General features: G+C 49.3%; 56 protein-coding genes and 1 riboswitch (2 of these 57 running past the window's edge). Of the genes, 20 read left to right on the top strand and 36 right to left on the bottom strand.

Annotated elements, in window-relative coordinates:
- Both ACTRXI_RS03520 and ACTRXI_RS03515 read right to left on the bottom strand, forming a co-directional pair.
- Nucleotides 1–136, bottom strand: partial view of a VanZ family protein gene (locus ACTRXI_RS03520; RefSeq protein WP_474261107.1) — the 5' portion only. It extends 380 nt beyond the left edge of the window; the window shows 136 of its 516 coding nt (coding positions 1–136); it begins with the start codon at nt 134–136; its stop codon lies off the left edge, out of view.
- Nucleotides 137–198: 62 nt separating this feature from the next.
- On the bottom strand, nt 199–1977 hold the full coding sequence (locus tag ACTRXI_RS03515) for an SLC13 family permease (RefSeq protein WP_474261106.1): 1779 nt from the start codon (nt 1975–1977) through the stop codon (nt 199–201).
- Nucleotides 1978–2203: 226 nt separating this feature from the next.
- Between ACTRXI_RS03515 and ACTRXI_RS03510 the strand changes: the two genes are divergently transcribed.
- Nucleotides 2204–2443, top strand: a complete 240-nt coding sequence (locus ACTRXI_RS03510; protein WP_022793374.1) for a DUF362 domain-containing protein — start codon at nt 2204–2206, stop codon at nt 2441–2443.
- 256 nt (nt 2444–2699) lie between these two features.
- Here ACTRXI_RS03510 and ACTRXI_RS03505 read toward each other — a convergent pair whose 3' ends face one another.
- From ACTRXI_RS03505 to ACTRXI_RS03495, 3 genes are read right to left on the bottom strand one after another with little or no spacing between them, the layout of a single operon-like run.
- Nucleotides 2700–3650, bottom strand: coding sequence for a glycine betaine ABC transporter substrate-binding protein (locus ACTRXI_RS03505; RefSeq protein WP_474261105.1), 951 nt, complete (start codon nt 3648–3650; stop codon nt 2700–2702).
- A 59-nt stretch (nt 3651–3709) separates the two neighbouring features.
- Nucleotides 3710–4549, bottom strand: a complete 840-nt coding sequence (locus tag ACTRXI_RS03500) for an ABC transporter permease (protein WP_474261104.1) — start codon at nt 4547–4549, stop codon at nt 3710–3712.
- Nucleotides 4542–5738, bottom strand: a complete 1197-nt coding sequence (locus tag ACTRXI_RS03495; RefSeq protein WP_474261103.1) for a quaternary amine ABC transporter ATP-binding protein — start codon at nt 5736–5738, stop codon at nt 4542–4544. Before ACTRXI_RS03495 ends, ACTRXI_RS03500 begins: the two co-directional genes overlap by 8 nt.
- 257 nt (nt 5739–5995) lie before the next feature.
- Between ACTRXI_RS03495 and ACTRXI_RS03490 the strand changes: the two genes are divergently transcribed.
- Entirely contained in the window at nt 5996–6535 is a 540-nt protein-coding gene (locus ACTRXI_RS03490) for a GbsR/MarR family transcriptional regulator (RefSeq protein WP_474261102.1), read from the top strand.
- A gap of 9 nt (nt 6536–6544) precedes the next feature.
- Here the strand turns inward: ACTRXI_RS03490 and ACTRXI_RS03485 are convergent, their stop codons facing one another.
- Nucleotides 6545–7441 carry a hypothetical protein gene (locus ACTRXI_RS03485; protein WP_474261101.1) on the bottom strand — a complete coding sequence of 299 codons (897 nt, stop codon included), beginning with the start codon at nt 7439–7441 and terminating at the stop codon, nt 6545–6547.
- A 94-nt stretch (nt 7442–7535) separates the two neighbouring features.
- Here ACTRXI_RS03485 and ACTRXI_RS03480 point away from each other — a divergent pair, with 94 nt between their 5' ends.
- Entirely contained in the window at nt 7536–8534 is a 999-nt protein-coding gene (locus tag ACTRXI_RS03480) for an LLM class flavin-dependent oxidoreductase (protein ID WP_474261100.1), read from the top strand.
- 50 nt (nt 8535–8584) lie between these two features.
- Here ACTRXI_RS03480 and ACTRXI_RS03475 read toward each other — a convergent pair whose 3' ends face one another.
- Nucleotides 8585–9802 carry an MFS transporter gene (locus tag ACTRXI_RS03475; protein ID WP_474261099.1) on the bottom strand — a complete coding sequence of 406 codons (1218 nt, stop codon included), beginning with the start codon at nt 9800–9802 and terminating at the stop codon, nt 8585–8587.
- A gap of 341 nt (nt 9803–10143) precedes the next feature.
- On the opposite strand from ACTRXI_RS03475, the gene ACTRXI_RS03470 reads away from it, so the two are divergent.
- A complete protein-coding gene (locus ACTRXI_RS03470) occupies nt 10144–11733 on the top strand; it encodes a solute:sodium symporter family transporter (protein WP_474261145.1) in 1590 nt (529 codons plus the stop codon).
- Between the two features lie 48 nt (nt 11734–11781).
- On the opposite strand, the gene ACTRXI_RS03465 is transcribed toward ACTRXI_RS03470, so the two are convergent.
- Complete coding sequence (locus tag ACTRXI_RS03465; protein ID WP_474261098.1) at nt 11782–12798, bottom strand: zinc-binding alcohol dehydrogenase family protein; 1017 nt, start codon at nt 12796–12798, stop codon at nt 11782–11784.
- 160 nt (nt 12799–12958) lie between these two features.
- Here ACTRXI_RS03465 and trhA point away from each other — a divergent pair, with 160 nt between their 5' ends.
- The 3 genes from trhA to ACTRXI_RS03450 all read left to right on the top strand — a co-directional run bounded on the left by trhA (nt 12959) and on the right by ACTRXI_RS03450 (nt 15206).
- A complete protein-coding gene (trhA, locus tag ACTRXI_RS03460; RefSeq protein ID WP_474261097.1) occupies nt 12959–13606 on the top strand; it encodes a PAQR family membrane homeostasis protein TrhA in 648 nt (215 codons plus the stop codon).
- A gap of 112 nt (nt 13607–13718) precedes the next feature.
- On the top strand, nt 13719–14015 hold the full coding sequence (locus ACTRXI_RS03455; RefSeq protein ID WP_474261096.1) for a hypothetical protein: 297 nt from the start codon (nt 13719–13721) through the stop codon (nt 14013–14015).
- Between the two features lie 72 nt (nt 14016–14087).
- A complete protein-coding gene (locus ACTRXI_RS03450; protein ID WP_474261095.1) occupies nt 14088–15206 on the top strand; it encodes a 5-methyltetrahydropteroyltriglutamate--homocysteine S-methyltransferase in 1119 nt (372 codons plus the stop codon).
- A 52-nt stretch (nt 15207–15258) separates the two neighbouring features.
- On the opposite strand, the gene ACTRXI_RS03445 is transcribed toward ACTRXI_RS03450, so the two are convergent.
- The 4 genes from ACTRXI_RS03445 to ACTRXI_RS03430 all read right to left on the bottom strand — a co-directional run bounded on the left by ACTRXI_RS03445 (nt 15259) and on the right by ACTRXI_RS03430 (nt 18513).
- Complete coding sequence (locus tag ACTRXI_RS03445; RefSeq protein WP_474261094.1) at nt 15259–15894, bottom strand: NAD(P)-dependent oxidoreductase; 636 nt, start codon at nt 15892–15894, stop codon at nt 15259–15261.
- Nucleotides 15895–16041: 147 nt separating this feature from the next.
- A complete protein-coding gene (locus ACTRXI_RS03440) occupies nt 16042–16749 on the bottom strand; it encodes a class F sortase (protein ID WP_474261093.1) in 708 nt (235 codons plus the stop codon).
- A 132-nt stretch (nt 16750–16881) separates the two neighbouring features.
- Complete coding sequence (locus ACTRXI_RS03435; RefSeq protein ID WP_474261091.1) at nt 16882–17646, bottom strand: TSUP family transporter; 765 nt, start codon at nt 17644–17646, stop codon at nt 16882–16884.
- Nucleotides 17647–17784: 138 nt separating this feature from the next.
- Nucleotides 17785–18513 carry a VC0807 family protein gene (locus ACTRXI_RS03430; RefSeq protein WP_474261090.1) on the bottom strand — a complete coding sequence of 243 codons (729 nt, stop codon included), beginning with the start codon at nt 18511–18513 and terminating at the stop codon, nt 17785–17787.
- Between the two features lie 92 nt (nt 18514–18605).
- On the opposite strand from ACTRXI_RS03430, the gene ACTRXI_RS03425 reads away from it, so the two are divergent.
- The gene (locus ACTRXI_RS03425; protein WP_474261089.1) at nt 18606–19232 is read left to right on the top strand and encodes a uracil-DNA glycosylase; all 627 of its coding nucleotides are present in this window, start codon (nt 18606–18608) and stop codon (nt 19230–19232) included.
- Nucleotides 19233–19303: 71 nt separating this feature from the next.
- Here the strand turns inward: ACTRXI_RS03425 and ACTRXI_RS03420 are convergent, their stop codons facing one another.
- Nucleotides 19304–19537, bottom strand: a complete 234-nt coding sequence (locus ACTRXI_RS03420) for a hypothetical protein (RefSeq protein WP_474261088.1) — start codon at nt 19535–19537, stop codon at nt 19304–19306.
- Between the two features lie 275 nt (nt 19538–19812).
- Here ACTRXI_RS03420 and ACTRXI_RS03415 point away from each other — a divergent pair, with 275 nt between their 5' ends.
- Together ACTRXI_RS03415 and ACTRXI_RS03410 are read left to right on the top strand one after the other, a co-directional pair.
- Entirely contained in the window at nt 19813–20523 is a 711-nt protein-coding gene (locus ACTRXI_RS03415) for a Na-translocating system protein MpsC family protein (protein WP_474261087.1), read from the top strand.
- 36 nt (nt 20524–20559) lie between these two features.
- Nucleotides 20560–21309: a GNAT family N-acetyltransferase gene (locus ACTRXI_RS03410; protein WP_474261086.1), complete on the top strand. Its 750-nt coding sequence runs from the start codon at nt 20560–20562 to the stop codon at nt 21307–21309.
- A 45-nt stretch (nt 21310–21354) separates the two neighbouring features.
- Here ACTRXI_RS03410 and ACTRXI_RS03405 read toward each other — a convergent pair whose 3' ends face one another.
- Genes ACTRXI_RS03405 through ACTRXI_RS03385 form a run of 5 tightly spaced genes read right to left on the bottom strand, consistent with a single transcriptional unit; the run spans nt 21355 to nt 29624 of the window.
- Nucleotides 21355–22821 (bottom strand): YjiH family protein, encoded by a 1467-nt coding sequence (locus ACTRXI_RS03405; RefSeq protein WP_474261085.1) that lies wholly within the window; start codon nt 22819–22821, stop codon nt 21355–21357.
- Nucleotides 22822–22863: 42 nt separating this feature from the next.
- Nucleotides 22864–24603 (bottom strand): allophanate hydrolase, encoded by a 1740-nt coding sequence (gene atzF / locus ACTRXI_RS03400; RefSeq protein ID WP_474261084.1) that lies wholly within the window; start codon nt 24601–24603, stop codon nt 22864–22866.
- Nucleotides 24600–28232 carry an urea carboxylase gene (gene uca / locus ACTRXI_RS03395; protein ID WP_474261083.1) on the bottom strand — a complete coding sequence of 1211 codons (3633 nt, stop codon included), beginning with the start codon at nt 28230–28232 and terminating at the stop codon, nt 24600–24602. The genes atzF and uca overlap by 4 nt, the downstream gene beginning before the upstream one ends.
- 23 nt (nt 28233–28255) lie before the next feature.
- The gene (locus ACTRXI_RS03390) at nt 28256–28900 is read right to left on the bottom strand and encodes an urea amidolyase associated protein UAAP2 (RefSeq protein ID WP_474261144.1); all 645 of its coding nucleotides are present in this window, start codon (nt 28898–28900) and stop codon (nt 28256–28258) included.
- Nucleotides 28901–28919: 19 nt separating this feature from the next.
- Nucleotides 28920–29624 carry an urea amidolyase associated protein UAAP1 gene (locus ACTRXI_RS03385; protein WP_474261082.1) on the bottom strand — a complete coding sequence of 235 codons (705 nt, stop codon included), beginning with the start codon at nt 29622–29624 and terminating at the stop codon, nt 28920–28922.
- A gap of 63 nt (nt 29625–29687) precedes the next feature.
- A riboswitch (guanidine-I (ykkC/yxkD leader) is annotated at nt 29688–29795 on the bottom strand.
- A 228-nt stretch (nt 29796–30023) separates the two neighbouring features.
- Here ACTRXI_RS03385 and ACTRXI_RS03380 point away from each other — a divergent pair.
- Entirely contained in the window at nt 30024–30353 is a 330-nt protein-coding gene (locus tag ACTRXI_RS03380; RefSeq protein ID WP_474261081.1) for a DUF3243 family protein, read from the top strand.
- Nucleotides 30354–30407: 54 nt separating this feature from the next.
- Here ACTRXI_RS03380 and ACTRXI_RS03375 read toward each other — a convergent pair whose 3' ends face one another.
- Together ACTRXI_RS03375 and ACTRXI_RS03370 are read right to left on the bottom strand one after the other, a co-directional pair.
- The gene (locus tag ACTRXI_RS03375; RefSeq protein WP_322526794.1) at nt 30408–30554 is read right to left on the bottom strand and encodes a hypothetical protein; all 147 of its coding nucleotides are present in this window, start codon (nt 30552–30554) and stop codon (nt 30408–30410) included.
- 183 nt (nt 30555–30737) lie between these two features.
- Nucleotides 30738–31253 (bottom strand): DoxX family protein, encoded by a 516-nt coding sequence (locus ACTRXI_RS03370; RefSeq protein WP_474261080.1) that lies wholly within the window; start codon nt 31251–31253, stop codon nt 30738–30740.
- 195 nt (nt 31254–31448) lie between these two features.
- Here ACTRXI_RS03370 and ACTRXI_RS03365 point away from each other — a divergent pair, with 195 nt between their 5' ends.
- From ACTRXI_RS03365 to ACTRXI_RS03345, 5 genes are all read left to right on the top strand, one after another.
- The gene (locus ACTRXI_RS03365; protein ID WP_474261079.1) at nt 31449–32573 is read left to right on the top strand and encodes an NADH-dependent flavin oxidoreductase; all 1125 of its coding nucleotides are present in this window, start codon (nt 31449–31451) and stop codon (nt 32571–32573) included.
- A 241-nt stretch (nt 32574–32814) separates the two neighbouring features.
- A complete protein-coding gene (locus ACTRXI_RS03360; RefSeq protein WP_474261078.1) occupies nt 32815–33306 on the top strand; it encodes a DUF2975 domain-containing protein in 492 nt (163 codons plus the stop codon).
- Nucleotides 33307–33316: 10 nt separating this feature from the next.
- Nucleotides 33317–33532 carry a helix-turn-helix domain-containing protein gene (locus ACTRXI_RS03355; RefSeq protein WP_474261077.1) on the top strand — a complete coding sequence of 72 codons (216 nt, stop codon included), beginning with the start codon at nt 33317–33319 and terminating at the stop codon, nt 33530–33532.
- A 77-nt stretch (nt 33533–33609) separates the two neighbouring features.
- Nucleotides 33610–34398, top strand: coding sequence for a DUF817 domain-containing protein (locus ACTRXI_RS03350; protein WP_474261076.1), 789 nt, complete (start codon nt 33610–33612; stop codon nt 34396–34398).
- On the top strand, nt 34389–35150 hold the full coding sequence (locus ACTRXI_RS03345) for an isoprenyl transferase (RefSeq protein ID WP_474261075.1): 762 nt from the start codon (nt 34389–34391) through the stop codon (nt 35148–35150). Before ACTRXI_RS03350 ends, ACTRXI_RS03345 begins: the two co-directional genes overlap by 10 nt.
- A 204-nt stretch (nt 35151–35354) precedes the next feature.
- Here ACTRXI_RS03345 and ACTRXI_RS03340 read toward each other — a convergent pair whose 3' ends face one another.
- From ACTRXI_RS03340 to ACTRXI_RS03320, 5 genes are all read right to left on the bottom strand, one after another.
- The gene (locus ACTRXI_RS03340; RefSeq protein ID WP_474261074.1) at nt 35355–36461 is read right to left on the bottom strand and encodes a threonine synthase; all 1107 of its coding nucleotides are present in this window, start codon (nt 36459–36461) and stop codon (nt 35355–35357) included.
- 152 nt (nt 36462–36613) lie between these two features.
- Nucleotides 36614–38077 (bottom strand): glycoside hydrolase family 1 protein, encoded by a 1464-nt coding sequence (locus ACTRXI_RS03335; protein ID WP_474261073.1) that lies wholly within the window; start codon nt 38075–38077, stop codon nt 36614–36616.
- Between the two features lie 20 nt (nt 38078–38097).
- A complete protein-coding gene (locus tag ACTRXI_RS03330; protein ID WP_474261072.1) occupies nt 38098–39999 on the bottom strand; it encodes a beta-glucoside-specific PTS transporter subunit IIABC in 1902 nt (633 codons plus the stop codon).
- Between the two features lie 126 nt (nt 40000–40125).
- Nucleotides 40126–40992, bottom strand: coding sequence for a BglG family transcription antiterminator LicT (gene licT, locus ACTRXI_RS03325; protein ID WP_474261071.1), 867 nt, complete (start codon nt 40990–40992; stop codon nt 40126–40128).
- Nucleotides 40993–41229: 237 nt separating this feature from the next.
- The gene (locus ACTRXI_RS03320) at nt 41230–42378 is read right to left on the bottom strand and encodes a M14 family metallopeptidase (RefSeq protein ID WP_474261070.1); all 1149 of its coding nucleotides are present in this window, start codon (nt 42376–42378) and stop codon (nt 41230–41232) included.
- Nucleotides 42379–42481: 103 nt separating this feature from the next.
- Between ACTRXI_RS03320 and ACTRXI_RS03315 the strand changes: the two genes are divergently transcribed.
- Entirely contained in the window at nt 42482–43108 is a 627-nt protein-coding gene (locus ACTRXI_RS03315; RefSeq protein ID WP_474261069.1) for a uracil-DNA glycosylase, read from the top strand.
- A gap of 46 nt (nt 43109–43154) precedes the next feature.
- Here the strand turns inward: ACTRXI_RS03315 and ACTRXI_RS03310 are convergent, their stop codons facing one another.
- The 5 genes from ACTRXI_RS03310 to ACTRXI_RS03290 all read right to left on the bottom strand — a co-directional run bounded on the left by ACTRXI_RS03310 (nt 43155) and on the right by ACTRXI_RS03290 (nt 49029).
- The gene (locus tag ACTRXI_RS03310; RefSeq protein WP_474261068.1) at nt 43155–43754 is read right to left on the bottom strand and encodes a short chain dehydrogenase; all 600 of its coding nucleotides are present in this window, start codon (nt 43752–43754) and stop codon (nt 43155–43157) included.
- A gap of 81 nt (nt 43755–43835) precedes the next feature.
- The gene (locus ACTRXI_RS03305) at nt 43836–45275 is read right to left on the bottom strand and encodes a glycoside hydrolase family 32 protein (RefSeq protein WP_474261067.1); all 1440 of its coding nucleotides are present in this window, start codon (nt 45273–45275) and stop codon (nt 43836–43838) included.
- A gap of 10 nt (nt 45276–45285) precedes the next feature.
- Entirely contained in the window at nt 45286–46725 is a 1440-nt protein-coding gene (locus ACTRXI_RS03300; RefSeq protein ID WP_474261066.1) for a sucrose-specific PTS transporter subunit IIBC, read from the bottom strand.
- Between the two features lie 207 nt (nt 46726–46932).
- On the bottom strand, nt 46933–47769 hold the full coding sequence (locus tag ACTRXI_RS03295; RefSeq protein WP_474261065.1) for a PRD domain-containing protein: 837 nt from the start codon (nt 47767–47769) through the stop codon (nt 46933–46935).
- Nucleotides 47770–47910: 141 nt separating this feature from the next.
- Nucleotides 47911–49029, bottom strand: coding sequence for a glycerol dehydrogenase (locus tag ACTRXI_RS03290; RefSeq protein ID WP_474261064.1), 1119 nt, complete (start codon nt 49027–49029; stop codon nt 47911–47913).
- 156 nt (nt 49030–49185) lie between these two features.
- Here ACTRXI_RS03290 and ACTRXI_RS03285 point away from each other — a divergent pair, with 156 nt between their 5' ends.
- The 3 genes from ACTRXI_RS03285 to fdhD all read left to right on the top strand — a co-directional run bounded on the left by ACTRXI_RS03285 (nt 49186) and on the right by fdhD (nt 52214).
- The gene (locus ACTRXI_RS03285; RefSeq protein WP_474261063.1) at nt 49186–49710 is read left to right on the top strand and encodes a sigma-70 family RNA polymerase sigma factor; all 525 of its coding nucleotides are present in this window, start codon (nt 49186–49188) and stop codon (nt 49708–49710) included.
- Nucleotides 49711–49815: 105 nt separating this feature from the next.
- Nucleotides 49816–51255, top strand: coding sequence for an alanine/glycine:cation symporter family protein (locus ACTRXI_RS03280; protein ID WP_474261062.1), 1440 nt, complete (start codon nt 49816–49818; stop codon nt 51253–51255).
- Nucleotides 51256–51401: 146 nt separating this feature from the next.
- Nucleotides 51402–52214, top strand: a complete 813-nt coding sequence (gene fdhD / locus ACTRXI_RS03275) for a formate dehydrogenase accessory sulfurtransferase FdhD (protein WP_474261061.1) — start codon at nt 51402–51404, stop codon at nt 52212–52214.
- Between the two features lie 17 nt (nt 52215–52231).
- On the opposite strand, the gene ACTRXI_RS03270 is transcribed toward fdhD, so the two are convergent.
- The 6 genes from ACTRXI_RS03270 to ACTRXI_RS03245 all read right to left on the bottom strand — a co-directional run.
- The gene (locus ACTRXI_RS03270; RefSeq protein ID WP_474261060.1) at nt 52232–52888 is read right to left on the bottom strand and encodes an MOSC domain-containing protein; all 657 of its coding nucleotides are present in this window, start codon (nt 52886–52888) and stop codon (nt 52232–52234) included.
- A 37-nt stretch (nt 52889–52925) separates the two neighbouring features.
- Entirely contained in the window at nt 52926–53846 is a 921-nt protein-coding gene (locus ACTRXI_RS03265) for a DMT family transporter (RefSeq protein WP_474261059.1), read from the bottom strand.
- A gap of 122 nt (nt 53847–53968) precedes the next feature.
- A complete protein-coding gene (locus ACTRXI_RS03260) occupies nt 53969–54613 on the bottom strand; it encodes a DUF4396 domain-containing protein (protein ID WP_474261058.1) in 645 nt (214 codons plus the stop codon).
- A gap of 110 nt (nt 54614–54723) precedes the next feature.
- Nucleotides 54724–55956 (bottom strand): CynX/NimT family MFS transporter, encoded by a 1233-nt coding sequence (locus ACTRXI_RS03255; protein WP_474261056.1) that lies wholly within the window; start codon nt 55954–55956, stop codon nt 54724–54726.
- A gap of 125 nt (nt 55957–56081) precedes the next feature.
- Nucleotides 56082–56606, bottom strand: coding sequence for a 5' nucleotidase, NT5C type (locus tag ACTRXI_RS03250; protein ID WP_474261055.1), 525 nt, complete (start codon nt 56604–56606; stop codon nt 56082–56084).
- 59 nt (nt 56607–56665) lie between these two features.
- Nucleotides 56666–57671, bottom strand: the 3' portion of a protein-coding gene (locus tag ACTRXI_RS03245) for an NAD(P)-dependent alcohol dehydrogenase (RefSeq protein WP_474261054.1). 86 nt of this gene lie beyond the right edge of the window; 1006 of the gene's 1092 nt are visible here — the last part of the coding sequence; its start codon lies off the right edge, out of view; the stop codon is at nt 56666–56668.

Below are 57671 nucleotides of genomic sequence, written 5' to 3'. Positions count from 1 at the left end.
TGTGCTCGAGCCACGGACGAATGTCCTGCTGCTGATATGGCATGGAAGTTGAAATGAGAATAGTTAGTACAGCACCTGCAAGCGGCAGTGCAAACAGCCATTTATGCGCGGACAGACTTTCTGCACGTATATCCAAGGTGCTTACCTTCTTTCTTCTTTATTTTCAGTATAAAAAACCTTATGGCGCTTTTCCAGCTTTTAACCCCATACTGTCCATGTAATACTGATGGTAATAACCATAACAATCAGACTCACCGGCGCACCGATTTTCATGAAATCCGTGAACCGGTAGCCGCCCTGCGTATACACAAACAGATTCGTCTGGTAGCCAATCGGCGTAATAAAGCTCGCGGACGCTGCAATTGCGACAATTACCGCAGCTGCCAGCGGAGAAACAGACAAAATATCCGCTGTTTCCAGTGCCACCGGCAGCATCACGATGGCCGCCGCATTGTTGGTCACCACTTCGGTAAACACATTTGTCAGAACATAGAGGGCTGTAAAAACTCCGAGCACCCCAAACGGCATAAACCAGTCAATCATCCGTTCTGCGAGAAGCGGAGCCGCCCCCGTACTCATCATCGCTTCTCCGAGTCCAAAGGCAGCAGCAATGACGATCAGCACTTCATATGGAAGATACCGGTGGGCATCCATCAGCGAAAGCGATCCTGTCAGGAGCAGTCCGGCGACGGCGATCAGCGCTGCATAGAAAATAGGAATGATCTGCAGGGCAGCGAGCCCCACCATCAGCATCATCATGACGAGCGGCAGCCAGCTCTTCCACCTCGGCCCCTTCAAAAAAGGATTCACGCTGTTTTTCAGTACGTGAAAGTCATTGTGGGCGCTCGTTTTTTGTTCAAATTCCGGCCCAGCCAGCAGGAGTAGTGTGTCCCCCGGCTTTACCACCATTTCTTTCATTTCGGACGAATAGCTCTCATCATAACGATGAATGCCGATAATCGCAGCATCAAATCGCTGGTCAAAGAAAATGTCCTTTAGCTTTGTAAATAGAATGTTGGAGTAGTGGGTTACCATTACTTCCATCAGCTTGCGATCATTCGGCTCTTCAGCTGTTTTTTTCTCACTCGTTTCCGTTCTAATATCAAGTCCATCCGTATTTTCGAGCACCGCTATCTGCGCCAGGTCTCCGTATACCATCAGACAGTCACCCGATTCAAGAATGTGGTGTTCGCCGGCCTCCCTGCTTTCCGCTTCCCCTTTTGGCAGTAAAGCCAGCAGCTGCAGAGACGGATCATTAATAAAACCCGCCCGTTTCAGCGTATCTCCGAGATGCTTATAATCAGGTGTGATTTCTAGCTTGAGCATGTATTTCCGGCGGCCCTCCTTCTGGTAAAACAGCGGCGGCTTCCGGTCCGGCAGAATCTTTATGCCAATCGTTAAAATAAAGATGGTCACAGCAATTGTTGCAGGTATGCCGATTAAAGCGAGCTGAAAAAAATGAAACCCCGTGTATCCCCGCTCCAGCAGGAGCCCGTGCACGACAAGGTTGGTGGACGTTCCTATCAGTGTAATCGTGCCCCCGATGATCGTGGCGTAGGACAAGGGAAGCAGGAATTTGGACGGCGCCAGATCATATTTTTCGCACCACCGTTTCACAAGCGGCGAAAACGTCGCTACAATCGGCGTATTGTTCAGAAAACCGCTCATAAGCGCCGAGGGCACGAGCATTTTCATTAGCGATCCTCTAGGGGTACGGCCTTTACTCAGTACTCCTTCAACGAACCGGTCCACGATGCCGGTCTGCTGGACAGCACCTGCAACAATACAAAGAAGGCCCACGGTCAGCATGCCCTGGTTGGCAAACCCCTTCAGCCCCTGTTGTGGTGTAATAATCCCTGTGATAAGCAGCAGTGAAAGAACGAATAAAAAAATAATACCCGGCCGCGCTATTTCTTTCATCAGAGCACCAATCATCGCCAATACGATAATCAGCACCCATACAATCTCCCAGGACACGCCGTCACCTCCCTTTTTTATAATTCATAGTATTTTAATATGTTTAATCAATTTTAGACTCACAACCTATTATACTTATCGCCAGGTAATTGTAAAGGAACACTATATGTTTTACACTAGAGAAAGAGAGGTTTCTTACTAGGCGCTGGCTTTCTTCAATGGAGAGACAGTTTTTCGGCGCGTAATCATAAATCTCTTGAAATACTTTGAAAAGAGGTGAACCAAAATGGCATTCGTCATTACATCGCCATGTATAGAAGAAAAAGCAGGGGAATGCGTGGATGTTTGTCCTGTAGACTGTATTGAAGAAGGAAAAGAGCAATTTTATATTGATCCAGACGTCTGTATCGACTGTGGTGCCTGTGTAGTTGTCTGTCCAGTAGAAGCTATCATCGAGGATACTGAACTGACACCGGAAACAGAACCGTATCTGGAAAAAGCAAAACAATATTTCGGTACAGAATAAATCGAATCCCGCTTTCCATCAGCGGGATTTTTATATTTTTACAATTAAGCAGATTAAATCGGGGGAAAACGGGTATACCATTACTACCCCACCCCATACCTCGATTATTGGACCATCTGAAGCCAGTTATATCTGCTGGCCCGGTTCATAATTGTGCCACTTCCTGATGCCCGCAGGCAGATGCCTGCGGGCATTTGGTATGTATAAAAACAAAAATAAAACCGAAGCTCCTGAGAGCTCCGGCTTATCATTATACTTATTCTTCCGCTTCAAGGTCTTCGATGGATTCAATGTCCATGTATTCCGGAACGACCAGGCCGGTAATAGCGCCTTCAAGGTTCGCACCAAGGTCTTCATAGTCATCGCCGTATTCTTCCATCTGGCTTGCGTGCGTGTTCGGGAACCAGCCGGCAACCATGCCGTCTGCTTCGCCGTCAGCAACAGCCGCAAACATTGGTCCAGCTTCAAGCTGTGTTAATGTTACGTCGTAGCCAAGATCGGTAAGCACTTCCCCGACTACGTTAGTGGAAGCAATTTCAGAGTCCCAGGCCACGTAGACGAGTTCAATCGCTTCGCCGTCGACCTCTTCCACGCCGTCGGTCCATTCAGATACCATGTCTTCGTTTTCATCGACCCATGTAGCAGCAGCTTCAGCCGGCTCGGTGCCATCCTGAATCTCTACCATGATTTCTTCCATGTTTTCTGCTTCCCACTGGAACTGATCAAGGAACTGATATGCTCCCGGCATATCCTCTTCAAGTCCCTGGCGTACAACAGTATGAATATCATCACCGTCACCGAAGGAGCCTTCCGGGTCTTCCAAATACTTCAGATCATATTCCGCAAATTTCCAGTGCGGAGTCCAGCCGGTAACAATAATCGGCTCTTCATTTTCAATCGCGTCGCCGAGTGCGCTCGTCATCGCCGCACCGGAGCTCGACTGCAGATTCCAGTTGCTAAGGCCGTAATCTTCGATAGCCTGTTCACTTTGAGACATAATACCAGCACCGGCATCAATACCGGTAATCGTGTAGTCTACTTCTTCACCAAAACCGCCGCCGGAAGAGGATTCTTCACTCGATCCGGAATCGTCAGAGCCGCCGGATTCCTCTGAATCCCCGCCTCCTCCGCCACCGCAGGCGGTCATCACTGCTGCCATTGAAATCCCGGCTGCGCCTAAACCAGCTTTTTTCCATAATTTCTCCATGTGAATTACTCCCCTTTTGTTCTTAATTGTATGGATACTCCCTGTTCCAGGAGGTATACCTATTTTCGTTTACTTGCTCCAATGCCCTGCGTCAGCCGGTCCAGAATGATCGCTACAATCACGATCGCAAGGCCGGCTTCAAAGCCGCCGCCGACATCGTTCCGGCCGACCGCAAAGTACACCGCCGTCCCAAGGCCGTCTGCCCCGATCATCGAAGCAATAACAACCATCGAAAGCGCCAGCATGATCGTCTGGTTAATCCCGGCCATGATCGTTGTTTTCGCCATCGGCAGCTGTACCTTAAACAGCTTCTGGTTTCCTGTCGATCCGAAGGCCTCCGACGCTTCGATAATTTCGGTCGGCACCTGCCGGATCCCGAGATTCGTAAAGCGGATCGTCGGCGGCATCGCAAAGATGACCGAGGCGACGACGCCCGGCACCATCCCGATGCCGAAAAAGGCAACTGCCGGGATCAGGTACACAAAGGCGGGCATCGTCTGCATAAAGTCGAGCACCGGCTTGATCGTGCCCTCGACTGCAGAACTCCTGGACATCCAGATGCCGACCGGAACCCCGATGACAATGGAAATTACTCCGGCGGTCAGCACAATCGCAAGCGTCAGCACCATGTCCTCCCAGTAGCCCAGGTTCCAGATGAGCAGCAGCCCAAGCAGGACAAACACGGTAAGCCCGATTTTTCTGCCGGCAAACCAGAACGTTAATCCAACAATAATAATCAGCAGCAGCCACGGCGGAAAGATGCCAAAAAACCATTCAAATCCACTGATAATATAGCCTATAAAATCGGTGAGCGGCCCAAAAATAAATTCGGCCTGGGTCAGCCAGTCGACAAACGCATCAATCCAGGCAGCAAGCGGCAGCGGTGTAATGTTACTCAACGGCTGACACCTCCTTACCTGAAAGCAGTGCCATGACAGCGCCTCTTACAACTATGCCTACAATCTTATTATCTTCATCAACGACGGCTACTGGTGTGTTTTTGTATGTAAGCAGCTCGATCATTTCCTTGACTACTGTATCCCTTTGTACCGTAGGCACATCTTCATGCAGAATGCTTCGCATATCTTCCGATCCCTGCTCCACCAGACGCGATACTTCATCGGCATGGACAATACCGAGCAGCGTCCGGTCTTTATTCGTTACATACAGGCTCGAAATACCTTCCTTTTTCATGCGCTGAAGCGCGGCTCTCGGCCCGTCCTTATCGATCGTGAGCGTCTCGGGCCGTTTCATGACGGATTCGGCGGTAAATACCTTGGAGCGGTCCACGTCTTCCACGAACTGGGCGACGTAATCATCCGCCGGATGCTGGAGAATTTCCTCCGGTGTACCAATCTGAACCACTCGTCCATCTTTCATAATCGAAATGCGGTCCCCGAGCCGAAGCGCTTCGTCCAAATCATGAGTGATAAACACAATTGTCTTTTTCATCCGGTCCTGAAGCTCCAGCAGCTCATCCTGCATTTCCTTCCGGATCAGGGGATCAAGCGCCGAGAAGGCTTCATCCATCAGCAGAATATCCGTGTCTGCGGCGAGTGCCCGTGCCAGGCCGACCCGCTGCTGCATCCCGCCGGACAGCTCGTCCGGATACATGTTGCCGTAGCCGCCAAGCCCGACCAGCTGCAGAGCTTCGTCTGCTTTTTTCTTTTTTTCCTGCTCCTCGAGTCCCTGAATTTCCAGGCCGTATGCCACATTGTCGAGAATTGTCCGGAACGGAAATAGTCCGAATTGTTGGAAAACCATGCTCATTTTTTCCCTGCGCACCGCTCTCAGCCCTTTGTCGTCCATACGGGCCAAATCGTCACCGTCCACCCAGACGCTTCCTTCAGTCGGATCAATTAACCGGTTCAGAAGTCTCACAAGTGTAGATTTTCCACTCCCGGAAAGTCCCATGATCACAAATATTTCTCCGGCCTCCACCGAAAAGTTGGTCCGGTTCACGCCAACCGTGCAGCCGGTTTCTTCCAGGATTTCGTCTTTCGATTTCCCCTGTTCCAGCAGTTTAATTGCACGATTCGGGCGTTTGCCGAAGACCTTGGTTAAGTTTTCCACTTCTATCTTCGCCAACGTTTCACACCCCGTTTACTTTGTCTCTGTCTAAATTTATTATCACTCTTTTACTATATATTATTAGGCTAAAAGTTACAAAACTTTTATCATGCCATTTAGGGCCGTTTGAGTCGTAAAGTATATACTGTACATACATTATATACTTATATCTATCATTATCTGCTGATTAAAGGACTTAACGACCGAATATTCAATTTTTTTATTTCACAGTCATTTGCTAAACTTTAATCATACATGCAAAAAGGGGGGCCCGTATGGAAAAGAAGCAGCATATTCAGAACAAGCTGGATGAAGCAAAAAAACAGTTCATTTCCACGATTGCCCAGAACATGGGCCTATACGGTGTTTCCGATACAAACGGACGCCTGTACGGCACCATGTTATTTACCGAACGTCCAATGACACTCGATGATATGAGCGAGGCACTGGGCATGAGTAAAATGAGTATGAGCACCGGTATACGGGCCCTCATGGACGCAGGTATGGTCGAACGGGTATGGGAAAAAGGGGTACGCAAGGATTTGTACCAATCCAACGACGACTGGTATCAATCATTCACCTCTGTTTTTGTCAACCGCTGGCGGGAGGCCTCGGATAATAACCAAAATGCAGCCCGCCGTGCCAAAGAGGAATTTGAATCCTGTTTAGAGGAAGCGGAGGATCCCCTCCTTATCGAAGAGCTTCAGCACGATCTTGCAAAAATCAATTACGCCCTGAGCTATTATGAATGGCTTGATGAAGTAATACGCATTTTTGAAAGTGGTGAAATTTTTGCGATGATTCCCCCAAAGTAATTCACGCTTTTAAATTTCCAGCAACGGCAGCCGGTGCTCAAGCCGGATCTGCTCCCTTACTCTGACTGCTGCCTTTTCCCCCATGGCATCTTTTTGCCAGAGGAGGGCGTACTGATACAGGTCGTGCCATTCCAGAATATTCGCAAACTGCTGCAGTGAAGAAAGTGGTATGCTCCTTACACTGTCATAGCCGGCGAGCAGTTCATTAAAAACCATCCGGGCAAAGGGCTGATAGTCCTGTTCACCGGAAAAGGAAAGCAGAATGTCCCGCAGCAGCGCAGCAAGATCATATAAGCTTACATGAACTCCCGGCATCGCTCCCGGGGACAAACCCTCTCCCCCTGCATTTTGCTCCCTATTTATTTCTCTGAAAACAAAACCTGTGTCCTCCAACTGAAGGGCTGCACGTTCGACCACGGGAAACAGCCCATCGATGCTTCGGCGGATCATCATCTGGCCTTTTGGAAGCAGCAGTTCCATCTGCTGGTATTCTGTCTTTAAAGTTTGCTCCGCCATCCAAACGCTGTCTTTATCGTTTAGCGGCAGTTTCTCGTGCCAGCTGCGGTGCTTTTCTGCCAGACAGGCGCCAAGCTCCCGGTAATTTGCCTCTTCCTTACCAGCGTGGCCACGGCTATCCGGCTTCTTCTGATACATATAGGCCCAGCCTGCCTCCCCGGCATCTGCCAGTTTTTTTCCCTCTCTTGTCTTTTTGATGCTGATATCGTTGTCAGCTTCAAGCCACCGGACCGTATCTTTTTCCGGAAGCGCAAGGTCACCGGTCACAAGCTCCCACACTAATCCTTCTTTATCACTTACACTCCAGCATCTGGTTCCTTGCTGTCCGGGCGAGGCTGCTTCTATACCGTATACCTGTTGAATCCAACGACGGGTCAATTCTGTGTTCATTGGTCTTCCCCATTTCATTTACTGTAGATTTTTTCGTTTTTCTTTTACACTGGACTAGCATAGAAAAGCATTCTGTTTAGCTGGAGGAACGCAGATGAATATCAGTATTCTTGATCAATCACCGATTGCAGAAGGCGAGACCCCCGAAAAAGCCTTCGAACACACCCGCGAGCTCGTTCAAATGGCGGAGAATTGGGGATTTCACCGCTTTTGGGTAGCCGAGCACCACAGCACCAGCGGTTTGGCCGGCTCTTCGCCGGAAATTCTGATGTCACATCTCGCAAGCGTCACCACAAGCATCCGCATTGGCTCGGGAGGCGTCCTGCTCCCACAGTACAGTCCGTACAAAGTAGCCGAAAACTTTAAAGTGCTTGAAGCTTTATTTCCGGGCCGGATCGACCTTGGCATCGGAAGATCTCCCGGCGGGGGTAATACGATCCGGGAAGCTCTGACGGATGGAAATAAAAAGAGCATGTCCGCCTTTCCCCGCCTTCTTCAGGAGGTCCAGGGGTTTATTGACCGCTCTCTTCCCGGTGACCACCCCTATGCGTCGATCAAAGCCTCTCCGATGAGCAGCTCCCTGCCGGAAACCTGGGTACTCGGTTTGTCCGAACGCGGCGCCCGGGATGCCGGCAAACAAAGCGCCGGCTTCATGTTCGGCCAGTTTATCAGCCCGGATCAGGGCGTCGAGGCGGTCCGTAAATACCATGCCTCCTTTGTACCAAGCGACCGGCAGCCCCGGCCGGTCGCCGCCGCCTGTGTATTTATCGTCTGTGCGGCTACCGATGAAGAGGCTGACCGCCTGGCGCTGAGCCAGGACCAGTGGCTTTTAAATGTCGAAAAGGGCACAAATACAAAAGTCCCTGCTCCGGCAAGCGTAAATCCTGCTGCCTGGACGCAGGAAGAACAGGAAAAAGTGCGGGAGAACCGGCGCCGGGCTGTTATCGGTTCCCCGGCCACCGTGCAGAAACAGCTGCGTGAACTGCGGGATAAGCTCGGGCTCGATGAACTGATGGGTATTACCAACATTTATGATTTTGAAGCAAAAAAGAAATCCTTCCAATACGCCGCCGATATTGCCGCCAACCTTTAAACGAAAAAATCCGCACGCTCATTTTCCGAGCGTGCGGATTTTTTGTTTTCCTAGTAAGAATCTGCTGCCGGTACTCCCTGGCTGCTTTCCTGGAATTCTTTTTCGCTGGAGCGGAAGGAGAGCCACGAAAGCATCAGACCTAACAGCGTAATGACAGCGCCGGCCATCCCGATCATCGGCAGGCTGAGACCGAGACTGATGACCACACCGCCAACCCAGGCGCCAAAGGCGTTCGCCAGGTTAAAGGCAGAGACCGCGGACGCGCTTGCGATCGAAGGCGCCCCTTCTGCTGCCCGGATAACCGTTGTCTGCAGAATCGGTACTGTACCAAAGGCTCCCATCCCCAGCAGAAGCACCGATACCGGGGCTAGCCATGGGATGGTACTCGTTAAGGTGAGCGTCGACAGAATCACGGTCAGTGAAGCCATCACGACCATCAGTGGCTTCAACAGGGATTCTGCATTCAAACGCCCCGAAAGCATGTTACCCAGAACGCCTCCGACCCCGAATAAAAATAGGGAAAGCGTTATACCTGCCGGACCAAAGCCTGTTATATCCTGAAGCAGGGGCTCAATATACGTGTAGGCGGTAAAAACACCTGAATAGCCGAATACTGTAATAGCGAGTGCAAACAACACCTGTTTTCTTTTGAATACGCCAAGCTCTTTTCTCATGGACGTTGGTTCTTCAGCATTCATATTCGGCACGAAAAAGATAATTCCAAGCAGGCTGATCACGCCGAGTCCGACAATACCGGCAAACACTATGCGCCAGTCAAATAAATCTCCGATATATGCACCGAACGGTACGCCGATCATTAAGGAAATCGTCAGGCCGCCGTTAATGGCAGCCACCGCGCCGGACTTTTTCGACGGAGGGACAACTTCGCTTGCCATAACCATCGCAATGGCAAAGAACGGACCGTGCATCAATGCAGAAAAGACGCGTGCCCACAGCAGCACCGTGTAATTTGGCGCCAGGGCGCTGGCAACGCTGGATCCGATAAACAAAAGCATTAACCCAATTAATACATACTTCCTTGGAAACTTCACCAGAAGAGATATAGCAATTGGCGAGAGCACGGCGACGCCGAGCGCGTACATGCTGACAATCAGACCCGCGGCAGAAATCGTGATGCCAAAGGAGTCAGAGACATTCGACAAAATCCCCATGGCGACGTATTCAGTAGTTCCGATAGCGAACGTAGAAATCATAAACATGGCAATCATCACCATTGGGCGGAACGTTTGGCCATTGCGTACGATCATTGTTATCCCTCCTTGATACATTAGTTAATTAATTTTTCACTCTGTTTTATCTCACAACGATTTCTTATTCTATAGGCTGGGCTTTTATACGTCTAGACTGTAAAACGCTTACGACACAAAATCGTCACATTTTTTCTGTTGATTTTTTTATTTTTATCATGTAAGGGTTATCATTTCCTTTTTATCAATATTTTTATTTATTTTATGTATCCATCGTTATGATGCTTTTTATACAATTCGCTGTTATCAGGGGTTTGCGCGGAATTTCGCAGGGGTAAACCTTTTTTCGTGCGTACTATTCAAAACGTTTCGATAAACTCATACAGCAGGAAAGAAGGGACATCATGTTTTCACTTTTTACATTCATACTTATTACTATTGCCATTGCCGGCTACGCCGCCTACCGGACGAAAAACATTAATATGCAGAGTCAGGAGGGATATTTTCTCGGCGGCCGCAGTCTGATGGCACTTACCATTGGCTCATCCACCCTGCTTGCCAATCTCTCCACCGAGCAGCTCGTTGGACTTAGCGGGCAGACGTACACCGGCTCGATGGCTTCGATGGCCTGGGAGGTTACTACACCAGTGGCGCTCATTTTTATGGCATTTATGTTTTTACCTAAATACTTACGGGCGGGCGTAACTACCGTTACCGAGTTTCTTGAAAAGCGCTATGATCAGCGGACAAGGCAGATCGTTTCATTACTTATGCTGCTCGGGTTTGCCTCCTCGTTTCTGCCGACCGTGCTGTATTCCGGCTCCCTCGTGCTTGATCAAATATTTGATATTTCGGATGTGCTTGGCACGAGCCAGTTTTTCACCGTCTTAATCGTTTCTGCCGGCATCGGACTTGTCGGCATGCTTTATATTGTATTCGGCGGCCTGAAGGCTATCGCTTCCGCTGATTCACTGTACGGCGTCGGACTAATTGCCGGTGGTATTCTTATTCTCGTACTCGGACTCATGGCACTCGGCAATGGCAATATGTTTAACGGGGTTGGGACGCTCACCTCGGAGCATACTGACAAATTAAACGCCATCGACGGCAGCAACGACGCCCAGGTGCCGTGGCCTACAATATTTATGGGGCTTTTATTTAACAATCTTTTTTACTTTTGTATTAATCAGGCCATCGTCCAGCGCCCGCTTGCGGCACGTAATTTAAAAGAAGGTCAGAAGGGTGTCATGATTACTGCCCTATTTAAATTGTTCGGTGCCTTTTACCTCGTACTTCCTGGCGTCATCGCCTATCATCTGTACGGCAGCAGCCTCGCGAATGGAGACGCCGCCTATCCGACGCTCGTGACTGACCTGCTGCCGCCGGTACTGACCGGTGTGTTCGCAGCTATTTTGTTCGGCGCTGTCCTGAGTTCATTTAACGGAGGCATCAACAGCGTTATTACGCTGTTTACGCTTGATTTATATAAACCGTTGTTTCACCCGGATGCCGATGAAGCAGCCCTCGTTCGTTCCGGGCAGCGGTTTGCCATGATCGTCGCTATTGTCTCCATCTTTATTTCTCCCTTTATTTTGTTTGCACCGTCAGGGTTATACAATTACCTGCAGGAAATGTTTGGTTTCTTTAATATTCCGGTGCTTGCCATTATGGTCGTCGGCTTTTATACAAAAAATGTATCACCGTTTGCTGCAAAGGTGGCTGTACCGGTACACATCATTTTGTACGGCGCAAGCAAAATCTTTATCGGAGAGCTCAACTTCCTTTATGTATTGAGTGTGCTGTTTCCGCTCAGCGTCATTGTGATGCTCGTTGCAGGGAAACTCAAGCCGATGGATAAGCCTTTCGAATTCAAAAACGAAGCACCGGTGGACATGGTGCCGTGGAAATATGCCAAGCCGGCAGCGGCCGGCCTGATTATCGGCATCGGCATTCTTTATGTAATCTTCTCTCCTCTAGGAGTCGCTTCCTAACCTCAAAAAAAGTGCACCGCGGCCGGAGTGGCTGCGGTGCACTTTCGTTTACTCCCATTTTTCAAGGACAATTTTACCAATCGTTTTACCCGACTCCACCCGTCGATGTGCTTCTTTCATCTGGCCGGCATTCAGCGGGGTCAGCGTTTTGGTGAGCGTCGGCTTGATTGTTCCCTGATCAAAAAGATCAGCCAGTTCACCCAGAATTACGTGCTGCCGGATCATATCCTCCGTCTGGTACATCGGCCGCGTAAACATAAACTCCCACATGAAGGCGGCACTTTTTGCCTGCAGGTCGGTCAGCGGAAGCGGCTCCTCTGTTTCCACAATGGAACAAATGGTTCCCTGCGGACGAATGCACTCTGCCATCCCTGACCAGTGCTGGGCCGTATCGGTGAAGCAGAGAATATAGTCGACGCCGTCATATCCTGCCTCCTGGAGCTGTTTGAACAGAGGCTGGTGATGGTTAATCACTTTGTCTGCCCCCATCTGTTCGCACCAGGACGTTGTTTCTTCACGTGAAGCAGTAGCGACTACATTAAGACCGGCCCATTTGGCGAGCTGAATCGCAATGGAGCCGACGCCGCCCGCGCCGTTTAACACGAGTACAGACGCTCCGCGGTCCCGTTCCGGTACAATTCCGATCCGGTCGAACAGCGCTTCGTACGCAGTAATAGCAGTTAAAGGCATGGCGGCACTTTCGGCCACCGAAAGCTGCGCAGGCCGTCTTCCCACTATCCGCTCATCTACCAGGTGATACTCCTGGTTCGAGCCGGACCGCTGATTACTTCCGGCGTAATACACTTCATCGCCGGGCTGAAACAGCGACGCCTCTTCGCCCACCGATTCTACGACACCGGCTGCGTCAAAGCCGAGAATCTGCGGCTCTCCTTCTTCCGCTCCTTCATTTCCTCCGCGGATTTTTGTATCCACCGGATTTACGGAAACCGCCTGGACACGCACAAGCAGATCCCGGCCCTTCGGTTCTGATTTTGCCACGTCAAACATTTCAAAGCTTGCTTGTTCTTCAATGGGAAGGTGTTTTTTAAAACCTATTGCTTTCATTAATGGACCCTTCTTTCCTCACTTGGTTAAAGCCATTCTGATTTCTCATACCCGCCCCCTTCCATCCGGCAAACAAATCCGCAGCTATTTATACCTGTTCGAAACTCTGCAGAAAATGATTTATAATGATGAAACTATTCTTAATGAAAGAAGGCGGCGTATGCAGGACCAAACCCACACGTTTACTAAAAGGGAAGAATTCGCTAACGCAGTCACGCACGGCATCGGTGCTCTGCTGAGCGCTGCTGCGCTTATTATTATGATCGTTTTCGCTTCCATGAACGCTTCAGCCCTCCATGTGGTAAGCGTTTCTATTTTCGGCACATCCATGCTTATCTCCTACATATGCTCCACCCTGCTTCACAGCTTTCCGCCGGGCAGACTCAAGGATTTGTTTGAAGTGTTTGACCACTCTGCCATCTACCTGTTTATCGCAGGCACGTACACACCTTTTTTGTTTCACGCAATCGACGGTACCTTAAGCTGGGTCTTATTCAGCATCGTTTGGGGCATTGCCGCCATCGGGATTATTTTTAAAGCCTTCTTCACCAAACGGTTCCGTATTCTGTCGACCGTTTTTTACATCGGCATGGGGTGGATCATTATTATCGCCTGGCCGGCGCTTGTGAGCGCTCTGCCCTACGGCGGCCTCGTGCTGCTCGTTATTGGAGGCGTATTGTACACCGCCGGCACTATTTTTTACATGTGGCGAAGCTTTCCCTACCATCACGCCGTCTGGCACTTTTTTGTTCTCGCCGGCTCTGCCGCCCATTTCTCTGCCGTGTTTTTCTACGTTATCCCTTTATAGCAGACGAAAGCCCGTGCTTTTCAGGGAGCACGGCTTTTTTTACATTGCCCGTTAACAAAGACCTCGGTTTGTGATAAGAATAAAAGTAAATATATACAAAGGATGTTTTTGCTTGCCGACACGTGCGCACACCTATATCAATTACGCTCTCGCTGTTCTGGCTGTCTATGCTGTGCTGCTGACGACCAGGCTGTTTTTTACCTCCAGCGAGCTTCTTACCTATATCACCCATCCGCTCGTTTTAATCATCCCGGTTGGCCTCACGGTCGCAGGCTTGCGGTATTTCATCGTTTATACCGAAGAGAAAAATAAAAAACGCTTCCTCTATTCTTTGATTGCCGGAAGCATCGCCCTGTTTCTTTTGTTTTTACTGTTTTTATATATTATTTCAAGGCTTGTTTCCCTCTGAAGCAATTTACTTCTATTCAAAATTTTGATAAGCTTCAAGATATTTACCAATGGTTTTTAAAGGAGAGAGAGTATGGCACAATCAGCACACTGGCGGACAAAAGCTCCCTACCGGGCAGACCAGGTAGGAAGCCTTTTGCGTACTGCCGCGATTAAAGAAGCACGTGAAAGCTATGCGAATGAATCCATTTCTGCGGATGAACTGCGGCGTGTAGAGGATAAGGAAATCGAACGCATCGTTCAGAAGCAAAAAGAAACGGGGCTTCAGGCTGTCACAGACGGAGAGTTCCGCCGCGCCTGGTGGCATTTTGACTTTCTTGAGGATTTAATTGGTGTGGAGGCCTACGATAAAGACTCCGGCATCCAGTTTGAAGGTGTACAGACAAAGGCCCGCGGCATCAAGGTGACCGGAAAAATTGACTTTAGCGATAAGCACCCAATGCTAGAGGATTTCCGCTACCTTCATCAGATCACCGGCAGCACCGAGGCAAAGTTTACGATACCAAGCCCGAACATGCTGCACCTTCGAAGCGAGATTGAGACCGACCTTTACAGCGGTCCCGGAGACATGATCGACGACCTGGCGAAGGCTTATCAAAAAGCGATTCAGGCGTTTTATGACGCCGGGTGCCGCTACCTGCAGCTCGACGACACATCCTGGGCGTATCTGTGCTCCGAGGAACAGGTCGAGCGTATGAATCAGGAGGGCATCGATCATCGTTCCCTGGTGGAACGCCATGCGCGGGCGGTCAATGAAGCCGTCGCCTACAAGCCGGAGGATATGACAATTACGATGCACATCTGCCGCGGTAACTTCCGCTCTACATGGATCTCCTCTGGCGGCTACGAGCCCGTAGCTGATATTTTGTTTGGCAGTGTCAATGTAGACGGCTTTTTCCTTGAGTATGACAGCGACCGGGCCGGCGATTTCAAACCGCTCCGCTTCATCAACCGCGAGGATGTGCAGGTCGTGCTCGGCCTAATCACCTCTAAAAGCGGAGAGCTTGAAAATGCGGAGGATGTAAAATCAAGAATCATGGAAGCATCCGAGTACGTACCGCTTGAGCAGCTCTGCCTGAGTCCGCAGTGCGGGTTCGCTTCGACTGAGGAAGGCAATGTTCTGACCGAGGACGAACAGTGGAAAAAGCTCGAGCACGTTGTAGCCATCGCAAAAGATGTGTGGCAGGGCTAATACAGAATAAAAAAGCAGGACCGAAAATTTTCGGTCCTGCTTTTTATCGTATTTAGTTGCTTAACACAGGAGCTTCCCTGGAGAAGTCACTCGTTTCAAGCTGTTCGTACAGAAAATCCACCAGCGTCTGGCGGTAGAGCGTATTTTTCAGGTCATGCCGGCCGGGATAGCCTGCGGTCGGCGCATTTTCGCCGGAAGGCTTATCGGAAAGCACCGGCACCCGAACGAGCGTCCAGTCCAGATTTGACTGGCGGATAATATCAGCGGCGTTCGCATTTTCATTGGAGCCTTTAAACTTCGCCACTTTCCAGCCGGTGGTGAGCAGACTGAACCGCTTGGACGTGCCGTCCTGCGGGGTTTTCACATCCGAGCTCGTGACTGCCACAAGACGGCTGATGCCCCGTTCCTGCATCGCGTTTACAATGTGGGACATGCCTGTACTGAGCGGTGTACCCTTCGCCGCTTCCTTGCGGCCGAGGAGGCTGACTACCGCATCTGCGCCCTTCAGGGAGTCATAGACGTTCTGATAATTCGTAATTTTCCCTTCATGAACAGTCAAATTTTCATTATCAATCAATAATTTTTCCGGGTCGCGGGCGTATACGACTACTTCACTGCCTTCTTTTAATGCTTTACGGACAAAACGTTTTCCAGTATTGCCGGTCGCCCCAAACACAACTATTTTCATTTCAGTTCCCTCCTGTTTGTTCACACTGCTCCTTCCATTGTACCGGAGATGGAGGGCAAACCCAACCACAGTCGGAAAAACACAAATAAAAGGAGAGCGATTGAGGCCCCGGTTGCTCAATCGCTCTCCTTTATATCCATCGATGTGTCAATCTGCTGCCAAAAGCATCTGTTCGCTTTCTTCTGTAAGCTCCGTGTAAACGACGAGCCGTTCATCATGCGTACCGTGCTCCTGTTCGAACGTGCCGGCGCAGGTGATCAGATTCAGATTCCGGCTGTCACTGCTTCCGAAAATTTCCTCAATCGGAGCTTCCTCCCGCGGATAGCTCACTACCTGCTGAACTTCAAATACAAGCTCCTCCCCGTCTTCAGTTGTCACCTGGATCTGTTCCCCTGCCTGTACGTTTTCGAGCTCGTAAAATACAGAGGGTCCGTCAATACTATCTACGTGGCCTGCCATCACGGCATTGCCTTTCTCTCCAGGCTCCGGACCCGGCTCGAACCAGGCTACTCCGTTTTCGCTCGAGGGTACGCCCATCTGCCCGTTGTCCAAAACTCCTATCGGCTCTAAAGGAGCCGAGACATCGATGGATGGCACAGATAACTCCTCAGGGTCAGAGAGCGATATATCCTCTTTTTCTGCAGAAGCAGCCATGTCCTCCACCCCGTTCACGCTTTCTTTTTCTGCCGGAGCGTTGGTATCTGCTTCTGAAGCTTTTTCCTGCCCCGCCGGTTCCCCCGAAAGCACTTCCGTTTCCGGCGGCGAGGAAAATACAGGAAGGAGGGCGTAGACACCGAAGCCAATTGCGATAGAAATCACAGCAGCTGTAAGCCCCGTTACTATCCATTGCTTCATACCGCCCGCCCCCTTTACCTGCATGATGCTTTTTTGCAAGAACTACTCAGTTTACGCACGAAGTTTTTGATTGGATCACTTTTATTTAAAAAAATTTAAGAAAAATAAAAAAGCCTTCTTTTGAAGACTTTTTTACATTAAATAATCCCAGGCGTTTTTAGCGATTAAAGCGATGGTTACGATGATAAACAGCATCTTCACGTAGGCCGAGCCTTTTTTTATGGCGACATTTGCACCGACGTATGCGCCGGCAATCATCGCAGCCCCCATCGGCAGACCGTACGCATAATGAATCGAATCAAACCAGATAAACGCGAGCAGCCCGCCAATGTTGCTTGCAAAATTCAGCACCTTGGCGTTTCCAGCAGCTTCGACAAAGTTGAAGCCAAGAAAAATAAAGGCAAACAGCAAAAACGATCCCGTCCCCGGGCCGAGAAAGCCATCATAAAATCCGAGGACCACAGCGACAAGCGCACCAACGATCCACACCTTCCGGGTGATGCTCTGAAACGTGGACAGGCTGCCCAGATTTTTGTTCACAAGCGTATAGATCGTCACCACGACAAGCAGAATTAAAATGATCGGCTCCAGAATATCCGGCGGAATCCGCTGCACGACGATTACGCCGAGGACCGATCCTGCAAACGCCAGGGGGAAAAGCGTAAACACGAGACGCTTGTTAATCTGGCCGTGCCGGAGAAACGAGATCATACTCGTCCCCGAGCCCATCGTCCCTGCGAGCTTATTCGTTCCTAGTGCCGTCTGCGGCGACATACCCGTAAAAAGAAGCGCCGGCATGGCAATCAGCCCGCCTCCGCCAACTACCGCATCCACAAATGCGGCGAGAAAACCGATCAAAACTAAAAATAACAATACCGATACCGAGAACTCATCCATATGTATGCAGCCCGCTTTCTGTAAAAACCAAAGATGTCCCTGCTATTTTACCGATTTCCGGCAGTCATTTCCACCCGTTTCCATCCGCCGGCCCACGCCCAGCAACCTAAAAAAGCAGCCGGCGCCGGCTGCTTTTTGTTACGTTCGCTGTTCAGATGTTTTTTTCCGCTCGCTTTCCGGCGTTTCCTCCTCTTTTTCTCCGTCCTGCTCTTCGTTTTCGGCATTTTGGCCGCTGTTGGTGATTTCTCCGGCGTCGATACCGTCTTCATGCAGCCATTTGGCAATAAAGATAAAACCGACAACCGCGATAAAGCTCATAGTCCACGATAGCACCTGCCGCAGAATAATCCCTTCGTCGAAGGCTTCCACGCCATAGCTTTGCACGAGCCAGATTTTAACGAACGCTAGAATAAACTCCCGAAGGGCAAAAAACAGCGTGATCGCCTGAAACACCCATAAGTATTTGCGCACGTAAAACTGTTTTTTCAGCTGCTGGCGGTCCCCGCCCTGCAGCTCCATAAAATCAACGGTGAAAAAGAGCCAGATTGGCCGCATAAAAATGACGGTTAAAATAAAAAACGCACCCATCACAAAATCATAGTAAATATTATTCCACAAAAGCTGCAATCCGCCGCCGGCAATAAGATCGAGGACGGTGCCGATAATCAGGGTGGCGATCATATAGATACCGAACGTATTCACCTTTTTCAGCAGTACGAAGCGGTATACTGTATAAATAATCCCCGGTACCGAGGAGATAAGCATCGCTATATAATCACCTGTATAATCCCGCGCCATGTTCCAGATGAATATTGGAAACACGACGTAAAATATAATGTCAAACCACATGATGTGCTTCTGCTGCACACGCCCCACCTCCTTTATATATCCTATCACAAGTATAGAATATTTCGCGCCCGGGTATAGAAAAGTCAGGACGTATGCAGGAGGGGATACACATGCTGCCAGAAGCCGAAGTGGAAAAAGCGAAAAAAAGAATGGAGGGACATCGGTGTGAAGGCTTTCTTAACGGACCAAACCCGGTCGATCCTGTCGTCATGATGATCGGCGAGGCGCCGGGTGAAACGGAAATTACAGGCGGCGGCCCTTACGACGGACGCGCCGGGAAACAATTTCTCTCCTATTTGGAGGCTCTGCCATTTCCGCTGAAGGACATTTACGTCACCCGCACGATCAAAAGCCGTCCGTACCGTTGGGGTAAAACGCCGTCCGGCCTCCCGCGCAAATATAACCGCACACCAAACCAAAAGGAAATTATGGCCCATGCCCCGCTTCTCGATTGGGAGATCCGCTCGGCTTCGCCGAAGATTCTATGTCCGATGGGACGCACCCCGTACTGGCGGCTGTTCGGACGTTCACCTCGTATGCCGGATACCGCCGGCATACAATTTACATCTCCTGTCTTGCAGGTGAATACTACAGCGGAGGAGTACATGTGGAGCGGCGGGCACTATATAATTTACCCGCTGTATCATCCGGCAGCGAGCCTGTATAACCGGTCACTTGAACCTTTGATCCGACAGCATTTCTATGACCTTGCCCGCCTTTGTGCCAGGTTCACATAGACTCCATCATATTCTGTTTTCTGCTTGTATGTTATAGTGATGAAGCGAAAATAAAGCATTACATATGCATATTATTTTCGCGCATATTCCCGGCTAAGAAGTTCGGAAAATTCAGGTAATTCAGATACTATGGTGATGATCCACTCCCGCATCCGGTAGCTTTTTACGGCATTATAAAGTTCAGCATTGTTGCTACAGAAATAAATCATGTATCCCTTTTTCTTTAAATAATCCAAATCCGTTTCCCGCCCGACGATGACTTCACTTAGCTTTCTATCGCACCAGTACGCGTATCGAAGCTCCATCTTACCCATCTCCTCCAGAGGTTAGTGGACTAAAAAGCCAGCACCAAGAAAGCTCTTGATACTGGCTGTGAAGAAAAAGCACTCTGTCTTTTCTTATCCGGCCGGTGTATAAATATTTTCGCATTCCTGCTTCTACTTAAAATAAACGTCACGGACCGTTGGCTTCATTTCCACCAGTCATATGATCAATATATTAAAATTATCATATAAATAATGAAATATCTACCTTTTTTATGATAAATATTATAAAATATTAACAATAAAGGAGAATTCCAGTGATTGATATTCAAGCAAAGCAAAAGGACATCGCAAGCTACGTAGGACGTCTGCTGCGGGACTCTTTCGGAAAAGGGCCCCAGGCAGCCTATGTGACTCTTGGGGAGACACACGCCATTATTTTCTTACGCGAATTCATGTCCTCCATCGAGGAGCATCTGCTTGAAGATAAAGGCGCCGAAGCCGTACATGAACTCCGGGAAAGCATGATGAAGACAATAATACCCGAAGTCAAACGCTATATTGAAAGCACGACCGGCATTGAATTAAACGAACTGTTTTACGACTGGAATATGGACCATCGTTCCGGCGTCATTATCGGATTAAAACCCGAGTCTTACAGCAATGCCGGCCAGACTTCAGAGCCGATTGCAAAAGAGTATCCAAACAAGCAGAAGCTTGAGCAGGTGATCGGGGAAACGAGCAACAAAGCAGAGCGTGTGCCTGACGACGTCTCTTCCGTGCAGGTAAACAACCGGACGACGCTGATTGTCCGTACCGGTATTCTCGTACCTATCGAAAAGCGGCTGATTGCCCTTGGATACGAGGACGTTTTAAAAATTGCCAAACGCGAGCTCGAAAAGGAACTATTCATGGAAGAGGATTTGTTTACCAGCCTTTTAGGAGCAAAAGTGGAAGACATCTTCATCGACTGGAATTTTGAAAAAGACAAAAGCACAGTTATTATCGTAACAGCTCCCGTAAAATAACATTTCTTTATTACACCACTGAAAGGCCTGATATCCGTGATTCCCATTACGTTTCACCATGTGCATACTCCGGGGTCGCTCATCGAAAACCACCGCGATTACCGGCACTACCATTCCATAGAATGGAAGGATCACTTCGACAGCAATTTTATTTCATTTAAACAGATGCCAGACCCTGATTACTTCCAGGAAATCGAAGCTTACTTACGCGATTTTCACAATTCCCGGGGCCAAAAGCATTTGAAATTTCATTTTCCGCCGAACACAGAGCTTCCGCTGGCATTAAATCAGTATCTGCACAGTACCCTGTATGATGTGACCGTCATGGAGCTGTACGCTATCCGGCCGGATGACTTTCCGCGAAAAAACGCCCCTGAAGGATGCGATATCCAGCGCGTCGATGTTGAAAACCTGCCCGCTTTTCTAGCGATGCAGCTTGAGCAGGATCTCCCCCTCGGCGAAGCGTACGCAGCTCAAAAACAGCACATGCTCGAACAGCGGTTTTATGATGCTTCGTTTATTCAGCTGATCGCCTATCACCACGGACGACCTGCCGGCTTTGTAGAACTGATCGCCGGCGATCATTCTGTAGAACTGGATAATCTGTTTGTCCACGAGGAGCTGCAGCAAAAAGGCATCGGCCACGCCCTGCAGCAGTTTGCCATGAACCTTTTTCCGGATAAAGCAATCTTTCTCGTCGCAGACCAGGAGGATACCCCGCGCGACATGTATCGAAAGCAGAACTATAAACGGCTCGGCTTTCAGTACACCGCTATTTTTCAATAATATGAGTGCACGCAAAAAGACGCCCGGGACAGGCGTCTTTTTTGATCAGTACATGATATGCATAAACAAAGCAATAATAGGAATTGCAATAATCGTGCGTTCAAAAAAGCAGACGACGAGTTCCCAGAGCTTTACCGGCATTCTCGTTGCTTTAATGACAACAATGGATTCAGAAAAGAACACAATCTGTACTAACGAGAGCGTCGTTACAAAATAAATCGCCCCTGCTTCAAGTGCTGCCAGATCTCCTGCAATTAAAAGAACCGGCAGAAACATTTCAGCAATACCTACGGGGATCGACGGCGCGATCATTGCCGCATTAGGTACACCGAGAATATTTAAGAGCGGAATGAACGGCATGCCGAGCCAGTTAAATAACGGCGTATACTCAGCGACGATCAGTCCGGTAATGCCGATAGAAGCAAGCATTGCCACCACCCGGGGAAGCACACCAAGCGCTCCCGCCACACTCGTCTTCACTTCTGAGCCGAGCGGCCTGGCTGCTTCGGCTCTTTTCGCAGCACGCTGAAAGCCGCGCGGTATAATGCCAAACTCAAACTTCGCCTCTCCCTGTCTTTCTTCTTCTGTCTGCTCCCGTCCGTCAAAATAAACGTCGGGCTGCTTCGACAGGGGCGGAATCCGGATCATAAAGAAAGAAATAATAAACGCAATCAGCATACCGGAAAAGTATACCTGCAGAAAATCCTGACTTAACTCTGCTGTGTTAATGACAAGCACTGCAAATCCGACACTGACTGCGCTGAAGCTTGTAGCAATTGCTATAGCTTCGCGCTTTGTATAAACATTCATCCGGTACAGGCTGCTTGTAATTAAAATAGCAACAGAAGATGAGCTGACAAAAGAAGAAATAGCGTCTATCGTGCTTTTGCCAGGCACCTTAAACAGTGGACGCATGACCGGCTCCAGGATCGAACCGATAAAATCAAGCGCTCCGTAATTTAACAGCAGCGGCATAAACACAGCGGCCAGCGGAATGATCCAGCCAACGGTAAGTACAATCGATGGGATAATTGTTCCGCCTGTATCCGGCCCCACCATCCATTCCGGTCCAGTGAACCCGGCAAAGCTGTCGTGAAGAGCATATACTGACATAAAAACCGCGCCCAGCACGTAGAAGAAAATGTGTACCCCCGTGTCTCCCCCGTAGTAATCCAGCAGCCGTCCGCTGCGTTCCGGAAATAGCTTTACGTAAATGCTCGTTACGGCGTTAGCAAGCACCATGACCGTAAACAGCCACAAACTAAAAGGCACAGAAAGGTTCAAAAGGAAGTTGTACAAGTAGCCGAACACGACATCAGTTTCCCCGTCCACTACCACCGGAACAAAGAAAACAATCACAGCAATGGAGGTTAGCAGGAATGATTTGATCAATCCATTTCTCAGCTGGCCCCGGCTGATTTTCTGTTTATCCAGTTCCTTCCCTTCGAGCGGTGCTGTGTCTCCAGGATTCTTTTCCATCTGGTCCAAATCCTCATCAGCTATGTTCTTCATTTACATGCTCCTCCCTGCGAAACATTTTGCATAATTGGCTTTTTACGTCGATGATTTAGCCGCCTCTGCGTTTTTCCAGCCCTTGAAGGAGCTGATATCTTCTCCTTCAGCACTGCTTTCGCAAATAAAGCCCATCACATTGCGTCCATCGTTCAGCTTGACCGTGCCGATACCTAACGGAGCAGGAATCTTTGCGGCAAACTTCCCCATTTCCCCGATCGGCATCCGCCACAGCTCAACCTCAATTTCTTCTCCCGTCAGCTCCCGTATTAAGCCGGGTTTGGCCGGTTCGCTGTTCAGACGGATCAATTTATATTCCGGGGCTGTCGAAGCTTCTTCCACGAATTCAGCCCGGTGCTCTTTCATCTGTTTTTCAAGTGGAAAACCTTTCATATGAAGTCCGCATACAGCAATCAGCTTTTCGGCTGGTTCCTCCGGCAAAGAAAGTTCTGTCCGCTGCCAGCTTTCCGCCGCACCCATCAGCAGACTTTCTGCGTCTGCACGGCTGAACAGCGTTACGCCAAATGGCACATCCGGCGCTGCTTCACCGGCAGGCAGCGCTACCGCACTCATATCAAGCAGATTGCAGTGATTCGTATATTTCCCCATGTCGCTGTTTGTCTGCACCGGATCTTTTCGGACCTGTTCTCTTGTCCACGTCCCTCCACATGTCGGAAGCACGAGCACATTATTTTCGAGCCACTGCCCGGTATGGTGCTTGATTTCCTGCAGCCGGTGCATCGCTTCGAACAGCTCTGCGGCCCCGTATGCCTTGCCCTCTCCTTTGGAAAGCACTTTTTCGGTTACCGGAAACACCTCATCGCGATGTTTTTCTACAAATGATCCAAGCGCCGCCCAGCGTTCGGCAATCCAGGGACCGTCGTACAGCACCGATGCCGCTTCACTTAGAATGGACGTATCCACATACGATACTTCCTCTGGTCCTTCTTCAAGCCACTCGACTGTTTTTTTCCATGCTTTTCGGTACTGCTCCTCATATGGTCCGTAAAATTCCGGTTCTTCCTCCGGCAGCAGCCATTTTTTCGGCTTTTGCTTCTTTAAATCACCGAAAGGCTTCGACCAGGGATCATTCAGATCGACACCCCGGGCTGCCTGATCCACCAGGGGAATATCATTTACCTCCCAGGCAAATACCGTCACACAATCCAGACTTTCACATGCCGGTACGACGCCGGCGATCGGCCAGGCGCCGAGGGACGATTTCCAACCAATCAGCCCATGCAGCGCGGCCGGAACCCGCCCGGAGCCTGCAGTATCTGTACCGAGGGAAAAGGCAGCCAGACCGCACGCTACCGCTACGGCAGAGCCTGCACTTGACCCCCCGCTGATCAATTCATCCTTCTGTCCGTTGTGTGTTTCTCCGTAAGGACTCCGTGTGCCGACGAGCCCTGTAGCAAACTGGTCCAGATTGGTTTTCCCAACCGGAATGGCGCCGGCGTCCACGAGCCACTTCACTACGGTGGCGTGCTTTTCCGGAGTGTAGGTGTATGCTTCACAGCCAGCTGTTGTCGGCCATCCCGCTACGTCGATATTATCCTTCACAGCAAACGGTATGCCCCACAGCGGAAGCTCCTCCGGCGAAAACGCAGCCAGCCGGTCAATATAAGGCTGAATCCGCTCTTTAGATGGAGGTAGCACCCAGATGTTTTTGTGCTGATATTCTCCGGCCCTTTCGAGAATGCCGGCTACCACTTCTCCGGGCTCTATACTTTGGCTCCGATAAGCTTTTAACAGCTGCTGTACGTTTAATTGTTCTGTCATGTAACCGACACCCCGCTTTCTTTTTCTGCACGCAGGCCGACGATTAACTGCCCTGCCTGCACTTCGTCTCCGGGCTCCACATGGATGGAAGCTACGTACCCTTCTTCGGGAGCCTGCTGTGGAAATTCCATCTTCATGCTTTCCTCAATGACCAGCACGTCGCCTTTATTTACGTACTGCCCTTCCGTTACTTCGACCTTCCATACACTTCCCGGCATCGAGCAGCGAACAGCTGTCTCGTTTGCGGGCAGCTCTTCTTCAAGCACCGCAGCATTTCCGCTGTCATCCTCGATATGCTCTGCAATACCCTGCTCTTTCCAGCGTTCACGTTCTGCCTGAAAGGCTGCCTGCTGATTTTCTTTAAATGCTGCAGCACTTTCCTGAATCGACTCCTGGAATGCCAGGTATTCACCCAGATCGAAGGTTGTTTCTGTAATATCTGCTTCAAACCGGCCGCGCAGGAAATCCTCCCGCAGTTCCGTCAGTTCTTCATGTGTCACCGGATAATACTGAATTTGGTCGAAAAAGCGGAGAAGCCACGGTTTTCCGGGCTCAAAGCTTTCCGTCGCCTGCAGCCGGTTCCACATCTGGATGGTCCGGCCGACAAACTGATAGCCGCCCGGGCCTTCCATGCCGTACACACACATATATGCCCCGCCGATACCGACCGCATTCTCCGGCGTCCACGTCCGCGCGGGGTTGTATTTGGTTGTCACGAGCCGGTGTCTCGGGTCTGTCGGCGTAGCAAGCGGCGCCCCGAGATACACATCACCAAGTCCGAGCACCAGATAATTTGCATCAAACACAATCTTCTTTACGTCATTAATGCTTTCGAGACCGTTAATACGCCGGATAAATTCCAGATTGTCCGGGCACCACGGAGCATCCGGCCGTACGTTCTGCTGGTAGCGCTCAGTGGCAAGCTGTACAGAGGGGTCGTTCCATGAAAGCGGAAGCCTTACGATCCGGGAAGGAACCTGAATCGACTCCAGCGGCGGAAGGTCTTCGTCAATCCGGAGTACGTGCTGCGAAGCCTCCTGGACCGTCATCTCCAGCGGATCAATATGAATCTGCAAAGAGCGAACTCCCGGAGTCATTTCAATAACTGGCAGCACGCCCTCTTTTTCGACTGCCTCCATGAGCACCTGCACCTGAAAACGAAGCTTCAGATCCAGTTCCATTTCGCCGTATTCCACCAGCAGATACTCATCCCCGCTCATGCGGATCGTAATAGGAAACCGGCGCTCTTCGCGTTCATCGATAAGCAGCGGATATTCCGGATCCAGCACGTCATTTTCATCTGGCAGCACAGCTGCTTCGACCGCCCGTCCTGCTCTTACACCTTCGATCAACCGTTCCTGCGCCTGACGGAGGTTGTTCGCTTCCTCAATAGTCAGCAGCTGAAAATGCACCTTGTCCCCAGGCTGCAGCTGGCCGATTTTCCAAAACTCCGCAGAAGCAGTTGTCACCGGACAGACGAAGCCTCCCAGGCTTGGCCCATCCGGACCGAGCAGGATCGGCATATCTCCTGTTAAATCAAGCGTGCCCACCGCGTAGGCATTATCATGAATATTGGACGGGTGCAGGCCGGCTTCTCCCCCGTCCTCACGGGTCCAGGCCGGCGCAGGTCCAATCAGTCGCACACCGGTCCGGGAGCTGTTAAAGTGCACTTCCCATTCTGCTTCTGCGAGCTGACGCAGATATTCAGGCTGCAGAAACTCCTGTGTGCAGTGCGGGCCGGGGATCATACCGATCGTCCACTCCCTCTTTAATTCCGGACGTGCGTCCAAAGCAAGCGACTGCTGCTTTGGACTCTCCGTGTTTCCCCGGACACCCAGAACATCCCCCGGGCGCAGGGCTCTTCCGGCATGTCCGCCAAACTCTCCGAGAGTGAACGTAGAGGAGCTTCCAAGCACCTTCGGTTTATCAAACCCACCTTCAATCAGCAGATAGGTTCTCATGCCTTCGGTCGTTTTTCCAAATGTCAGCGTCTGGCCTTTTTTGGCCTGCACCGTTTCATATAAAGCGATGGGTTCATCCTCAAGAGCAGCGCCCATGTCACCGCCGGTAACACAGAACGTAAGATCGTCCCGGAAAACGTAGGATCCTCCCTGCAGTGTCAGCTCCAGACCGCTTGCATCTTCCGCATTATTCAGCAAGGCATTGCCAAGCCTGAAGGCGAAGGGGTCCATAGGACCGCATGGCGGAACGCCGACGTCCCAGTGGCCGGTTCTTCCCGGCACGTCCTGGACCGTCGTCTGAACGCCTCCGTCCAGCACCTCCAGTGCTTTTTCCGCCGGGTCGAAATCATTCAATAGGCGGGTAAACACTCGGCCTTCCCGTACACGCGGCTCCTGCAGGAGTCCGCGGACGTACTGACGGTTTGTGGTGACTCCGTAAAAACGGGTTTCTCCAAGCGCGTCGTACAGCTTATCGAGAGCAGCCTCCCGGCTGTCGGCATGTACGATGATTTTGCCAAGCATTGGATCATACAGTGTTGTCGTTTCCACGCCGTTTTGGATCCAGGTCTCATTTCTCGCATTCTCCGACAGCATGACGTGGTCGATGTGACCTGCACTCGGGCGGAAATCGCGGCCGCAGTCTTCAGCGTATACCCGGGCCTGAATGCTGTGCCCTGATAAGGCAGGCACTTTCGCCGCAAGGTTCTCCCAGCGGCCGGCTGCTTCTTTTACCATCCATTCCACGAGGTCGATACCGAGCACTTCCTCTGTTACTCCGTGCTCCACCTGAAGACGCGTATTCACTTCCAGAAAGTAAAACTCGCGTTCGTCCGGATCGTACAAGAATTCGACTGTACCAGCACTTCTGTATCCTGAAGTTTTCGCCAGACGTTCGGCAGCCTGCCACATTTCCTGTCTCGTTTTTTCTGTAATATTTGGCGCCGGCGTTTCTTCCACGACTTTTTGGTTTCTCCGCTGCAGCGAGCAGTCCCGTTCGCCTAATGCCACAACCTCCCCGCTTTGATTGCCAAAGATCTGAACTTCAATATGACGGGCGCTTGGAATGTATTTTTCCAAAAACATGCCGCCGTCATTAAAATTTGCTTCCGCCAGATGCTTAACACCTTCATATGCTTCGTGAAGCGACGCTTCATTTTCGCAGATACGCATACCTATTCCGCCACCGCCGGCCGTACTTTTTAAAATGACCGGATAACCGATGTCTGCTGCCTGTGCCACCGCTTCCTCCCGGCCCGACAGAAGATTTGTGCCAGGAAGCAGAGGTACGCCCGCTTCTTCAGCAGAAGCACGGGCCGTATGCTTCAGCCCAAACAGCTCCATCTGTTCCGGCTCCGGTCCGATAAATGTAATGTTCTGCTTCGCACATTCGCGCGCAAAATCAGCATTTTCACTCAGAAAGCCGTACCCAGGATGAATTGCGTCCGCTCCTGTTTCAAGCGCCGTTTCCAGAATCTTTTTTTCATTCAGGTAGCTTTCCTGCGGGGGGCCTTCACCGATATTTACTGCTTCATCGGCGTATGCCACGTGCAGACTGTCACGATCCGCTTTCGTGTATACAGCTACAGACGGAATGTTTAATTTTTTTAATGTTCTTTCAATTCTGACAGCAATAGCTCCACGGTTTGCGATGAGTACCTTTTGAAACATTCAGTCTCTCTCCTTTTAATAATTTATTTATCCCAGATGAGTACACGAAGCGGTGTTGGATTAAAACCGCTGCACGGGTTATTCAGCTGCGGGCAGTTGCTGATGAGCGCAGTCACTGCACATTTGGCTGTCATTTCCACATAATAACCGGGCCCTGAAATGCCGTCATCAAAGTCCAGACCGCCTTCGGGCGTAACCGGCACGTTCATAAAAAAGTTAATATTCGGTGCAATATCACGCTTGCTGTAATCATGGCCGTATTTGGCCAGCTGGTACATAAACGTATCGCGGCAGTTGTGCATCGGCTCCCGGTCATGGGCGTAACGGACTGTGTTGCTCTGTGACGAGCAGGCCCCGCCGAGTGTATCGTGCCGGCCGACTGTGTCTGCCGTAATTTCAAGCAGATCCTTTCCGGACTCGGCTTTCAGTACTGAACCTGCCGTTAAATAAATATTGTTTTGCGCATTGATGGTGTTAATCGCACTGTAATGATCCTCCGGATGCTCCGTATCAAAAAAGAGGGTGTCGGCCGCTTCATTTCCTTCCACGTCTTCAATCCGGAACACCTGGCCGGGCTGCAGTTCTCTGATCCACCCTTCGCCTGCCGGAATCAACTGTTCATATACGGCCGTTTCCGCGGTTCTTTCACTTTGTACCTTTGCGAGCATATTCATGTTAAACTCCCCTTCACACTAGTAATGAATGATATTCCCATGTATTTTCGAACGCCCGTCTGTTTTCCGGCTGATAGTTGACGCAATAGTCCTGTTCGTCTGCTTCCTTTACATTAAATACTTCCATTTTCACCGGAACTGACGGAAAATCCGCTGCCGGATCCTGGGGATTCGGCGTATTGGAGATAATCATTAAGCTGTCCATCTCCAGACGGAGCGTCACCGTGTCTCCCGCTTTGGCGTGCTCCGGGTCAAAATGCATGCTCCCGGCTTCATCGGCATAAATTTTTGAAAATAAATTGATGTTCGGCACCAGGTCTCTTTTCGTTAAGCCGTGACGCATCAGTTCCTTGACGAAATTTTCTTCGCCGCTCCGGTAGTAATCGTTCAACAGCTTTTGAAACGTGGTTTCACCGTACTTGCTGTCGGTCCCTGCTCTTGTCGAATAGCCGCCGATAGGATCATGCCATCCTGAGCTGTCTTCAATAATGCTTGCCATCGCCCGGCCATTATCGGTCATCAGAATGTTTCCTTTTGTAAATTTCGATGTGTGCTGGGCCTTTAACGAATCTGGCATATTGTAACGGTCTGTCATATTTTTAGCGTTGTACAGCAGAAGTGAAATGTTGGCTCCGTCTTCGAGCGCGGTAAACCGGACGGCCTTTCCTTTCGCCACCACATTCGACCATTTGCTTCCTGCTTCAATTATTTTTTCCATAATGGAGCCTCCCTTAGTAATATAAGCACCTGAAAATAAATAAAAAGCCCGGAAGAGTTTTCACTCTCCCGGGCTTTTGTCCCTCCGTGTATACAGGCATCACTGCCCGTACCGCATTCTCTCGGACCTGACCTTCTTTTTTCAAGAAGCGGAACCCTAGAAAGCATTGGCGTTTCCATCTGCGGAAACCTATATACTGTTTTTGCTGTTGATTTGTAGTCTAAGCAACATCACTGCAGAAAACAACTATTATGTAAGCTTATCTAACACATTAATTTCCAGATTTATTTTTTAATTCTGCTTTTTTTATGAATTATGGCCTATCTTTTCTTCTTTTTGTTTATTTTTTTACTGAAAGAGGAAAGCGTTTACTAGTACTCAACTAAAGGAGAGATAGCAATGGCGGAAGATCCAAAAAAAGCAGAACAGTACGTCGATAAGCTGGATCAGGAAGACAAAGACCAGATTATGCAGAACTTTAATACGTTCAAAAATTACCTGGGCGATCAGGTGAAAAAGGGCGAAAGCATTGGTCTCGGAGAAAAAGGACTGGCGAAAGCCACTAAACGCGTCGCCGATCATCTGGCCAAGCACGAAGAGCCTCGCAACCGGGAAGAGAAAGTATTAAACGAGCTCTGGCAGAACGCTGAAAAAGATGAAAAAGATGCTATTGCCAAAGCGCTTGTCCGCATGGTCGACCAAACGAATAAAGACGAAGCCGAAGAATAAAAAAATCCCGCTTTTCAGTAAAAACTGAAAAGCGGGATTTTCATTTATTCACTGTCAGCCGCCCTGTATAGAACGATAAATGAAATAAGCGATCACGAGTACAATGGCCACCGGCAGGATAAACTTAAAGAAACAGCCAGCCATACGAATAGCCAGAAAAACAAATACGATAAGCAGCAGAATACCTATAATAAATTCCACGGATACGGCCTCCCTTCTGCAACAAAGCTATATATCAAACATTATTAACTATTTTTCACTTTAATACTGCTAACATATATCTTTCCACCGTGGCTTTTTCATAAACATTATTCAGCGCCTTTCGTTATTATTACACATTTCTTCATGCAAAAAAGCCCTCATACAAGGGCTTCTCAGCTGCCACTATGCGGCTTTTGGTGTTTGTTGTTCTTTAGGCCCCCGTCCGACTTTTCCTTTCAAAGCTGGAACAAAGCGGTCGAGGCCGATTTTACCGGCATTCCCTTTTCCAACCAGGAGAAGGATGGCGAGAATAAGCATTATCGGGTTCGTCGACACTGTACCCGCCAGCAGAAATGCCATGTTCATCGTACCGCCGAAGAAGGCGGCAGTGGTTGTAAACAAGCCAACAATTAAGCCGGCGCCTAACAGTACTTCACCCCACATGACGAGAAAACCAAACAGTCCGGCATTAGGAATAGCAATATTTTCCAGGAAGGCTGTATACCATGGATAAGCAGCTGCCGTGCCTCCGCCCTGCATGACCGGTTCAGCGACCGCCCCCTGCAGGAATCCGCCAGGGTTAAAGCCCTCTGCAATTTTACCAAGCCCCGAAGTGAGCCACGTCCAGCCTAAGTACAGGCGTACTACCAAAAACAGTACCGTCGCAATTGTCGATTCCTTCAAAAAACGAATAATCATTATGAATCCTCCTTTTGTGAATGTATTCACATATTTCTTATTTTTAATATACCATATTTTATCTTATTGTGAATACTTTCACATGAATGGTCACAAAGTGTTCATATATGAAAGATGATGAAAATGATAAGCAACTTTTTCGCGAACTTCTTTTGGATCGTGCTATAGTATTTTGGCAGAAGGAGGGCTTAAGCAATGAACGAAAAATATACCCCACTATTTCAACCACTAACATTACCGAATGGAGTTACACTAAGAAACCGCTTTGTACTGGCGCCGTTAACCCACGTGTCCTCCAACGAGGACGGGACCATTTCTGACCGCGAGCTTCCTTACATTGAAAAACGGTCGGAGGATGTCGGATTGGCTATTACGGCAGCAAGCAATGTGACAGCTTTAGGGAAAGCATTCCCCGGCCAGCCGTCGATCGCCAGAGACTCGGATATCGAGGGCCTGCGCCAGCAGGCTGCTGTCATGAAAAAGAACGGGGCAAAAGCCGTCGCCCAGATTCATCACGGCGGAGCCCAGTCGTTGCCTAAATTAACTCCAGGCGGCGACGTTGCAGCGCCAAGTGAAATTGAACTGGCGAGCTTTGGCGAGCCGCAAAAGCATCAGGCTCGTCCGATCACGCATGAAGAAATCAAAGAAACGATTCAGGCGTTCGGGGAAGCTACAAGACGTGCAGCCCAGGCAGGCTTTGACGGCGTGGAAATTCACGGCGCCAACCACTATCTCATTCAGCAGTTTGTTTCTCCGTATTATAATCGCCGGGACGATGAATGGGCTGACCCATTTAAGTTTCCACTGGCCGTGGTCAACGAGGTAACCGCCTCAGCCAGGGAACACGGCGGCGACGATTTCATCGTGGGATACCGCTTTTCCCCGGAAGAAGCCGAATCTCCGGGCATTACAATGGAGATGACGAAGGAATTGATTGATCGTTTGGCCGAACACCCGCTGGATTATTTCCATGTGTCTCTGATGGATATTCATTCCGAAACACGGGAAGGCCAGTACAACGGACAAAAACGTATTCAATTGATCCACGATTGGATTGGCGGTCGTGCTCCGCTGATCGGTATTGGCTCCATTTTCACGGCAGATGACGCACTAAGCGCCCTGGAGACTGGCACAGAACTGGTTTGTCTCGGGCGGGAATTGCTGCTCGATCATCAGTTCGTGAGCAAAGTCCAGGAAGGCCGCGAACAGGAAATCAATGCCACCTTTGATCCGAACGAGCCGACAAAATACCATCTTCCAGAGCCGCTATGGCAGCAGCTCTACAATGGGTTTTATCCGCTTCCGAGAAACGACAGCTAATATATTTACATCGGTTTGTCATAAAAATTAGCTAAAAAATAAGCAAAAACGCCCCGGTATGACGTTAAAACGTTCATGCCGGGGCGTTTTTTGTCAAAAAAAGCATCGAAACCAAGAAAATTTGGCTAGAGAAAATTAAACTAATTATAGTAATTCATTTCTATTATCAATAAATATTTATTGATAATCGATAAACATAGAGTTAGAATAAAATCACAACAATCAGATGAGGTGTTTAATCATGAAACGATCTTCAACACTCTTTTTAAGGGCAGCAGTTATCGTCATTGGTATTCCGGTTCTTGCTTTGTGTATATTTTTATTGCCACAAATAGCGGATACAGCCATCGGACCGGCAAAACAAGGAGAGGTGCTCGCTTATGTGATATTTGGCCTTTTAATCATTATGTATGCTTCAGCAGTGCCATTTTACTTTGCATTGTATCAAGCCTTAAAACTTTTAGGTTATATCGAAAAGAACGACTCCTTTTCTCATATTTCTGTAAGAGCTCTAAAGAAAATTAGAAACTGCGCTATTACGATAAGCGGTTTGTATGTGTCAGCTCTGCCGTTAGTCTATATTGTAGCGCAGTGGGACGATGCCCCTGGACTCATATTAATAGGGGTGGTCATTATTGGTGCTTCCATGGTGGTTGCAGTCTTTGCCGCTGTTCTTCGGAGGATTTTACAAGAAGCCATTAACATAAAATCAGAAAACGATTTAACAGTCTGAGGTGATGACAATGGCAATTACAGTCAATATTGATATGATGCTGGCTAAACGAAAGATGAGCATGACAGAACTATCAGAGAGAGTGGGCATCACTATGGCCAACCTCTCCATATTAAAAAATGACAAGGCCAAAGCAATCCGCTTTTCTACTTTAGAAGCTATCTGTAGAGCTTTAGAATGTCAGCCCGGAGACATTTTAGAGTACAAAACCGCTAAGGATATTTAAGTATCATTATCATAGAGATACAGCACCTTAAAGAAAATACACCCTTAACTAATCTGAAAACTTTGGAGAGACAAAGCATGAGAACACTGGCACAGCTTGTTCGGTTTGGATGGGTACAGGCGTTATCATGCTTGTTTCCCGCTGTTATTTTTGCCTCTTTGGCTGTCACTGAAATTCTTTCGCTCCCCTTCCTATCACGATATGACTGGCTGCTCGTCATTTGCCTTTTGATGCAATGGTGGATGGTGCATTCCGGACTTGAAACAAAGGATGAACTCAAGGTAATCATTGTGTTTCACCTTATTGGGCTTATGCTGGAAATTTTCAAAACACATATGGGGTCATGGTCTTACCCCGAAGAAGGATATTTCAAAATATTTGGGGTCCCTTTATATAGTGGGTTCATGTACGCAAGTGTAGCCAGTTATCTTTGTCAGGCATGGAAGAGAATGAAAGTGGATTTGGTTAATTGGCCACCTTTCTTAGTGGTCGTCTCTCTAGCTGCTGCGATATATTTAAATTTTTTTACTCATCATTATTGGATTGACCTCCGCTGGTGGTTATCTGTCCTGGTGGTAATTATCTTTTGGAAGTCATGGGTCACGTACGAGGTGAACGGCACTCGTTACTGCATGCCACTTACATTATCTTTTGCCCTTATTGGCTTTTTTATCTGGATAGCTGAAAATATTGCCACTTTCTTTGGGGCTTGGGAGTACCCAAACCAAACGGAAGCGTGGAGTCTTGTGCACATAGGAAAGGTAAGTTCGTGGCTTTTATTGGTAATCGTTAGTTTTTTAATTGTCGCCACTTTAAAACAAATTAAAAGAGAAGTTTCTATCAGGAAAGGAGATAAGTGTCTGTGAAAACACCTATGGCTACTAACAAACAAAGGGAAGGATTCATTCCTCATCCGGAAAACAATACTCCAGAGCATATTGCTATAATCATGGATGGAAACGGACGTTGGGCCCAAAAATTAGGTATGGCCAGAGCAGCCGGGCATAAAGAAGGGATATCTACTATTGTTAAAATTCTCAAGGCAGCAGTTAAACAGAAGGTAAAAGCCCTGACACTTTACACATTTTCTACGGAAAACTGGAAACGCCCTAAGACTGAAATTGATTTAATCCTAAGATTGCCTAAAGAATTTCTGCAAATGTACCTCCCGGAAATTATGTCTAATAATATACGAATTAACGTGATTGGAGATATGGGAGACCTTCCCGCCTATACACGTGAACCTGTCCAGTATGCAATTGACCGTACTCGGGATAATGATGGCCTTCAACTGAATATTGCCCTTAATTATGGAAGCAGACAGGAAATTTTAAATGGTATGAAAAAAATGTTTGAGGATATACACAATGATACATTGGCATTGAATGAAGTGAATGAACAGAAATTTTCAGAATATCTGCACACGGGTGGTATGAATGATCCTGACTTACTAATTCGCACAGGCGGGGAAAAGCGCCTTAGCAATTTTCTGCTATGGCAGCTTGCTTATACAGAATTCTGGTTTACAGACGTATTATGGCCCGATTTTTCTGAAAAAGAATTTTTAAATGCACTGGAAGAATACCGGCAGCGAAAAAGAAGGTATGGTGGAATATAAGATGTTAAACAAGTTTGCGGCAAACGCCCGTATCTGAATTATTTGCCCATCTGGAAATAAATTAAAGAAATAAAAACATTAAAAGACCTCCGATTTTGATTTTCCGGAAGCCTTTTTTCTGTAATTCAATCTTTTTCAGCTGCTATTATATTAATATCTATCCGATCAAAAGCTTTATTCCAGAAACATTTCCAATACATTCTGCTACGAGGATTTAATCCCTGCTCCGCAGAGGGGGATAATTACCGTTTCGTTTTCTTCTCTCTGGTACTGAAGATATCCCGCATAGTTAATGGCCGAGGTAACTTCTACATAAAACCCTTTGCTGGACAGAGCTTTCCTTGCGCTTAATATTTTTTCTTCCGGAATCCGGATAAACGTACCGTTTGTTTGACGAACAGCCTGCAGAATTTGTGCCGAGCGCGCCGGCGCTGCGATGGCAATCCCTTCCGCGAGTGTGGATTTCGCAGCAGTCGCCTCCGCTATTTCAGCTCCCTTTTCATAAGCCTGGACGAGCGGGGCGCAGTTGTCAGCCTGCACTGCCACGATTTTAGGCATCTGATCAATCAGATTATTTGTCAGCAGCTCGTGAAAACCGTAGTAAGTTCCTAAAAGCAGTGTCCCGTTACCTACGGGAACAATCACGGTTTCAGGCGCACGTCCGAGCTGTTCATATATTTCATACGCATATGATTTGGTGCCTTCAAAAAAATACGGGTTATATACATGGCTCGCATAAAATACCTGCTCCTGTTCGACTGCCTGCTGGGCGGCTGCGGCCACCTCTTCCCGAGTCCCCTGGATTTTTCGAATACGGGCTCCGTGTGCACTGATTTGATCGATCTTTTTCGGCGACGTCCCAGCACTTACGTATACGTCACAGGCAATACCTGCCCGGGCGGCATAGGCAGCCATGGCGGTGCCGGCGTTCCCGCTGCTGTCCGCGATTACTTTCTCCGCGCCCAGCTCTTTTGCTTTTGTTATCAACGCCACCGCGCCACGGTCTTTAAACGACAACGTTGGCATCATGTAGTCCACTTTAACGTATACCTCAGAATCTCCGGGTGATAAAGGAAGCAGCGGGGTCTGGCCTTCTCCCATAGACACGGCTTCCCATGGCCGAGTTTCCTTCGAAAACGGCATCGTTTCTGCGTACCTCCAGATGGATAATGGATAGCTTTCCCACACCTCCGGATTTACGGAAGGTGTTTCTCTTAAGAGATCCAGCACTCCTCCGCATACCGGGCATTTCCAGATAGTGAGGGTGATCGGGTGAATCTGTTCACACTCACTGCAAATATATTGATTCATTCCGATCCCGCCTTTTCGAATGCTTTAATGAAAAAATCAAGCTGCTTTTCATTACTCTCCCATACTTAAACGAAAATGCCAATGCCAGCGACAAAAGCTGAAGCCGGAGCACCCGCCCCGGCTTCAGCCAAATTAATAATGCATGATTTTTCTTACAGCTCTTCCCCGTTCGTCTGAATCACATTTTGGTACCAGTAGAAGCTGTCTTTTTTGCTGCGCTTGTTGGAGCCCTTTCCGTAATCGTCCCGGTCCACGTAAACAAAGCCGTAGCGCTTGGACATTTCGGACGTGGAAAAGCTCACAAGGTCAATCGGCCCCCAGGTGGTGTAGCCGATCAGCTCCACCCCGTCTCCAATCGCTTCTTTCATCTGTTCGATGTGGCTTTTTAGGTAATCGATGCGGTACGGATCATGCACCGATCCATCCTCTTCCATCTTGTCGTAGGCCCCCAGGCCGTTTTCCACGATAAACATCGGTGTGTCGTAGCGCTCATACAGCTGGTTCAGCAGCGTCCGAAGGCCGACCGGGTCAATCTGCCAGCCCCAGTCCGACGCTTCAAGATACGGGTTCTTCAGCTTGGTCAGCAGGTTGCCCCCTGCCTTTTCTCCCGTCGTTTCTTCACGCGCGGATACCGCTGACATGTAATAGCTGAACGGCAGAAAATCGATCGTGTTTTCCCGCAGCAGCTCTTCATCTCCGGGCTCCGTCTTCAGCTGGATGTCGTTTTCTGCAAACACCCGTGTCATATAGCCCGGATAGCCGCCCTTCGTAAAGACGTCAGTGAAGAAAAGCGTATTGCGCATGTCCTGGTGGGCGGCGAGCACGTCCTCCGGGTGCGGACTGTTCGGATAGTTGATCATGCCGATTACCATGCAGCCGATACGTGCATCCGGACTGATTCTCCGGCACGCTTCAATGGCCTTTGCGTTCGCCACAAGCTGATGGTGAGCTGTCTGGTAGATCGCTTCAAGCTTCCGGCCTTCCGGGACTACGTCCGGAATCAGCCCGCCGCCGACGTACGGGGCCATCATCAATGAATTAATTTCGTTAAAGGTGATCCAGTATTTCACCTTTCCTTTGTAGCGCTCAAACACGGTTTCGGCGTAGCGGGCAAAATGATCCACTGTTTCTCTTCCGTAAAAGCCGCCGTATTCGGTCGCCAAATGCAGTGGAATTTCATAGTGGGAGAGGGTAACAAGCGGCTCTATGCCGTGCTTGTGCATTTCATCAAACACATTATCATAAAACGCCAGTCCCTCTTCGTTCGGCTCTGTTTCAGTACCGGTCGGAAAAATGCGCGCCCAACCGATCGAAATGCGGAACGTTTTAAACCCGAGTTCCTTTAAAAGGGCAATATCTTCCTTGTACGTATCATAAAAATCGATGCCGAACCGCTTCGGAAAGACCCGGTCTTCTTCGGTTTTCAGCACATGTTCAATCTCCTCCCGGCTCGGATATGGCAGCTTCATGGACGTCCGGTCTTCAGGTTCAATCAGTTCGATAATGTCTGCGGTGGAGAGCCCCTTCCCGTCTCTATTATAGGCTCCTTCAGCCTGGTTGGCGGAGATAGCTCCGCCCCATAGGAATCCTTCTGGAAATGATGGTTTAAATGTCATAGTGTCCACTCCTTCTCTATTTACTGAATAATTGAAAGCATTGTATCGCCTGGTTCAACGTTGCCGTCATTGTCTCCAATCACATCTAAATAATCGTTTGTGTTGGTAACAATAATCGGCGTGGATAAATCATAGCCTGCTTCACGTATGGCTTTAATATCAAATTCTGCAAGCAGCTGTCCCTTAGTGACCGTATCACCCTGCTGCACGTTCGCCTGGAAATATTGCCCATCCAATTGTACCGTATCGAGCCCGATATGCATAAGCAGCTCCGCCCCTGAATTCATTTTAAGGCCGAAGGCGTGCTTACTCGGGAAGACGGTGGACATTTCGCCGTCTGCCGGAGCATAAAGCTTTCCTTCTATCGGAATCACAGCGATGCCTTTCCCCATGGCTCCAGAGGAAAACGCAGCATCATTTACTTCTTCAAGCGGAATCACAGCGCCCTTAAGCGGGCTCGCAACTGCCTGGTTTTCCTTCGATATGGTTGACGTTGCCGCTACCTCCTTCGCAGTCTGGGCGTCAGTAGTCGTTTCTTCCGGTTGGTCCGGTGCTTTCTCTTCAAGCTCATCCTTATAGCCAAACAGGTAAGTGAGGAGAGCCCCGAGGGAAAACGCGACGATAATCGATACCACAAACAGCCCAAATCCTTCCCCGAAGTATACCGGCAGGGCAGCCAGACTTGGCAGTGCTACCGCAAGCGCAGAGGCATTAGCAATACCTGCAATCGCACCGCCGACACCACCGGCAGCTGCGCCTAAAATAAACGGACGTTTATAGCGAAGCGTCACCCCGTAAATTGCAGGCTCGGTAATACCGAACAATCCGGAAATTGCAGCCGGACCGGCGATCGCTTTTACTTTCCGCTGGCGTGATTTTAAATAAACACCCAACGCTGCTCCGGCCTGTGCAAACACAGCCGGCGCAAGCAGAGCGGAAAACGTATCCTCCCCGTACACGCTTAAGTTGTTGATTCCAATTGGTACGAATCCCCAGTGCAGACCAAAAATAACAAACACCTGCCAGAACACACCCATAAACGCCCCGGCAATCATTGGACTTGCGTCATAAATCGACGTATAGCCATCAGCAAGCCAGCCGCTGATTACCGTACCAACCGGACCGAAAACAATCAATGTTAACGGAACCATAATAACTAGAATAAGAAGCGGCGTGAAAAACATCCGGATGCTTGAATGCAGCCAGCCGTTCAGTACCGCCTGCAGCTTCGACATCACATAAACAGCTAAAATAATGGGAATAACCGACGATGCGTAGTTACCCATCAGCACCGGAATCCCGAGAAATCCAAAGCTGCCACCCTGTTCTTCCCCAAATGCGATTAAATCCGGATACAGAAGAGCTCCGGCGATCAGCACTGCTACGTATGGATCTGCCCCGAATTTACGGGCAGACGTGATGGCTAAAAGCACCGGAAGGAAGTAGAACAAGCTGTCCGAAGCAGCGTTCAGTACCTGGTACGTCCCGCTTGTCTCCGTTAATACGCCCGTGGCCAGCAGCACCGCTACCAGCCCTTTTAGAATACCGGCTCCTGCAAGCGCTCCCAATATTGGAGTGAAAATAGCGGAAATAATATCAATCGCCCGGTTAAATAAATTACCCTCATTTCCCTTGTCCTCCGAAGCTCCTGCATTGGCATCATCGTCGCCAAGCTTTGTGTCCTTCGCGATCGCTTTGTAGACGTCGGATACTTCATTACCGATAACGACCTGAAACTGACCGCCGCTTTCCACGACCTGAATAACTCCTTCAAGCGCCTCCACCTGCTCCTTGTCTGCCTGGCCTCTGTCTTTCAACCGGAATCGAAGTCGTGTGGCACAGTGAACGAGCGACTGTACGTTTTCTTCGCCGCCGACGCCGGCGACGACACTTCTGCCAAGCTCCTGATAATCTTTTTTCATGTCTACACCCCTTTTTATTAGTATTTTAGGCAAAGAAAAAACCTAAACTGAACAGATGACAGAAAGGAAAAATCCCCTTCCACACTCTGCTCAGCTTAGGTTTTGCCTGCTTCATCAGTAACAACCCTACTCTGAGTGGTTTTTATTCAGTTGATGCCGGGATGCGACCCGGTGAATGTGAACCGTTAAATAAATCAGTTCGTCGTTGGATACGCTCCAATCATATTTGTTTTCGACGTATTTTTTAATTTTTTCACTGCACAGAAAGGCTTCTTTGTACTGCTTTTTCACCTGCTGATATAAAAAATCATCATCGGCATCATACTGCAGCCGCTCCTTTCGGACGAGACGCCAGGCAAAAAAGCGCAGATGCGTTAAAAAGCGTTCATAATTCAGCGTATCTTCATCAAGCTCCATTTGAAAGTGGTATTTCACGATACTCAGCATATCGTTAACGATGCCTACAGTTTCTACAACTTCTTCGAGGCCTTCACCGGACATTTGGCTGTTCACGAGATGCAGCGTAATCGAAGCTGCTTCGTGCTCATCAAGCCGGTGGCCGGTTTCTGCTTCAATAATGTTCAGTGCTTTTAAAGCGACAGCAAATTCTTTACGGTAATACTTCCTGATTTCCCAGGCGAGTGTATTCTGCAGCGACATTCCCTGTTCATAGCGGCGGATCGCAAAGCTTAAATGATCCGTCAGTGCCACGTATAAGTAATCATCAAGCTTTACACCAAGATCCTCTTTAGCCAGGGAAATAATCTGTTCTGCAATCGACAGGTAGGTTTCGGGCACATCTGCCAGAAGCTCAGCCAGCTGGTCGGAGACGTTTTCATTTTCAAGCACAAACGTTTTCTCCACCTGCTCCTGATCGACCGTTTCCCCGGCTTTGCGCTGAAACGCCAAACCTTTCCCCATCACTACCATTTCTTTTCCGTGGCGGTTTTCCGTCAGAACTACATTGTTATTGAAGACTTTTTTTATCTGCATATCTCCTCGCCCTTTGCCTGAATAGTCCAATAAAAAAACCTAAACTCACACACACCATTCTACCAGAACGGCGCGGAGTTTAGGTTTTGCCTGCTTCATCAGTAACAATCCTAATTTAAGGGAATATTCTTTTGTAAACGTTTTCTATATATCTATTTTTATCACAGGCGGGAGACGGGGTCAATACTTATTTCCTAAATAACAACCGGGACTTTAGATTTTCGTCGCAGCTGGCGGCTATTTTTTAACAAGCTGCACCCCCGCTTCTTTTTCAAGCACGAGATTAAAACCGGCTTTGCCCTTTTTCAGCACTGCCTGTCTCCAGCTTTCCTCGGGCGGGTCGAAGAGCTGATGAAATTCCTTCTGCAGTTCACGGGCATCTGCTTCTTTTTTTGCCCCGTACCAGTAGTACTGGTTTTCGTGCACGACAATATCGAGCGCTCTCATCTGATCCGGCAGCCGGTTGCCGATTGTGCCGAACTCCAGCAGGCAGGAGAAAATATACTTATCCGGATGTCTTCGGCTGTAGACATCCTTCACGTATTCTGCATCCTCGCCTTTGATTTCCCGCACATCCGTTTTTTGCACATAGTTTACCTCAGGATGCCCAAACTGCTTCTGGAGCTGCTTTTCCTTGCGCGGGTCTGAATGCGGCACCTGCAGCCACAGCTGTTCGGAAGGCCCCAGCCCGGTATGAATGTCAATATGGACGACCGTTTCGTATTCCTTTACCCACTCATCCATACGCGACAGGAGCTTTTCCACCGGCTCTTCATAAGCTGCTCCGCCGTAAAAAATACCGGTTGGATACTGGTACTGTCCCATCGTTGCTGCTTTTTCCAGTCCGGATACGCCTCGCTTAAACACCTTTGCCCCGAGAGAGCTTAATAGATTCCATCGCTGTTTTTTCCAGCTTTTCACCGGCCCTTCCGGCACAAAATGTTTCTTTTCTTTTTCAAATCGCTTGTTCAGTGAAGCAGGCACATTGTTCCAATCCTTCATAAAATTACGGTTCAGATCCACGTTGTTTTCACTCACCCGCCGCCGGTTTTTCATCCCCCACGGGTTCACGGCATGCACAAGACGTATGCCGGTCGTATTCGGATTCAGCTGGGTCAAACACTCGTCGATAAACAGCTGCAGAAGCGCCGACCCTGCGTATCCTTCTATCCCGTGCACGCCGGTGGTGACGACAATCAGCGTACTGGAATGGTATCTGGCGTCCGCTGCAATAATATCGGTCGTGTTATTGTTTTCCGGCTCTCCGACAGCGTACTGGGTCAGCGAGGCCTCCGGCCATACTGCTGCCACGTCTGCGCTTCTTTTCCGGAAAGCCCTTCTTGCTTCTTCGTACGTAGGGAAAAAATATTGATCGGATGATTTCATTTTACTGCCTCCCTCATCAAAATTGGTCTTACGCTCATTATTCCTCGCCAATTCGGGTACAAACCTATTAGCGGCAAAAGAAACCATAAAAAGGATGATAACTATGCAGCTGCCTTCTTCTTTAGTACAGCTCGCCAACGAACGCATTGAACCATTTGACTGTGAAGGATTTCTGCCGGGCGCCGGTCCGAAAGACGCCACAATTATGTTTGTCGGGGAAGCTCCAGGCGAAACCGAAATTCATAATGGCATCCCCTTCAGCGGAAGAGCAGGAGTTATTTTCGACTCGTATCTCGACGACTTGAACATTAAACGGGACGATATTTATGTTACAAGCGCCGTGCGAAGCCGTCCGTTTAAATGGGGACAAACGAAGGCCGGGGTGCGCCGGAAATACAACCGGACCCCGAACCAGAAAGAAATACAGGCCCATGCGCCTGTACTGGATTATGAAATATCCCAGGTACAGCCCGAGTGGCTTGTGCCGATGGGCAAAATCGCCTACCAGCGGCTGCTCGGAAAAAGCCCCAGACTCGGTGATGTGACCGGCAGAATTCAGACGTCTCCAGTACAGCAATGGGATGAAGAGGCCAACTCGTACATTTGGACGAAGAAAAATTACAATATTTTTCCGATCTATCATCCGGCCGCGATTCTGTATAACCGAAGCCTCGAACAGACAATGAAGGACTACCTGAACACACTCGCCGCCCACGCGCTTCGCACCTGAAAAAGCTCCGGAGTACAGATGAATGTCTGTGCTCCGGAGCTTTTTATTAGTAGACTTCGTACGTCTGGCCGGTCTGCTGGCCTTCAACGCTTTTCTGATATGCAAGGGAAACTTTATCTCCCGGCACGGGATCAAAGCCGCGGAAAAAGCCGCCAAGCTTTTCTGCCGATTCGCTCAACAGGTTCGGACTGATATTGTTAATCCGGATGCCTCTCGGCAGTTCAATAGCCGCAGATGTGACGAAGCCTTTTACGGCACCATTCGCCATCGCAGCGGACGTTCCCTGAGGAATCGGATCGTCCATCATGACGCCGGATGTGAGCGTGAAGCTGCCGCCGTCGTTCACGTATGGAATACCGAGCAGCACCAGGTTGATCTGGCCCTTCATTTTACTGTTGATTGCTGTCTGGTTCTTTTCTGGAGTCAGCTCAGTGAGCGGGGCAAAGCCGGCGCTTCCTGAGGCCGTAATGACTGCATCCACGCGGCCGGTGGACTCATACATCTGTCGGATGCTGTCTTCGTCCGTAATATCCACCTGCACGTCCCGGCCATTTCGCCCGGCACAAAGAATGTCGTGTTCGTCTTTTAAGCGTTCGTATACGGCACTTCCGATCGTACCTGAAGCCCCGACTAACAATATGCGCATGAAAATCTTCCTTTCTGTCTCCAAAGTTTCTCTACGCTTATTGTTCCACTTTTTTCCGTCTTACAAACACAGGACGTTTCATCATTCCCATTGCAGAGACTGAAGCTCCCATGCATCGACATGAAAGACTGCAGGTGTTTCAGCTGAAAATTGGAGCTCCCCTTCTTCCTGCTCCGGGAACAGGCGGGAGGTCGAGACATATTCCCCGTCGTTCACAAACACTTCTGCAGAGGAACGGTCAAACAGGCAGCGAATCGAACGCACACTGTTTACCCGGCCCATACGACGGACCGGGGCGCCCGTCTCCAGGTCCGGCCGTTCAAAGGTAATTGTCTGCTCCCGGGCATCATAGGAAATATGAAAATAACGGCGCCAGGAGACAGTCCAGCTTTTCTCCTCCTCCACATCCAGGTAAACCTCTGCCACTGCGGCATTCCATGACTGCCAAACTACCGCCTCATTATTCACAGCAACGACCGCGGATGCGTGCTCTTCCCGCAGCTGCCGGTACTCTTTAATTGGCTGCTGGTACAGGTGCCCGTTTTTCATTGTCAGCTCCCGGGGGACCGTCAGACAGTGAACCCAGCCGTTAGCAATCGTCGGCTGCGCCTGTTCCTGCTGGTCCGGCACTCCCATCCAGCCAATCATCAGACGCCGGCCCCGTTCATCCAGAAACGTCTGCGGGGCGTAAAATTCAAAACCGAGGTCAATTTCACGAAACCCGCCATGGGAAAACGTGCCCGATTCCGGGGAGAATTCGCCGGCAAAAATACCGGTCTGATACTGGTTCTGAAACTGATACGCTTCTGCTTCAAGCCCCTGCGGAGAGATGAGCAGTACCCGCGAGTCGTCCAGTTCAAAAAAGTCCGGGCATTCCCACATGTAGCCAAAGGAGGCATCCAACGTAACTCCTTTTCCGGCAAGTGGTCCTAAATATTCCCACTCCCACAGGTCCGCCGAACGGTACAGCAGTATCTGTCCTTCCAGATCGTGGCGCTGGGCACCGACCACGAGCCACCAAAAATCCGCCTCAAACCATACTTTTGGATCACGGACGTGAGCAGTGTACCCTTCCGGCTGATAAATCACCGGGCCGTGCTTTTCAAACTCCACTCCGTCACTTGAGACTGCAACACACTGATAACTCGTCCGGTTCCCGTGTTCGTCTTTGACATTTCCTGTATAAAACAAGTATAGAAGGCCCTCATGCGCTACCGCACTGCCGGAATAGCAGCCGTTTTTCTCAAAATCGTGCACTGGTGCAAGTGCCGGGGGCAGAAGCTCCCAATGGACCCAGTCCCGCGTCGCCGCATGCCCCCACCATTTGCTGCCGTGACCAGTTTGAAACGGCATCCACTGGTAAAACACATGGTACACTCCCTGCCACTGCACAAGACCGTTCGGATCATTCATTAATCCTGCTGGAGGCATCAGGTGAAACTGCTGTCGAAAGGGGCCTGCCGCTTCAACTGTTTGTACTATTTGTTCTGCTTCCTTTCGAAGCGCCTGCTCCTCTTTCATTGCTTCCTCCTTATACAGCTTTTTCCTCACTGTCTTTTTCTGTGTTTGTTTTTTCTTTCTTCGGCTGCTGTTCTTCTTCCTGCCAGCCGAGCAGCCATGCCGCAGTAAATGCGCCGCCAACAGCGACCAGTAAACCGATTGCGTAGTTAACCGGATCGTTTGCAATCGCAAACATCGGCAGGCCGGTCACCCCAATGCCATTTGCTGTGACATTTGTAATTGTCACGTACGCACCGCCAAGAGCGCCGCCAATTGCAGCCCCGATAAATGGCCGGCGGTAGCGGAGGTTTACCCCGAAAATGACTGGCTCCGTGATGCCAAGAAAGGCAGCGAATGCTGACGGACCAGCGATTTCTTTCATTTTTTTGCTCTTCGTTTTCACCCATACGGCAAGCCCGGCTCCGCCCTGAGCTACGTTAGCCATCGCCCATATAGGGAGCAGGTAGTTGAAGCCGATCTGGCCGAGAATTTCTGCCTCGATCGCGTGAAAGCTGTGGTGCACACCGGTTAAAACAATCAACGAATACAGGCCGCCAAACACGAGTCCGGCAAAACCGGCACCCGAATCATACAAAAATGACAACGACGTAGTTACGCCTTCTCCGAGCAGACGGCCTAGCGGGCCGACGACCATTAGTGCTACAAATCCTGTCGTCATGATCGTTAAAAATGGAGTTACGAGCAAATCCACCATATTAGGTACAAATTTACGGAACAGCTTTTCGAGCCAGCACATGACATACACAGTCAGCAGCACCGGAATAACCGTACCCTGATAGCCGAGCAGTTCGATATTCATGCCGGCGAAATTGAGCATTTCCGGTTCAACGCCGCCTTCCTGCAGCCCCCACGGGTTCAAAAGCGTCGGGTGGGTCATAATCCCGCCGACAACAGCCCCTAAGTACGTATTACCGCCGAATTCACGTGCCGCACTGTAGCCAATTAAAATCGGGAGAATAATAAAGGCGGCCGAGGAGAACATATCAAGCAGAATGTATAACGAGCTGTCGCCGTCCGCCCAGCCGAAGCGGTTCATCAAATTCAAAAGACCCATCAGCATACCGGCGGCTACAATAGCCGGAATAATCGGCACGAAAATATTGGAAAGCACCTTCGCAAATCGTGATACCGGATTCATTTTCTTTTTTACAGCTTCATTATGATCCATTTGTTTTTGTTTATGCTCTGCGGATTCGTCATCGAGACCAATTTCCTCTGCAAATGGCTGAAACACCTTATTAACCGTGCCTGTGCCAAAAATAATCTGAAACTGTCCGGAGCTTGAAAAAGCTCCCTTTACGCCTTCCAGGTCTTCAATTTCCTGCTTATCGATTTTGCTTTCATCGTCGATGACCAGCCGGAGCCTTGTAGCGCAGTGGCTGGCGCTTATAACATTATCTTTTCCGCCAAGGAGCGGTACAAGTTCTTTTGCTATTTGTTTATGATCCATTCGGACATTCCCTCCCCTAAAGTAACGGAAGCTGTTTTTAAACATAAAAAAGACCCAAAACGAGAAGGGTAAACGTGTGCCTAGGATACACGTTTCCTGTCCTCATTTTGGGTCTTGCCTGCTCGAAGCAGTAACAACTCCCGATATGTGTAATGTACGAAAAGTATACAAAATGAAAAGATTTATGTCAACGCTTTCTTTTCAAATTTATGAAATCGACTGATTCGATAAAATGCGTTGAATATGAAGCGCAATATAGCCGATTTCCGGCAGGGGAAATGGAAGACCTGCCTCCTGTTTAACGTAATCGGCCAGCTCGTACGCGACAGTATAGGCCTTCTCATATTTCGTCTGAATCAGCTCGAGCATCTCGGGGTCCATGTCATCAAACACTTTTCCGTCCTCTGCTCTCGAAAGGGCGAAATTTAAATGAACGACGAGCCGGTGATATGACATACCGCGGTCCGCAAGCTCGAGCCCGGCACGGTCTTCCACAATTTGAATCAGCTCCTGGATCAATGAGGTTCTGTGCATCGTCTCCTCCATTGATCCGGTCTGCAGCTTCGCCGTATGCAGATGCAGTGCAATATGGCCTGCCTCGTCCTCCGGCAGCTCGACGCCCAGATCTTTTTTGATCTTCTGAATGGCCCAAACGCCGATGCTGTACTCCTCCTGGTAAAGCGCCTTAATTTCATGAAGCAGCTTATTTTCTATTTTAAACCCCTGCTTAATACGTTCGAGCGCAAACGCCAGGTGATCAATGATCGAAATATGAATGTGATCGCTGAGGGGCAGATGCATTTCGCCCTCCGCGTAGCTGATAATTTCTTCCCCGACTTCAATAACTTCAATCGGAAGAGTCTTCAAAAGCTGCTCAAATTTTGGCGTTTCTTCTTCCATGCTGAATATCTTTTCTATTTTCTTCTGGTTAACGGGATCGTTTTTACCTTTTTGAAACCCAATTCCCGCACCAAAAACGATCTTCTCACGGTCTCCGTGATGGACGACTACCGCATTATTGTTCAGTACACGCAGGATCTTCATGCACCGGCCTCCTCTCCTTCGATACTATATCACCCTCCGGCCGAGATTTCACGTGGAGCGTAAACCTGTCTTTCTTCGAAAAGATAACACAAAAAGCCGCCGGTCGTATAACCCAGCGGCTTCATGAACGTGCAGATAAATTTATTTCAGGCCGTGTTCTTTTTTATACGCTTTCGAGTACTGATCAGCTGCCTGCATGGCGCTTACCACGTCATAAGGAGTCAGCGCAAACGGCATATTATGACTGCTTTCTCCTTCAGTTAAGGCCGCTTCCGCCACCTTCATCAATTCTTCCTCCGACGCGTCTCCAAGATGAAGATCATCCAGAGTGATCGGCAGCTCCAGGCGGTAATACAGATCCACGTACTTTTCGAATTCCTCTTTCGAGCGGTTCTCAAGTGTCAGCTGGCTCAAGGTGCCAAAGGCTACTTTTTCCCCGTGCGTCATGTGATGCACGTCCCCGTCGAGAACGGTAAATCCGTTATGAATAGCATGAGCAAGTGCAAGGCCGCCGCTTTCAAATCCAAGACCGCTCAAAAGCGTATTTGCTTCCACAATCTGCTCAAGGGCGTGGGTGACAATCTGTCTTTTGTTGGATTCATAGGCGAGGAGTCCATACTGAAACAGCGTTTCTTCACATTTTTCCGCAATTGCTGCGCCGGCAATCGTAGAAAGTCCGCCGGACATTGCGTTGGCGTTCGCCTGAATAGCCATGCGCGCTTCCACCCATGTAGCCATCGCATCTGCTATCCCGGACGCGAGAAAACGGGGCGGGGCGCCGGCGATGATTTTGGAATCCATGACGATTAAATCTGGATTTTTCGAGTAAAAGCGGTACGATTCGAACACACCCTCGTCCGAATAGATAACGGAAAGGGCGCTCGTCGGGGCGTCTGTGGAAGCCGTCGTCGGAACGATGACGCAGTAGGCATCAGGAATCTGGTCGCGGACCCCTTTTGCTGTATCGAGCGTCTTGCCGCCTCCTACAGCCACAATCATTTCTGCTCCAGCCGATTGGGCTTCTTCGGTAATCCGGTTAATTTCCCCGGTGGAGGCTTCCCCGTTAAAGGTAATGTTTACGGCTTCTATACTCTGCTGCTTAAGGCTGTCGACTACTCTGTTGCCGGCCAGGTCCCATACAAATTCGTCTGCAATCACAATTGCTTTACTGCCCATTTCTTTAACATAGGCGCCTACCTCATCCACAACGTCGACTCCCTGCACATATTTACTCGGACTGATAAATACTTTGTTTCCCATTTTCATTCCTCCAGGTTCAATTTTCCACTCTTCAACATCATTCCCTTATGTAAGATTTTTACTCATCATTATAAAGCGAACTTATGTTCGTATAAAGGTTGTCATTTTTAACAGAAGATGCCTTTTATACATATAACATACAAGGAGGAATTCATATTGACCGCGACCTTTCATCAGCAAAAGCTCATTCAGCAATTTTTAGACATCTCCGAACATCAATACTTCTGGGAACACGGGTATACAGACAAGCTCGACGAGGCCTTCCGCACCTTTTTTCTCGATGTGAAAAAGCGGGTCTTCATGCAAAAAACAATTTACTGGGCAGCGGTTCACTATGACAAGCGGGAAAGAAAGCAACGGGACCGGTTTCCACTTGCTGTTGATACAGGGGAAGAAACATCTCAGACGCTCCTTCCTGCTGTTTCTTTTGCAGATCAGGCCCGGAGCTTTTCCGTCAAACTTTCCGCACATATTGAAAATCCGGAGCTTTATGAAATTATTCAACAGCGTCCTGAGAAGGAGCAAGCGGTGTTATACGCTTTGTTTGTTGAAGGATCGACAACGGCGGAGACAGCCCAGACGATGAACGTGTCCCAGCAGGCTGTCTCTAAAATCAAACAAAAATCCCTGCGCATCCTAAAAACACATTTGGAAAACTGCGTGGCATTCATTGATAAGTAATTTATGTTTTTTCTTGTATTCCTTTACAGGAATTCCTTGAAAACAGTGTCCGAGCGCCTCTGAAAAATGTATAATAGATGCAACCTTAATTGAAGGAGGATACATATGGGAAATTGGTTAACAGCTGATACATGGTTTTATAACCTTGTAGGGTCTCTCAGTGACGTGATCTGGAGTTACCTGCTAATCGCACTCTTACTTATTTTAGGCGTTTATTTCACCATCCGCACCGGCTTTGTGCAGTTCAGGCTGCTCAAAGAGATGGTTGTACTTTTATTTAAAGAGGGCACTGATCGCTCAGGCTTTAGGGAACGCAAGGGGACTACAGCTTTTCAGGCATTTGCGATCAGTACCGCTGCCCGTGTCGGTACCGGGAACCTTGCCGGGGTAGCCCTTGCCATCAGTGCCGGCGGTCCTGGTGCAATCTTCTGGATGTGGGTTATCGCTATTATCGGTGCTGCTACCGGGTTTGTGGAAAGTACGCTTGCACAGATGTATAAAGTAAAGGATAAAGACGGCTTCCGCGGCGGCCCGGCCTATTATATGGAGCAGGCATTGAACGCCCGCTGGCTCGGTATTATTTTCGCTGTTTTGATTACCCTTTGTTTTGGTTTTATTTTCAATGGCGTGCAAACCAACACGATCGCCCAGGCGTTCAACGGTGCTTATAATATTCCAACAGTTTATGTCGGGATCGCCATTATGCTTTTAATTGGCGTTATTATTTACGGCGGGGTCCGGCGTATCGCTGTCGTAGCCGAAATTATTGTTCCAATTTTTGCTTCGCTGTATGTAATTGTAGCCGTTATCATTATGATTATTAACATCGCAGACGTACCGCAGGTATTCGGTCTTATTTTCGGTCAGGCCTTCGGAATTCGTGAGGTCGCCGGAGGCACAATTGGCGGTGCTCTCATGCTTGGTATCCAGCGCGGGCTCTTCTCCAACGAAGCCGGTATGGGTAGTGCACCGAACGCGGCCGCAACAACGTATGTAAGCCACCCGGTCAAGCAGGGACTCGTTCAGTCTCTTGGTGTTCTGACGGATACGCTTATTATATGCAGCGCGACAGCGTTCATCATTCTGCTTTCCGGTACGTACGCTGATGCCGGGGCAAATATTGAAGGCATCCAGCTGACCCAGCAGGCACTCGCCTTTCACTTAGGGGACTGGGCACAGACATTTGTGTCTCTTGCCATTTTCTTCTTTGCTTTCAGCTCCCTGCTCGGGAACTATTACTACGGGGAAGTAAACGTGGAATTCATCTCTCCAAAACGCAGATACGTCCAAATTTTCCGTGTCTGCTTCCTGCTGTTCGTTCTTCTTGGAGCAGCCAGCGGCCTCGAGCTTGTGTGGGCGATGGCAGACCTGTTTATGGGCTTAATGGCAGTCGTCAACCTTATAGCGATCGCGCTGCTCGGTCATATAGCTGCCGCTGCCCTCAAAAACTACATGGATCAGCGTAGACAAGGCATTGATCCGGTCTTTTATAATGACAGCATTCCGGGACTGAAAAATTTAAAAGTCTGGGGCAAAAAGCGATAATTCCAATCCGTTCGGCCTGCATCTTTTAGAAGATGCAGGTTTTTTGTGCATTTTTTTCTGTATATACCGTATTACGTGGTACGATAAAAATATAATGTTATAAACTATACCTCGTGCCGGGCACGGATTTTGAAAGGGGTACCAATATGCCGGACCGTTCCACCGCCCTTCAGCCTATCGTCTCCTATTCGCCGGAAGAGGGACTTTACACAGCAGAAGATCAGGTTGCACTGGAAAAGCCGATGACGATTGTCGTAAACGATGAAGAGTTCGCAACACTTGTGTGCACCCCCACCCACGTGGAGGAGCTCGTCGTCGGGTTTCTCGCATCTGAAGGAGTCATCTTATTTTACCGGGAGATTGAATCGGTTTCTCTTGACGATGACCTGGGCTTTGCCTACGTTTCCATAAACTCCAACCGGGTAAAGGAGGCTTCTTTTTACTCAAAGCGGGTGATTGGTTCCTGCTGTGGCAAGAGCCGCCAGTTTTATTTTCAAAGCGATGTCCAGACAGCGAAAACAGCTGTTACCAAACGCACGCTCACACCTGAGCAGTGTCTCGGGTTTATGAAGGAAATGCAGGACAACAGCGTCGTGTTTAAGAACACCGGCGGAGTCCATAATGCTGCCATTTGCGATACAGACGGCATTATCGTTGACCGCTCTGACATTGGCCGGCACAACGCGCTCGATAAGCTATACGGGTACTGTCTGATGAATGGCATCCAGGTACGCGACAAAGTACTTGTTTTCAGCGGGCGCTTAAGCTCCGAGGTGCTGACTAAAGCAGCCAAAATGGGCATGGGTATTATTTTATCCAAATCCGCTCCGACAAACCTTGCAATCCGCCTTGCAGATGATTTAAATATCACGGCTGTCGGGTTTATCCGCGGCTCTACCTTTAACGTTTATGCCCATGCTGAACGAATCAGCGCCGACGTCCCTTCTGCGACAAAATAAGCACTTGCCTTTATGGCTCAGTGCTTATTTTTCAGTTTATCCAGCTTTTTATACAGGGACTTTTTCCATTCTTCTGAAAGAGCGGCACACTCCAGCGCTTCTTCAACTTCGGCCGGATCTTCTGAATGGTAGGTGATCCGGTTCACGCTAGCAACACTTAAGGACGTGGTTCTCGTTTCGAGGTGCAGCGGCTGATTTTTTTCTACGGTTCCTGCCTGGCGCACCCGCATGTAATAGCCGGAATAACTGGTGTCACGAACATAGAGGGGCAGCTTTTTGACGCCGTGGCGTTTCGCAATTTTATAGCAGGGCTCCCGCGGCTGGCTGATTTCCACAACTGCTTCTCCCCAGCGGAAAACGTCGCCGATCATCACATCCTCCTCGACACCGTTCTGAACCGTCAGGTTTTCCCCAAACCCTCCGTGCGGAAGAGCGTCCTCAAGCGTTCTGCTCCAGTACGCGTAATGCTCCCACGGATACACACAAACTGCTTTCTCCGGCCCCCCGTGGCTCTTTTTGTCTGCCTGCTCATCTCCATCCAGGCCGGTCTCCGATAAATACAGGGAATCTTCGGATCGCTTTGTTTTATTAATAGCCGAAAATACTGGCTTTTCCTTTTCGGCTGATATGTCTTCCGGCTTTCCCGTAAACCATTCCATTACCCGTATGTTCATACACTATACCTCCTCGTGTAGTATATTTAGATTCTATTTAAGACTGACGGTTTAAGGATGCTTTCCCCAGCATTTTGCCGAGCAGCGTATCCCCGTAAACCGTAGCAATAATTGCCACAAAGACGAGCACAATGCCGAAGGTCTGCCAGAGCGTGAAGGAATCACCAAAAACAGCTACACCGATGACGATCGCCACCACCGGCTCGATAATCGAAAGGATGGAAGCCCTTGATGATTCCACATGGGCCAGACCGGCTGTATATGCTACATAAGCTATCGTTGTAGCTGCCACAGCAAGCCCAATGCCGTTCCACCATACACCCGGCTCTGTAAAAGCCTCCGCCTTTTCCCACAGGCGGCTCGCAGGCAGTAAAAACAGGCCGCCGAGGATCATGGAATAGGTCGTGATCGTAAGCGGATGATACCGGCCACTTAAAAACTTTCCAAAAATACTGTAGAGCGCGTAAAAGAAACCAGAAGCAACACCGAACAAAACGGCCGCTGCGGCGACACTGTCCGACCCAAGAGGGATCAGTCCGACCGCGTACATGCACCCGGTAATCATAATCACAAGCGCCGCTATTTTCCCTGTCGTCAGCGTTTCCTTAAAAACAAACCTGGCAATAACGGCCACAAACAATGGCCCCGTGTAAAGCATCACTACCGCAAGAGAGATGCCGGACACCTCCATCACGGAGAAGAAGAAAAAGTTAAAAAAAGCAATACTGATAATACCAGTGCCGACAAACAGCGGCAGATCCTGCCAACGGATACGAAGCAGGCTTCTCTCCACAATACTCAAAAACAGGGTAATAATAACCGCTGAAAAAATCAGACGGATGCCTACGACCTCCCATGGCGTGAATCCATATGTATATAAGTTTTGCACAAACAGCCCCGTTGTGCCCCACAATGCTGCCCCTGCCAGGACTAGCAGATACGCTAACCGTGCCGGCATGACTCTCTCTCCTTTTATGTTTCGCTGCATTATTTATATGAATTAAGCTTATCATATCCCCCGTCTCAGCTGACAAAATCTGCATAAAAAAAGCAGAAGACCATACAGCCTTCTGCTTCTGTTTACATCGCGTGCTTGATGCCTTTGTCGACGAGCCACCAGTTCACCGGATAGCTGGTTAAAAATCCGATAACCATCGCAATCTGCATCATAAACCAGAATGTTGGGCCGGCCGGGCTTGGCGGAGCGGCAAAGAACACAAAATGAACTAAAGCCATAAAACCAAACATACCGATCTGATAAGCAACAAGCGAGAGTGTATCCGCTTTGGCGGCTTGTTTGATGCCATGGCTTTTGCTCATCTGTTCATTCATCGGCAGAATAGACGCCAGCTGAAAGAAAATCCCGAACGTATAGGCCAGTATAAATTCCACGATATAGTCAGCGAACAGCCTGGTTCCTGCAATCGTCCACCCTAAAGCCACAACGATGGGTATACCTATAATATCTCCAAGTGCACATCCGGCGCCGCAATGACTGGTGGAGGCGACCGTTGACTGCCACATCGGCTTATCACCATGCCCTTTACGTCCGATATAATAATAGAAAAACAGTCCCAGTGGTCCCGAATACAGCACGGTCAGCGGCCATACAATATTCATAACCATCATTGGCTGCGGATTTCTCCGGACATCCACGATCACGATTGCCGTAGAAATAAAGGCAGCTGCTAATGAAACAACAGCAACAATAGAAATCGTATCCATCATATTGCCCCCTTTCTTTTTGTTTCACGGACAATGATACCCCGCATACGTATATTTTACACATCTGCAATACATAAAGAAGGCTTTCCATTTCGGAAAGCCTTCTCTGTTTATACTTCTTTGTTACGGCCGGCTCCCATACCGGCTCCCACCTGCAGAACGGATACAATCATTAAAATAAGCAGCGCAGGCATCCATGTTTCCCAGGCATCAAAGGAAGCACCTACCAGAATCGGCCCAAGGGCAGCCATAAAATAACCCACCGACTGGGCCATGCCCGATAAATCTGCTGCCCGCTGCGGAGTGGAAGCACGGATGCTCAGCAAAGCAAGCGCCAGGCTGATGCTTCCGCCCTGTGCAAGGCCGATGAACAGTACCGCAATCGTAAGCATAAACGGCGCTGTGTTTGTCATAAGCAGCACCAGGCCGAGCACCGCCACCACACCGATCACGGAAATAATACCCTGCTGATTACGGAACCTGCCGGCAAGAATTGGCGTTAAAAAGGTAGCCGGAAGACTTGCGACCTGCATAAGTGCCACAAGCCAGCCCGCAGCTGCAAGCGGCATGTTTCCAAGATTATTTAAAATATCCGGCAGCCAGGTGATAGTCACGTAAAATCCGATGGACTGCAGGCCCATAAATAACGTTACCTGCCAGGCGAGCGGAGACTTCCAAATTGAGCCTTCGGGCCTGCTTCGCTCCACCGCTCTCACGCGGCCCGGCATCTGCAGCTGCCTGTTTTTCAGCACAAATCCCCAGCACAATACTGCTGCTGCCGCGGGAACGACCCAGAACAGGAGCGACCACTGCCATCCCAGGCCGGCGCTGGCCGCAAGCGGCACCGAAACTCCTGAACCGACTGCCGCCATTAATACCATCGTAGTCGTATAAATACTGGTCATCACGCCGACATTATGAGGAAAGGACTCTTTAATGACACCCGGGAGGAGCACATTGAGCATCGCAATGCCCGCTCCGACAAGCAGACTGCCGGCAAACAAAAACAAGGCTTCGGGGACGTAGCGCATAACAATGCCCACAATGAGTACGATAACACCAACCATTAAAGCCCGCTGGTGCCCGATTTTTGCTCCGATTTTTGGCGCCACCGGCGAAACTGCCGCAAACGTCAGCAGTGACAGAGTTGTAATCAAACCAGCCGTCCCTCTTGTCAGCGAAATATCTTCCCGGATTAACGGAATTAACGGACCGACGCTTGTTAACGCCGGCCGGAGATTGACTGCGAGCATGATGATTCCGGCAAACAGCAGGGCAAGCTGTGCTGTTGATAGATGCTGCCCCCGCTGCCGCAGCCTTTCTCCTGTCTGTTTATTCTGCATACTTCTCTCTCCTACGATCGCTTTTCATATTGGTTTACTCTACATTCTTTTTCATTGTACAACAACCTTTCTCTGCTTTTCTTCCTGCTGTCACTTTGATTCTCAATTTCAGAACAAGGGAGTCTTTAGGTTAAAAAATAGCGCCGGATGTCTTCCCAGTGATCAACTCTTGTATGAGCCGTATCATAAACGTTGTGAGGAGCGGTATATAAAATTCCTTTGCCGGCAAAGCGTTCAAAGTGTCTGGCATTATCATCTATCAAATAATCTGCATGAATGATGCTTTTATCGCCACAGAATACAAAATTCATGTCTCCCAAAAAAGATAAATTGTCTTTCAGCCACTCGTATTTTGCCGCAAACGAGGGCGGGAATTCCATAGCTGCTGTTGTAATAAACACTTCATATTGTTTGGCAAGCTGCCCGATTACCTCCGGCGCACCGTCCATGACCTGCAGATGACGAAAAAAAGACGGCTCGTAGAAATAAGCTTTAATCTCATCATGAAGCTCCGGGTGCAGAGCCTCCAGCTTCATCCCTCTAAGATCCTCAGCTGTAACACTGTATCCGTAATCACTGTTAAACCTATGTAGCAGCGTTGGCAGCGTATTTACCGTGACTTCATCCATATCAATCGCTATCCGTTCCATGTGAAACCTCCCTTTTTACATTAAGAAGAAGCCGCGCAAATATGCGCAGCTTCCATCTGCTATTCAAATGTAATTACTGGTTTGATCGTTTTGCCCGCTTTCATATCTTCAAGGGCCTGCTCCAGATCTTCAAATGGATACATGGTAATCAATTTATCAAAAGGAAATTTGCCCTGCTTGTAATATTCCACAAGCATTGGAATAAACAGCTTCGGCACGACGTCTCCCTCTACAACACCTGACATAGTGGCGTTTGGCACGATGAAGTTCTGATGCACGTGAAATTCGGTATCTGCGCCAGCACCGACGACGGCCGACTCCCCTTTATAACGGAGCACCTCCATCGCCTGTTTTGCCAGGGCCGCCACTCCGGTGGATTCAAGCGCATAATCGGCCCCGCCATCGGTCCATTCCTTCACTTCTTCAACCACATCTTCCTTTTTACCATTGATCGTATGCGTAGCTCCGAGTTCTTTCGCAAGCTCCAGACGCTCTTCATTAACGTCGACAGCGATGACCTGCAGGGCGCCGGCGAGGTGGGCCGCCATAACGGCACTCATGCCGACTCCTCCGCAGCCAAAAACGACGATCGTATCGCCAACGCCTACGTTCAAACGGCTGAGAACTGTGCCTGCACCAGTCTGAACCCCGCAGGCTAAAGGACCGAGCAGACGGATATCTACGTCTTGACGGACTTTTACTACATTATTGACAGGTGTCACAGCGTAGGTGGCAAGTGACCCCTGGCCGAACAAAGAAGACACTTCACTGTCTGCACTGTGAAGACGCCGGGTGCCGTCGTTCATGGTGCCGCCAAAATTCAGGGCATTAAAATTTTCACATGCCCCTGGATGTCCTTCCAGGCAGTTACGGCACGTTCCGCAGTGCGAAAATGTGATAACCACATGATCGCCGGGCTCTACATCCTCGACCCCATCGCCGACCTTCTCCACCACACCTGCTCCTTCGTGTCCTAAAGCAATCGGAAGCGGCGTCGGAATCTCCTGCTGCTGCACGCCGAGGTCGGTATGACAAATACCGGCTGCAGCAATTTTCACTCTCACT

The sequence above is a fragment of the Marinococcus sp. LNHM4E3-1 genome, from assembly GCF_056034405.1.
Note: the sequence above shows the minus strand (reverse complement) of the source record. Positions and strands in the feature narration are given on the sequence as shown.

Coding starts and splice junctions, on each gene's coding strand:
- ACTRXI_RS03510 (WP_022793374.1), top strand. CDS start 2,204: ATGGCATTCGTCATTACATCGCCATGTATAGAAGAAAAAGCAGGGGAA.
- ACTRXI_RS03505 (WP_474261105.1), bottom strand. CDS start 3,650: ATGGAGAAATTATGGAAAAAAGCTGGTTTAGGCGCAGCCGGGATTTCA.
- ACTRXI_RS03490 (WP_474261102.1), top strand. CDS start 5,996: ATGGAAAAGAAGCAGCATATTCAGAACAAGCTGGATGAAGCAAAAAAA.
- ACTRXI_RS03485 (WP_474261101.1), bottom strand. CDS start 7,441: ATGAACACAGAATTGACCCGTCGTTGGATTCAACAGGTATACGGTATA.
- ACTRXI_RS03480 (WP_474261100.1), top strand. CDS start 7,536: ATGAATATCAGTATTCTTGATCAATCACCGATTGCAGAAGGCGAGACC.
- ACTRXI_RS03475 (WP_474261099.1), bottom strand. CDS start 9,802: ATGATCGTACGCAATGGCCAAACGTTCCGCCCAATGGTGATGATTGCC.
- ACTRXI_RS03465 (WP_474261098.1), bottom strand. CDS start 12,798: ATGAAAGCAATAGGTTTTAAAAAACACCTTCCCATTGAAGAACAAGCA.
- trhA (WP_474261097.1), top strand. CDS start 12,959: ATGCAGGACCAAACCCACACGTTTACTAAAAGGGAAGAATTCGCTAAC.
- ACTRXI_RS03450 (WP_474261095.1), top strand. CDS start 14,088: ATGGCACAATCAGCACACTGGCGGACAAAAGCTCCCTACCGGGCAGAC.
- ACTRXI_RS03445 (WP_474261094.1), bottom strand. CDS start 15,894: ATGAAAATAGTTGTGTTTGGGGCGACCGGCAATACTGGAAAACGTTTT.
- ACTRXI_RS03440 (WP_474261093.1), bottom strand. CDS start 16,749: ATGAAGCAATGGATAGTAACGGGGCTTACAGCTGCTGTGATTTCTATC.
- ACTRXI_RS03435 (WP_474261091.1), bottom strand. CDS start 17,646: ATGGATGAGTTCTCGGTATCGGTATTGTTATTTTTAGTTTTGATCGGT.
- ACTRXI_RS03425 (WP_474261089.1), top strand. CDS start 18,606: ATGCTGCCAGAAGCCGAAGTGGAAAAAGCGAAAAAAAGAATGGAGGGA.
- ACTRXI_RS03420 (WP_474261088.1), bottom strand. CDS start 19,537: ATGGAGCTTCGATACGCGTACTGGTGCGATAGAAAGCTAAGTGAAGTC.
- ACTRXI_RS03405 (WP_474261085.1), bottom strand. CDS start 22,821: ATGAAGAACATAGCTGATGAGGATTTGGACCAGATGGAAAAGAATCCT.
- atzF (WP_474261084.1), bottom strand. CDS start 24,603: ATGACAGAACAATTAAACGTACAGCAGCTGTTAAAAGCTTATCGGAGC.
- uca (WP_474261083.1), bottom strand. CDS start 28,232: ATGTTTCAAAAGGTACTCATCGCAAACCGTGGAGCTATTGCTGTCAGA.
- ACTRXI_RS03390 (WP_474261144.1), bottom strand. CDS start 28,900: ATGCTCGCAAAGGTACAAAGTGAAAGAACCGCGGAAACGGCCGTATAT.
- ACTRXI_RS03385 (WP_474261082.1), bottom strand. CDS start 29,624: ATGGAAAAAATAATTGAAGCAGGAAGCAAATGGTCGAATGTGGTGGCG.
- ACTRXI_RS03380 (WP_474261081.1), top strand. CDS start 30,024: ATGGCGGAAGATCCAAAAAAAGCAGAACAGTACGTCGATAAGCTGGAT.
- ACTRXI_RS03370 (WP_474261080.1), bottom strand. CDS start 31,253: ATGATTATTCGTTTTTTGAAGGAATCGACAATTGCGACGGTACTGTTT.
- ACTRXI_RS03365 (WP_474261079.1), top strand. CDS start 31,449: ATGAACGAAAAATATACCCCACTATTTCAACCACTAACATTACCGAAT.
- ACTRXI_RS03360 (WP_474261078.1), top strand. CDS start 32,815: ATGAAACGATCTTCAACACTCTTTTTAAGGGCAGCAGTTATCGTCATT.
- ACTRXI_RS03355 (WP_474261077.1), top strand. CDS start 33,317: ATGGCAATTACAGTCAATATTGATATGATGCTGGCTAAACGAAAGATG.
- ACTRXI_RS03350 (WP_474261076.1), top strand. CDS start 33,610: ATGAGAACACTGGCACAGCTTGTTCGGTTTGGATGGGTACAGGCGTTA.
- ACTRXI_RS03340 (WP_474261074.1), bottom strand. CDS start 36,461: ATGAATCAATATATTTGCAGTGAGTGTGAACAGATTCACCCGATCACC.
- ACTRXI_RS03335 (WP_474261073.1), bottom strand. CDS start 38,077: ATGACATTTAAACCATCATTTCCAGAAGGATTCCTATGGGGCGGAGCT.
- ACTRXI_RS03330 (WP_474261072.1), bottom strand. CDS start 39,999: ATGAAAAAAGATTATCAGGAGCTTGGCAGAAGTGTCGTCGCCGGCGTC.
- licT (WP_474261071.1), bottom strand. CDS start 40,992: ATGCAGATAAAAAAAGTCTTCAATAACAATGTAGTTCTGACGGAAAAC.
- ACTRXI_RS03320 (WP_474261070.1), bottom strand. CDS start 42,378: ATGAAATCATCCGATCAATATTTTTTCCCTACGTACGAAGAAGCAAGA.
- ACTRXI_RS03315 (WP_474261069.1), top strand. CDS start 42,482: ATGCAGCTGCCTTCTTCTTTAGTACAGCTCGCCAACGAACGCATTGAA.
- ACTRXI_RS03310 (WP_474261068.1), bottom strand. CDS start 43,754: ATGCGCATATTGTTAGTCGGGGCTTCAGGTACGATCGGAAGTGCCGTA.
- ACTRXI_RS03305 (WP_474261067.1), bottom strand. CDS start 45,275: ATGAAAGAGGAGCAGGCGCTTCGAAAGGAAGCAGAACAAATAGTACAA.
- ACTRXI_RS03300 (WP_474261066.1), bottom strand. CDS start 46,725: ATGGATCATAAACAAATAGCAAAAGAACTTGTACCGCTCCTTGGCGGA.
- ACTRXI_RS03295 (WP_474261065.1), bottom strand. CDS start 47,769: ATGAAGATCCTGCGTGTACTGAACAATAATGCGGTAGTCGTCCATCAC.
- ACTRXI_RS03290 (WP_474261064.1), bottom strand. CDS start 49,029: ATGGGAAACAAAGTATTTATCAGTCCGAGTAAATATGTGCAGGGAGTC.
- ACTRXI_RS03280 (WP_474261062.1), top strand. CDS start 49,816: ATGGGAAATTGGTTAACAGCTGATACATGGTTTTATAACCTTGTAGGG.
- fdhD (WP_474261061.1), top strand. CDS start 51,402: ATGCCGGACCGTTCCACCGCCCTTCAGCCTATCGTCTCCTATTCGCCG.
- ACTRXI_RS03270 (WP_474261060.1), bottom strand. CDS start 52,888: ATGAACATACGGGTAATGGAATGGTTTACGGGAAAGCCGGAAGACATA.
- ACTRXI_RS03265 (WP_474261059.1), bottom strand. CDS start 53,846: ATGCCGGCACGGTTAGCGTATCTGCTAGTCCTGGCAGGGGCAGCATTG.
- ACTRXI_RS03260 (WP_474261058.1), bottom strand. CDS start 54,613: ATGGATACGATTTCTATTGTTGCTGTTGTTTCATTAGCAGCTGCCTTT.
- ACTRXI_RS03255 (WP_474261056.1), bottom strand. CDS start 55,956: ATGCAGAATAAACAGACAGGAGAAAGGCTGCGGCAGCGGGGGCAGCAT.
- ACTRXI_RS03250 (WP_474261055.1), bottom strand. CDS start 56,606: ATGGAACGGATAGCGATTGATATGGATGAAGTCACGGTAAATACGCTG.